Origin of the sequence: Microbulbifer aggregans (assembly GCF_020524005.1) — a bacterium.
GTDB lineage: Bacteria > Pseudomonadota > Gammaproteobacteria > Pseudomonadales > Cellvibrionaceae > Microbulbifer > Microbulbifer aggregans_A.
On record NZ_JAIVKK010000003.1, the window covers coordinates 115,344 to 173,014 of the forward strand.

At 57.6% G+C, this 57,671-nt stretch carries 56 protein-coding genes (2 of these 56 cut by a window edge); 16 read left to right on the forward strand and 40 right to left on the reverse strand.

Features of this window, described 5'->3' with window-relative positions; all coding sequences use genetic code 11:
- The 10 genes from flgK to flgB form a co-directional block, all read right to left on the reverse strand.
- Nucleotides 1–1,339, reverse strand: partial view of a flagellar hook-associated protein FlgK gene (gene flgK, locus LC093_RS05520; protein ID WP_226663043.1) — the 5' portion only. Its footprint begins 281 nt before the window's first position; 1,339 of the gene's 1,620 nt are visible here — the first part of the coding sequence; its start codon is at nt 1,337–1,339; the stop codon falls past the left edge of the window.
- 74 nt (nt 1,340–1,413) lie between these two features.
- Complete coding sequence (locus LC093_RS05525) at nt 1,414–1,728, reverse strand: rod-binding protein (RefSeq protein ID WP_226663045.1); 315 nt, start codon at nt 1,726–1,728, stop codon at nt 1,414–1,416.
- Nucleotides 1,728–2,846: a flagellar basal body P-ring protein FlgI gene (locus LC093_RS05530; protein WP_226663047.1), complete on the reverse strand. Its 1,119-nt coding sequence runs from the start codon at nt 2,844–2,846 to the stop codon at nt 1,728–1,730. The genes LC093_RS05525 and LC093_RS05530 overlap by 1 nt, the downstream gene beginning before the upstream one ends.
- Nucleotides 2,847–2,875: 29 nt before the next feature.
- Nucleotides 2,876–3,550: a flagellar basal body L-ring protein FlgH gene (locus tag LC093_RS05535; RefSeq protein WP_226663048.1), complete on the reverse strand. Its 675-nt coding sequence runs from the start codon at nt 3,548–3,550 to the stop codon at nt 2,876–2,878.
- On the reverse strand, nt 3,550–4,332 hold the full coding sequence (gene flgG / locus LC093_RS05540; RefSeq protein WP_226663050.1) for a flagellar basal-body rod protein FlgG: 783 nt from the start codon (nt 4,330–4,332) through the stop codon (nt 3,550–3,552). Before flgG ends, LC093_RS05535 begins: the two co-directional genes overlap by 1 nt.
- A gap of 24 nt (nt 4,333–4,356) precedes the next feature.
- Complete coding sequence (flgF, locus tag LC093_RS05545) at nt 4,357–5,112, reverse strand: flagellar basal-body rod protein FlgF (RefSeq protein ID WP_226663052.1); 756 nt, start codon at nt 5,110–5,112, stop codon at nt 4,357–4,359.
- A 49-nt stretch (nt 5,113–5,161) separates the two neighbouring features.
- Complete coding sequence (flgE, locus tag LC093_RS05550) at nt 5,162–6,352, reverse strand: flagellar hook protein FlgE (protein ID WP_226663054.1); 1,191 nt, start codon at nt 6,350–6,352, stop codon at nt 5,162–5,164.
- Between the two features lie 39 nt (nt 6,353–6,391).
- Nucleotides 6,392–7,066, reverse strand: a complete 675-nt coding sequence (gene flgD / locus LC093_RS05555) for a flagellar hook assembly protein FlgD (RefSeq protein ID WP_226663056.1) — start codon at nt 7,064–7,066, stop codon at nt 6,392–6,394.
- Nucleotides 7,066–7,473: a flagellar basal body rod protein FlgC gene (gene flgC / locus LC093_RS05560; RefSeq protein WP_226663058.1), complete on the reverse strand. Its 408-nt coding sequence runs from the start codon at nt 7,471–7,473 to the stop codon at nt 7,066–7,068. Before flgC ends, flgD begins: the two co-directional genes overlap by 1 nt.
- Nucleotides 7,474–7,489: 16 nt before the next feature.
- A complete protein-coding gene (gene flgB / locus LC093_RS05565) occupies nt 7,490–7,900 on the reverse strand; it encodes a flagellar basal body rod protein FlgB (protein WP_226663060.1) in 411 nt (136 codons plus the stop codon).
- A 167-nt stretch (nt 7,901–8,067) separates the two neighbouring features.
- Here flgB and flgA point away from each other — a divergent pair, with 167 nt between their 5' ends.
- The 7 genes from flgA (at nt 8,068) to LC093_RS05600 (ending at nt 12,446) form a co-directional block, all read left to right on the forward strand.
- A complete protein-coding gene (gene flgA / locus LC093_RS05570; RefSeq protein ID WP_226663061.1) occupies nt 8,068–8,751 on the forward strand; it encodes a flagellar basal body P-ring formation chaperone FlgA in 684 nt (227 codons plus the stop codon).
- Between the two features lie 67 nt (nt 8,752–8,818).
- Entirely contained in the window at nt 8,819–9,136 is a 318-nt protein-coding gene (gene flgM, locus LC093_RS05575; protein ID WP_226663816.1) for a flagellar biosynthesis anti-sigma factor FlgM, read from the forward strand.
- Nucleotides 9,133–9,582 carry a flagella synthesis protein FlgN gene (locus LC093_RS05580; protein ID WP_226663063.1) on the forward strand — a complete coding sequence of 150 codons (450 nt, stop codon included), beginning with the start codon at nt 9,133–9,135 and terminating at the stop codon, nt 9,580–9,582. The genes flgM and LC093_RS05580 overlap by 4 nt, the downstream gene beginning before the upstream one ends.
- Nucleotides 9,583–9,639: 57 nt before the next feature.
- Entirely contained in the window at nt 9,640–10,884 is a 1,245-nt protein-coding gene (locus LC093_RS20430; RefSeq protein ID WP_226663065.1) for an EAL and HDOD domain-containing protein, read from the forward strand.
- Between the two features lie 178 nt (nt 10,885–11,062).
- A complete protein-coding gene (locus LC093_RS05590; RefSeq protein ID WP_226663066.1) occupies nt 11,063–11,449 on the forward strand; it encodes an energy transducer TonB in 387 nt (128 codons plus the stop codon).
- A gap of 169 nt (nt 11,450–11,618) precedes the next feature.
- Complete coding sequence (locus LC093_RS05595) at nt 11,619–12,005, forward strand: energy transducer TonB (RefSeq protein WP_226663069.1); 387 nt, start codon at nt 11,619–11,621, stop codon at nt 12,003–12,005.
- A gap of 192 nt (nt 12,006–12,197) precedes the next feature.
- Nucleotides 12,198–12,446: a DUF2164 domain-containing protein gene (locus LC093_RS05600; RefSeq protein ID WP_226663070.1), complete on the forward strand. Its 249-nt coding sequence runs from the start codon at nt 12,198–12,200 to the stop codon at nt 12,444–12,446.
- Nucleotides 12,447–12,536: 90 nt separating this feature from the next.
- Here LC093_RS05600 and LC093_RS05605 read toward each other — a convergent pair whose 3' ends face one another.
- The 13 genes from LC093_RS05605 to motA all read right to left on the reverse strand — a co-directional run bounded on the left by LC093_RS05605 (nt 12,537) and on the right by motA (nt 28,033).
- Entirely contained in the window at nt 12,537–13,241 is a 705-nt protein-coding gene (locus LC093_RS05605) for an RNA polymerase sigma factor FliA (RefSeq protein ID WP_226663072.1), read from the reverse strand.
- Between the two features lie 206 nt (nt 13,242–13,447).
- Entirely contained in the window at nt 13,448–15,532 is a 2,085-nt protein-coding gene (gene flhA, locus LC093_RS05610; RefSeq protein ID WP_226663817.1) for a flagellar biosynthesis protein FlhA, read from the reverse strand.
- A 5-nt stretch (nt 15,533–15,537) separates the two neighbouring features.
- Entirely contained in the window at nt 15,538–16,674 is a 1,137-nt protein-coding gene (gene flhB / locus LC093_RS05615; protein ID WP_226663074.1) for a flagellar biosynthesis protein FlhB, read from the reverse strand.
- A 335-nt stretch (nt 16,675–17,009) separates the two neighbouring features.
- Complete coding sequence (cheZ, locus tag LC093_RS05620; RefSeq protein WP_226663076.1) at nt 17,010–17,705, reverse strand: protein phosphatase CheZ; 696 nt, start codon at nt 17,703–17,705, stop codon at nt 17,010–17,012.
- 37 nt (nt 17,706–17,742) lie between these two features.
- Entirely contained in the window at nt 17,743–18,129 is a 387-nt protein-coding gene (gene cheY / locus LC093_RS05625; protein ID WP_226663078.1) for a chemotaxis response regulator CheY, read from the reverse strand.
- A gap of 22 nt (nt 18,130–18,151) precedes the next feature.
- Nucleotides 18,152–19,924, reverse strand: a complete 1,773-nt coding sequence (locus tag LC093_RS05630; protein ID WP_319004907.1) for a methyl-accepting chemotaxis protein — start codon at nt 19,922–19,924, stop codon at nt 18,152–18,154.
- A gap of 48 nt (nt 19,925–19,972) precedes the next feature.
- Nucleotides 19,973–21,028: a protein-glutamate methylesterase/protein-glutamine glutaminase gene (locus LC093_RS05640; RefSeq protein ID WP_226663080.1), complete on the reverse strand. Its 1,056-nt coding sequence runs from the start codon at nt 21,026–21,028 to the stop codon at nt 19,973–19,975.
- 149 nt (nt 21,029–21,177) lie between these two features.
- A complete protein-coding gene (locus LC093_RS05645) occupies nt 21,178–22,011 on the reverse strand; it encodes a CheR family methyltransferase (RefSeq protein WP_226663081.1) in 834 nt (277 codons plus the stop codon).
- 5 nt (nt 22,012–22,016) lie between these two features.
- Nucleotides 22,017–23,633 (reverse strand): PAS domain-containing methyl-accepting chemotaxis protein, encoded by a 1,617-nt coding sequence (locus LC093_RS05650; RefSeq protein ID WP_226663083.1) that lies wholly within the window; start codon nt 23,631–23,633, stop codon nt 22,017–22,019.
- A 6-nt stretch (nt 23,634–23,639) separates the two neighbouring features.
- Nucleotides 23,640–24,134 (reverse strand): chemotaxis protein CheW, encoded by a 495-nt coding sequence (locus LC093_RS05655; RefSeq protein WP_226663084.1) that lies wholly within the window; start codon nt 24,132–24,134, stop codon nt 23,640–23,642.
- Between the two features lie 13 nt (nt 24,135–24,147).
- Entirely contained in the window at nt 24,148–26,289 is a 2,142-nt protein-coding gene (cheA, locus tag LC093_RS05660; protein ID WP_226663086.1) for a chemotaxis protein CheA, read from the reverse strand.
- Nucleotides 26,289–27,152 carry a flagellar motor protein MotB gene (gene motB / locus LC093_RS05665; protein ID WP_226663088.1) on the reverse strand — a complete coding sequence of 288 codons (864 nt, stop codon included), beginning with the start codon at nt 27,150–27,152 and terminating at the stop codon, nt 26,289–26,291. The genes cheA and motB overlap by 1 nt, the downstream gene beginning before the upstream one ends.
- A complete protein-coding gene (gene motA, locus LC093_RS05670; protein WP_226663090.1) occupies nt 27,149–28,033 on the reverse strand; it encodes a flagellar motor stator protein MotA in 885 nt (294 codons plus the stop codon). The genes motB and motA overlap by 4 nt, the downstream gene beginning before the upstream one ends.
- 280 nt (nt 28,034–28,313) lie before the next feature.
- Between motA and LC093_RS05675 the strand changes: the two genes are divergently transcribed.
- The 5 genes from LC093_RS05675 (at nt 28,314) to LC093_RS05695 (ending at nt 32,845) form a co-directional block, all read left to right on the forward strand.
- A complete protein-coding gene (locus LC093_RS05675) occupies nt 28,314–29,006 on the forward strand; it encodes a glycerophosphodiester phosphodiesterase family protein (protein ID WP_226663092.1) in 693 nt (230 codons plus the stop codon).
- Nucleotides 28,990–30,198 (forward strand): glycerol-3-phosphate dehydrogenase/oxidase, encoded by a 1,209-nt coding sequence (locus LC093_RS05680; RefSeq protein ID WP_226663095.1) that lies wholly within the window; start codon nt 28,990–28,992, stop codon nt 30,196–30,198. The genes LC093_RS05675 and LC093_RS05680 overlap by 17 nt, the downstream gene beginning before the upstream one ends.
- Before the next feature lie 185 nt (nt 30,199–30,383).
- On the forward strand, nt 30,384–31,319 hold the full coding sequence (gene dusA, locus LC093_RS05685) for a tRNA dihydrouridine(20/20a) synthase DusA (protein ID WP_413231493.1): 936 nt from the start codon (nt 30,384–30,386) through the stop codon (nt 31,317–31,319).
- A 98-nt stretch (nt 31,320–31,417) separates the two neighbouring features.
- On the forward strand, nt 31,418–32,362 hold the full coding sequence (tal, locus tag LC093_RS05690; protein WP_226663100.1) for a transaldolase: 945 nt from the start codon (nt 31,418–31,420) through the stop codon (nt 32,360–32,362).
- Between the two features lie 30 nt (nt 32,363–32,392).
- Entirely contained in the window at nt 32,393–32,845 is a 453-nt protein-coding gene (locus LC093_RS05695) for a TerB family tellurite resistance protein (RefSeq protein WP_226663101.1), read from the forward strand.
- 165 nt (nt 32,846–33,010) lie between these two features.
- Here LC093_RS05695 and LC093_RS05700 read toward each other — a convergent pair whose 3' ends face one another.
- From LC093_RS05700 to hrpA, 7 genes are all read right to left on the reverse strand, one after another.
- Nucleotides 33,011–33,559, reverse strand: coding sequence for an STAS domain-containing protein (locus tag LC093_RS05700; RefSeq protein ID WP_226663103.1), 549 nt, complete (start codon nt 33,557–33,559; stop codon nt 33,011–33,013).
- 281 nt (nt 33,560–33,840) lie between these two features.
- A complete protein-coding gene (locus tag LC093_RS05705; protein WP_226663104.1) occupies nt 33,841–35,040 on the reverse strand; it encodes a PP2C family protein-serine/threonine phosphatase in 1,200 nt (399 codons plus the stop codon).
- A 101-nt stretch (nt 35,041–35,141) separates the two neighbouring features.
- Nucleotides 35,142–36,083 (reverse strand): VacJ family lipoprotein, encoded by a 942-nt coding sequence (locus tag LC093_RS05710; RefSeq protein WP_226663106.1) that lies wholly within the window; start codon nt 36,081–36,083, stop codon nt 35,142–35,144.
- 253 nt (nt 36,084–36,336) lie between these two features.
- Nucleotides 36,337–37,155 carry a DUF2063 domain-containing protein gene (locus tag LC093_RS05715; RefSeq protein WP_226663107.1) on the reverse strand — a complete coding sequence of 273 codons (819 nt, stop codon included), beginning with the start codon at nt 37,153–37,155 and terminating at the stop codon, nt 36,337–36,339.
- Nucleotides 37,145–38,032 carry a DUF692 domain-containing protein gene (locus tag LC093_RS05720; protein ID WP_226663109.1) on the reverse strand — a complete coding sequence of 296 codons (888 nt, stop codon included), beginning with the start codon at nt 38,030–38,032 and terminating at the stop codon, nt 37,145–37,147. The genes LC093_RS05715 and LC093_RS05720 overlap by 11 nt, the downstream gene beginning before the upstream one ends.
- 88 nt (nt 38,033–38,120) lie before the next feature.
- Nucleotides 38,121–38,429 carry a hypothetical protein gene (locus LC093_RS05725; RefSeq protein ID WP_226663111.1) on the reverse strand — a complete coding sequence of 103 codons (309 nt, stop codon included), beginning with the start codon at nt 38,427–38,429 and terminating at the stop codon, nt 38,121–38,123.
- 295 nt (nt 38,430–38,724) lie between these two features.
- On the reverse strand, nt 38,725–42,645 hold the full coding sequence (hrpA, locus tag LC093_RS05730) for an ATP-dependent RNA helicase HrpA (protein ID WP_226663113.1): 3,921 nt from the start codon (nt 42,643–42,645) through the stop codon (nt 38,725–38,727).
- 206 nt (nt 42,646–42,851) lie between these two features.
- Between hrpA and LC093_RS05735 the strand changes: the two genes are divergently transcribed.
- The gene (locus LC093_RS05735) at nt 42,852–44,333 is read left to right on the forward strand and encodes a peptide MFS transporter (RefSeq protein ID WP_226663121.1); all 1,482 of its coding nucleotides are present in this window, start codon (nt 42,852–42,854) and stop codon (nt 44,331–44,333) included.
- 184 nt (nt 44,334–44,517) lie between these two features.
- Here the strand turns inward: LC093_RS05735 and LC093_RS05740 are convergent, their stop codons facing one another.
- The 10 genes from LC093_RS05740 to dnaX form a co-directional block, all read right to left on the reverse strand.
- On the reverse strand, nt 44,518–45,699 hold the full coding sequence (locus LC093_RS05740) for a vWA domain-containing protein (RefSeq protein WP_226663122.1): 1,182 nt from the start codon (nt 45,697–45,699) through the stop codon (nt 44,518–44,520).
- Nucleotides 45,700–45,795: 96 nt separating this feature from the next.
- Nucleotides 45,796–46,641, reverse strand: coding sequence for an AAA family ATPase (locus LC093_RS05745; protein ID WP_226663125.1), 846 nt, complete (start codon nt 46,639–46,641; stop codon nt 45,796–45,798).
- Between the two features lie 158 nt (nt 46,642–46,799).
- A complete protein-coding gene (locus LC093_RS05750) occupies nt 46,800–47,480 on the reverse strand; it encodes a YEATS-associated helix-containing protein (RefSeq protein ID WP_226663126.1) in 681 nt (226 codons plus the stop codon).
- Between the two features lie 300 nt (nt 47,481–47,780).
- Nucleotides 47,781–48,128, reverse strand: a complete 348-nt coding sequence (locus tag LC093_RS05755; protein ID WP_226663128.1) for a hypothetical protein — start codon at nt 48,126–48,128, stop codon at nt 47,781–47,783.
- A gap of 43 nt (nt 48,129–48,171) precedes the next feature.
- Nucleotides 48,172–48,624 (reverse strand): YcgN family cysteine cluster protein, encoded by a 453-nt coding sequence (locus tag LC093_RS05760; RefSeq protein ID WP_226663130.1) that lies wholly within the window; start codon nt 48,622–48,624, stop codon nt 48,172–48,174.
- A gap of 38 nt (nt 48,625–48,662) precedes the next feature.
- Nucleotides 48,663–48,953, reverse strand: a complete 291-nt coding sequence (locus tag LC093_RS05765; RefSeq protein WP_226663133.1) for a YcgL domain-containing protein — start codon at nt 48,951–48,953, stop codon at nt 48,663–48,665.
- Nucleotides 48,953–50,080, reverse strand: coding sequence for a ribonuclease D (rnd, locus tag LC093_RS05770; RefSeq protein ID WP_226663135.1), 1,128 nt, complete (start codon nt 50,078–50,080; stop codon nt 48,953–48,955). Before rnd ends, LC093_RS05765 begins: the two co-directional genes overlap by 1 nt.
- A gap of 8 nt (nt 50,081–50,088) precedes the next feature.
- Entirely contained in the window at nt 50,089–50,691 is a 603-nt protein-coding gene (recR, locus tag LC093_RS05775) for a recombination mediator RecR (protein WP_226663137.1), read from the reverse strand.
- A 67-nt stretch (nt 50,692–50,758) separates the two neighbouring features.
- Nucleotides 50,759–51,106, reverse strand: a complete 348-nt coding sequence (locus tag LC093_RS05780) for a YbaB/EbfC family nucleoid-associated protein (protein ID WP_226663818.1) — start codon at nt 51,104–51,106, stop codon at nt 50,759–50,761.
- Nucleotides 51,107–51,156: 50 nt separating this feature from the next.
- Entirely contained in the window at nt 51,157–53,349 is a 2,193-nt protein-coding gene (dnaX, locus tag LC093_RS05785; RefSeq protein ID WP_226663138.1) for a DNA polymerase III subunit gamma/tau, read from the reverse strand.
- 269 nt (nt 53,350–53,618) lie between these two features.
- Here dnaX and LC093_RS05790 point away from each other — a divergent pair, with 269 nt between their 5' ends.
- The 3 genes from LC093_RS05790 to LC093_RS05800 form a co-directional block, all read left to right on the forward strand.
- Nucleotides 53,619–54,143 (forward strand): RNA polymerase sigma factor, encoded by a 525-nt coding sequence (locus LC093_RS05790; protein WP_226663139.1) that lies wholly within the window; start codon nt 53,619–53,621, stop codon nt 54,141–54,143.
- 415 nt (nt 54,144–54,558) lie between these two features.
- Nucleotides 54,559–55,623: a FecR family protein gene (locus LC093_RS05795; protein ID WP_226663140.1), complete on the forward strand. Its 1,065-nt coding sequence runs from the start codon at nt 54,559–54,561 to the stop codon at nt 55,621–55,623.
- 130 nt (nt 55,624–55,753) lie between these two features.
- Nucleotides 55,754–57,671, forward strand: partial view of a TonB-dependent receptor gene (locus LC093_RS05800; RefSeq protein WP_226663141.1) — the 5' portion only. The gene runs 974 nt beyond the window's last position; only the first 1,918 of its 2,892 coding nucleotides appear in the window; its start codon is at nt 55,754–55,756; its stop codon lies off the right edge, out of view.

A 57,671-nucleotide genomic window follows, 5' to 3' on the forward strand; every position in this document is an offset into this window, starting at 1 on the left:
GCTGCAGGGCCAGGGCGTTTTCGTTGTCACCGCTGCTACCGCTAATACCGGCAGCAATGGCATCGGTATCGCGAATAATATTCTCCATCGCACCGGCCGCACCCCGTACCGGCTGCAGTTGATAGCGATCACCATTGGCCAGCGCTGCGGGGTCATCCACCTGGAGCACCACGCCACCGAATGACAGTTCACCGTTGACGTCCAGGGTTGCGGTAAAACGTTCGCCACTATCGAGGCGGGTTACCTGAAATTCACCGCTGGCGGCATCGCTGACTTTCAATTCGTAGTCGCTCGCTACCAGTGCACTGAGGTCGCCAAAAGCTGCGCTCATTTCGGCCGTGCCACTGTTGTTGGCATTGCTCAAGGTGCGCGGCTCCGCCAGGGTAAACATATCGCCACCGGCAACGCCATTGAGATCGAAACCTTGACCGTGCTGCGTGTTGACCGCACTGGAGAGGGATACCGCCAGTTGTCCGAGCTGGTTTTGCGTCTTATCCAGCGCTTCACTGCGAAAACTGAGCAGGCCGCCCAGCGAGCCACCACTGATGGCGCTTTGTTTTAATTCCAGCGTATTGCCGGCGGAATCGTGATAGCCCACTACAGTACGCGCAGGGTCAGCGGAGCTGGCAATGGCCTCCAGCTCAAAGCTGCGGCTGCCGGCAACAATCGGCTGGCCGTTGCCAATAGAAAGGTTGTAGGTACCGCTTTCCTGCACAGAGAGTTCCACGTCGACGCGGGTACTCAAGTCCGCTACCAGCTGGTCGCGCTGATTGAGCAGGCTGTTGGGCGCTTCACCGTGTTTCGCCTTGGCGAGGGCAATTTCCCGATTCAGGTTGGCAATCTGCGAGGCCGTATTATTGATCTGGGTAACTTCCTCACCCACCTGCCGGTTGATGCCGTCCTGCATATCATTCAGGTATTCATCGAATGCGCGGAACTGGGCACTCAAGGTATCCGCGGCACCAATCACACCCTGGCGCGCGGCCGGGTCTGAAGGGGCACTCACCAGATCTTCAAAAGAGGCAAAGAAATCCTGCATCAGCGGTGCAAGGCCCGCATTTTGATCTGCCAGCAGGTTATCGATCTGGGTGACCTGGGTAACGTAACTGCTGAGCGCGCTGGTTTCGCTGTTGGCACGATTCAATTGCCCGGCAACAAACGAATCAAACTGCCGCTGAATATCTTCCACCGTAACGCCGCCGGAACCATTGCGTTCAGACAGCAGGGTCAGCTCGCGGTTGTAACCCGGGGTGTAAACATTACTGATGTTATTACTGGTGGTATTGAGGGCATTCTGCGCGGCGTTGAGGCCGCTGAGGCCAATTGAAAAAATACTCATGCTTGTGATTCCGTGTCACCGATATTCCGGTTATCGGCGCAGCGCACAGAGCCTTGATACCGGAAGGAAAATTTTTACTCGGTTTTGCCCGTGCTGGCGCTCTGCGACAACTGGCTCACCAGCTGCTCGGCCAGCCCCAAACCGCGGCCTGCAAGGTGAGTGGAAAGCTGCTGGTCGTACATGGACTCGTAAAAGCGGGTTGCGGAACTGTCTACCAGGCCCGAGCGCGGTACTGCATCGCGCATGCTCTTCATGACCTGATGGAGAAACAGTGCTTCGAACTGTTCCGCGGCCGCCTGCAACTGCTCACCTTGATCGCGGCCTTTCTTGAGACTGTTCAGGCCCTGTATATCCAGGGCAAAACTCGCACGGGTATCGACAGCGTCCATCAGATAATCTCCAGTTCTGCGCGCAGCGCGCCAGCGGCTTTCAAGGCTTCAAGGATGGTCATCAGGTCGGCCGGTGTTGCCCCCAGTGCATTGAGCGCATCCACCACTTCCAGCAGATTTGCCCCCTCAACAAACTTCAGTGTGCCGGCCTGCTGGCGCACGGTGATATCGCTATCGGGAACAACCACGGTTTCACCGTTACTGAACGGCGCCGGCTGGCTGACACCGAAGGCGGTGTCGATAACGACGGAGAGGTTGCCATGGGCCACGGCTGCGGCGCCCAGCGTCACCTGCCCGTTCAGGACCACCGCGCCGCTGCGGGCATTGAGCACAACGCGTGCCGGCGGTGCCTGGGGCGTGACATCGATGGATTGCACGCGGGCAATAAACCGTACGCGTTCGTTGTCTCTGACCGGGCTCTGCATCCGAATCAGTCCCGCATCTATCGCACCGGCAACGCCGTTGCCAAAGGTGCGATTGATCGCGTCGACTACGCGCTCGGCTGTACCAAAATCTGCTTCGCGCAGCTGTAAATCGAGAAACCCACCGGCACCGAGGGCCACGGCTACTTCCCGTTCCACCAGTGCACCACCACTGATTCGGCCGCCGGCCTGCTGGTTGATCTGCACACTGGAACCACCGGATTCTGCGCCGGCACCTCCCACCAGCAAATTGCCCTGGGCCACCGCGTAAGTGCGACCATCCAGACCTTTAAGCGGTGTCATCAGCAGGGTGCCGCCACGCAGGCTGCGGGCGTTGCCGATCGACGAGACCACCACATCCAGCCGCTGCCCCGGGCGCGCAAACGCCGGCAGCTTTGCCGTTACCATAACACCGGCAACGTTGCGCAGTTGCATATTGGTTCCGGCAGGGATGGTGATGCCCAGCTGGGAAAACATGTTCGTCAGACTCTGGGTGGTAAACGGAGTCTGCATGGTCTGGTCGCCACTGCCATCCAGGCCAACGACCAAACCGTAACCCACCAGCTGGTTGTCTCGCACACCGGCAAAGTCGGCCAGCTCGCGTATCGGGGTCGCCTTGGCGGTAACGCCGACAATGGCGCTGATGGCAATTACTGCAAAGGACAGCAACCACCGTATCGAGAGAAATTGTCCCATGGGGTTTCCGCGGTTCGAAAATTAAAAAATCAATAGGGAGAGAGATTCAGCAGCAGGCGCTGTAGCCAGCCCATGGTCTGGGCTTCGTTAATATAGCCATCGCCCACATATTCGATGCGCGCATCCGCGACCTGGGTCGACAGCACCGAGTTGTCACCGGCGATTTCCCGCGGATCGACAATGCCGGAGAAGCGGATAAATTCCGTGCCCTGATTGATGCGAATCTGCTTTTCACCGCGCACGCGCAGGTTGCGATTGGGCAAAACCTCCAACACGGTGACGGTTAACGTACCGGAAAAAGTATTGCGTGCTTTGGCTCCGCCACCGCCTTCAAAATTACTGCTGCCGGTGACATCCAGTCCGTAGTCTGCGAGCTTTTCGAGACCAATCGGCACCGTATCCGCGGTAAAGGTCGTGCCGCCTTCACGGTCGGCATTGACCTCGGCGCTTTTCGATGCGCTGACCTGCTCATTAAACACCACCGTCAGCAGATCACCGCTCATACGCGGCCGGTAATCTTCAAACAGAGGGCGGTAACCGGATTCAGGCTGAAAGATCGCACCATTGGCGCGCGGCGCCGGCGGCATGGGGATTTCCACCCACTCAGGATCCCCTGCCAGCGAACGCTGTGGCAATTGCGCACAGCCTCCGGCGAACAAGGAAACCGCAAGCAGTGCGAAAATAAACAGCCGCTTCATAATCATCACAGCTGCGCCAGGCGCGACAGCATTTCGTCCGATGTCTGCACCGCTTTGCTGTTAATCTCGTAGGCACGCTGGGTCTGGATCATGCTGACCATTTCCTCCACTACATTGACGTTGGAGGTTTCCACATAGGATTGATACAGACTACCGGCACCATTCATGCCCGGGATGCTTTCACTGCGCATACCGGAGCCACTGGTTTCGAGGTACAGATTTTCGCCGATGGCCTGCAGGCCGGCGGGATTAACAAAAGTAGAAACCGTCAGCTGCCCTACTTCTACGCTCTGCGTATTGCCCGGCTCGGTAATCGATACCAGGCCGTCTTTGCCAACGGTTACCGAAAGCGCGTTATCCGGAATAATCACTGCCGGCTCCAGCGGGTAACCACTCGCGGTTACCATCTGCCCGTTCTGGTCCAGCTGGAAACTGCCGTCGCGGGTAAAAGCGGTGCTGCCATCGGGCATACGCACCTGGAAAAAGCCTTTGCCGTTAATTGCCAGGTCACGGGAATTACCGGTATTTTCCAAACCGCCCTGGGAGTGCAGGCGCTCGGTAGCCACCGGGCGCACACCGCTGCCCACCTGCATTCCTGAAGGCAGGGTGTTCTGGATATCGTTACGCGCACCGGGCTGGCGCATGTTCTGGTACAGCAGGTCTTCAAACACTGCACGGGATTTTTTAAACCCGTTGGTGCTCACGTTCGCCAGGTTGTTGGCGATCACGTCCATTTTTACCTGCTGGGATTCCAGGCCGGTTTTTGCGGTCCACAGGGATTTAATCATGATGCTTTCTCAAATTGGCTCTTATTAATCCAGTGACAGCAGGCTGTCTGCTTTGCGGCCGTTTTCATCGGCGCTTTCAATCACTTTGAACTGCATGTCATAGCGGCGCGCGTTGTCGATCATCGCCACCATGGATTCCACCGGATTGACGTTACTGCCTTCCAGGGACCCACTGACCAGACGTGCCTGTTCATCCTGCGCCAATGGTGCCGCCGCGCCAGTGGCGCCATCGAAACTGCGAAACAATCCGTCGGTACCGCGCAGGAGTTCAGCGTCGCCACCGTTCACCAGCTTAAGGCGAGCAACCTGCACCAGCGCTTCGGGATCTTCCCCGGCACCGATGGCACTGATGGTGCCGTCGGTGCCCATGGACAGACTGGCCCCCAGAGGTACCACCACCGGACCGTTCTCACCCATTACCGGGCGGCCGCCGCTGCTGAGCATGCCGGTGGCGTCCACCTGCAGGTCACCGCGACGGGTATAGGCCTCACTGCCGTCGGCAGCCTGTACTGCGAGCCAGGCATCGCCCTGCAGTGCAACGTCGAGGTCACGTCCGGTAGCATTGATGGGCCCGGCACTGAAATCGGCGCCCGGGGTAGAAGCCACCACTGAGGTGCGGGTGTCCAGTTGCCCGTCGCCCTGCACCGGCACTGCGCGCAGCGCGTAGAGCTGCGCGCGAAAGCCAGAGGTCGTGGCGTTGGCGAGGTTGTTACTCACCACCGACTGCTGCTCCATGCTCTGGCGCGCACCGCTCATGGCGGTATACAGAATGCGATCCATAGTGTTCTTCCGCTCTTACTCGTTAGTGGCTGACTGTCAGTATCCGCGCTTAGCGCAGGTTCACTGCAGCCTGCAGAACTTCGTCCTGCACTTTGATGGTCTGGGTATTGGCCTGGTAATTGCGCTGGGCGACGATCAGATCCACCAGCTCGCGGGTGAGGTCCACGTTGGAGGTTTCCACCGCACCGGATTCCAGGGTGCCGAACTGGCCCACGCCGGCGAGACCGAGCAGCGGCTGGCCGGATGCACCGGTTTCCACCCACACGTTGTCACCGTTCGGGGACAGGCCTTCCGGATTGCGGAAATTAGCCAGCGCAATCACACCCAGCACCTGGCTTTTTTCGTTGGCGTAATTACCAATCAGAGTGCCGTCTTCATCAAAGGTGATTCCAACCAAAGCACCGGCGGCATTGCCGTTCTGATCCAGAGAGTTGAGAGCGAAGTCGTTACCGAACTGGGTGGTACCGTCAAAGCGCACATCGAAGCTCAGTACATCCGCGCCGCCACCCGGCGTGAAGCTGTACATGGGAAAGGTGCTGGACGGCTCGTTCAGGCTGCCGTTGTTGTCGAACACCAGTTCACCCACGTTGGCGGTATCCGCATTGCCGTCCACCGCTACACGCACTTCCCACACGTTGTCTGCGGTCTTGGTGAAGTAGGTGGTCATGGTGTGCTGGATACCGAGGGAGTCGTATACGGTACCGGTGTTCGCGTAGGAGTAGCTGTCGCTGTCAGTGGTGTCGAACGGGAACAGTGTGCGATCGATTGCGTCCACTGTGGCATCCATATTCATGGACGCTTCCACACCACTGGTGGCCGTGGCATTCATTGCGCCGGCCGGCACACGCAGGTCTGTAGGCTGGCCACCGGTACCTACGCCGGCAGGGAAGCCGGTCAGGCGCGCGCCCTGGGCGTTTTGCAGGTAACCGTCAGCGGTCAGTGTCAGCTGACCGTTGCGGGAATAAACCACTTCCCCGGCCTGGGTGAAGCGGAAAAATCCGTTGCCATTTATACCCAGGTCGAGGCTGCGTCCGGTCGCTTCCAGGGTGCCGTTGGAGAAATCCTGCAACACTGCAGCCACACGGGTACCCTGGCCAGCCAGTGCGCCGGTGTAGATGTCCGCAAACTGCACGCTGGAACCTTTGTAGCCCACGGTCTGGGAGTTGGCGATATTGTTGCCCACCACATCGAGATTGGTGGCGGCGGCGTTGAGACCGCTTAGTGCCTGTGAAAAACCCATAATCTTGTCCTGAAGGTGTAATTAAAATAAATCCGGGAATCAGAGAATCTGGCGAATATCGTCGAGGTCCACGGGGTCGCTAATACCACCGAGGTCGAGCAGTGGTGCCCCATTTGCGTCGAGACTGACACCGCTGACCAGCGCGTAATTCAGGGTGGTGGCTACAATCGAGTCACCGTCAGCCGTTGCGCTGACGGATACGCTGTAGGAGCCCTCTGCAACAACGGTGCCGTCATTGGTTGTGCCATCCCAGGTAAAGGACTCGACGCCGGCGTCCATGGAGAAGGGTTCGAAGGTCCGCACCACTTCGCCTGCAGCATTGCGAATGGTGATGCGTACTTCGTCTGCCGCCTGTGGCAGCTCGACACCAAACGGTGTGGTGACTCCTTCTTCACCGACCAGTACGCGCTCACCGTCTACCAATACCCCTTTGCCGATCATGTCGGCCGCCTGCAGGACCTGGCTGGTATCCAGCTGGCCATTGATACCGGCCAGCGTTTCATTGAGGCTTTCAATTCCGCTGACCGTATTGATCTGGGCCAGTTGCGATGTCATCTCCGCGTTTTCCATCGGATTCATCGGGTCCTGGTTTTGCAGCTGCGCCACTAACAGGGTCATAAAGCTGTCTTGCAGATCGGCACTGTTACTGCTGGTCGAAGCCGTGGCGTTGAGCGCGGAAGTCACACCGCTGTCGATTACGTTAGTCACAGCCATCAGCTTTCTCCCAGGGTGAGAGTTTTCATCATCAGCTGCTTACTGGTGTTCATCACTTCCACGTTGGCCTGGTAAGAACGCGAGGCGGCAATCATGTCCACCATTTCATTCACTGGTTCCACATTCGGCATATTCACGTAGCCCGCCTCATCCGCCAGGGGATGCTCCGGGCGAAATTCCCGGCGCAACGGCGAAGCGTCTTCCACTACTCCACGAACGCGCACGCCCCCTATGTCATTACCGTTCTGTTCGCGCGCCTCAAACACCAGATGCTTTGCGCGATAGGCTTCACCATCGGGTCCTGCGACGCTGTCGGCGTTGGCAAGGTTGCTCGCGGTGACGTTCATCCGCTGCCCCTGTGCCGCCATCGCGGAACCGGATATTTCAAAAATCGAAAACATCGACATCTGCACTCCTGATGATTTATTCCGGCTGCATCGCCGATTTGAGGCCGCGAATGCGGCTGTTGAGAAGAGTCAGTGCGGTTTGATAACGCACGGCGTTATCCGCAAAGCGGGTGCGTTCAACATCCATATTGACCGTATTGCCATCAAGACTTGGCTGGTCCGGTACTCGATAGAGCAGATCCGGGCGGGCGTTGATCCCGCTGCGTGCCGCAATGTGCTGCGACGAAGTGGTAGAGAGCGTCAAACCTTTTTCTGCAGCATTGCCGGCCGTGGCCTGAGCCAGTGCACGGGAGAATTCAAAATCCCGCGCCTTGAAATTGGGCGTATCCGCATTGGCAATATTGTTTGCCAATACTTCCTGGCGCTGGTTGCGCAGGGTAAGCGCTTGCCGATCAAAATTGAGGGCGGCGGCGAGTCGATCGATCATGCCGTTTCTCCCGGTGTTATTTTTACGGAGTGCAGACTACCGATACCGACTCCATCACAAATTCAAAAATAAGCGTCGGTTTTACCCCCATTTCCTCCCTTCACGAAAAAACCGGCTCCGTACAATGCCCTCACAATTCCGCAGAACGCCTCGCGGCCCGACAAAAAATGCTTCGTCTTTTTCTCAGCACCACACTGCTGGCACTCACCGTCAGCGCCCACGCCGCGAATAACAGCCAGGCCGCAGCCAACGCCGCGCGACAGTTCCTGCAACAGCAAAGCCGCCACCTCGGCGAGCGGGTGGAAATCGACGTGCAAAGCACCGCACACTGGCCGCGCTGCGAGAACCCGCAGCCTTTTCTACCGCCCAACCGCCAGCTGCAATGGGGTCGAGTCACCCTCGGCATACGCTGCGGCGACAGCCCCCGCCCCCGCTACCTGCAGGCACAGGTACGCGTCTTTGGCCACTACTGGGTAACAAAGGAAAAGGTCGCGGTGGGCACCGAGATCACTTCGGCTCTGCTTCGCCGGGTGGAGGGTGAGATCAGCGCATTGCCGCGCGGGACATTACAGAGCAGGGCCGAGATCGTCGGCCAGGTTGCCAGCCGACCGCTACGCGCGGGCAGCACACTTCAGGAGCACCAATTGAAGTCCCGTCCTATGGTCAACCGCCGGCAGACCGTAGATCTGGTTGCCAGCGGGCGTGGATTTCGCATTGTGCGTGAGGGCCGCGCCCTGGACGAAGGCGGCTTTGGCGACCAGGTGCGGGTGCGACTCCCTGACCGGCAGATCATTTACGGGCGCATCAGCGCACCAGGTGAAGTCAGCGTGACCGGGAATTCCGGTACTTGAGCCCGGAAAGGTTTAAAAACGTGAACTGCATCACGCGAATAAGTTAAAGTCCGCTCTTCAGGCGCCGATAGAGCGTAGGAAGAACAACGGAGACAGCAGCTTGAAAATTCAGAACGTTACCCAGTTGGCACAAGCCAACCAGCTGCGTGAAAAGCCGGCCAACGGAAAGGCCGAGCAGGCAACACAAGCCAGCGCAGCGAGCTCAACCCCGAATATCAGCCAATTGCACCAGACCGGCGCTGACACCAGCCAGGACATTGATACCCTGCGCGTGGAAGAGCTGCGCGAGGCGATTGCATCCGGCAAGTTTGAGATCCGCGCCGACCGTATTGCCGAAGGCCTGATCACAAGTTTGCAGGAAGATGCGCTGCCGGAAGAGCTATGAGCCTGGCACATTTCCTGCAACAACACCGCGGCCGCCTGGAAGGACTCGCGCAGCTCTTGCGCGAGGAACGCCAGCAGTTGAGCGCGGGCGAAATCGATGGAGCGCGCCTGGCAGATCTCGCCAGGCGCAAACAGCACAGCCTGGAAGAAATCAATCACTTCGAGCGGCAGCGTCGCCAGACACTGCAACGGCTGGGCTACAAGGACGACCGCAGCGGCGATGTAGATGCCGCTCAGGATGCCGGTTGTCTCGACCAGTGGCACAACCTCGTCGCACTCGCGAGTGAAGCGGCGGAGCTGAACCGCACCAATGGCACAATGATAGGAATCCGTACCGAGAGCAATCAGCGGCTGCTGAACGCATTGCAGGAAGCAGCGGGCAAAGGACTTTACGGCCCCGACGGCCGTGCCCGAAACCATACCGGCAAGGTCAACTCCCGAGCCTGACATGCAGCGGCGACCACACGCCACTGCGCTTTCGAATATCACTAAGGAGTCCACAGCGTGACACCAGTTGGTCAAGCAATTAGTGACGACACCCTGGACGTATTGCTGGCCTGCCGGCCGGTGTATACCCGCAACCAGGATGTCGCCGCCTTTGAACTACTGCTGCAGGGCGAGCACGGCAACAAAAGTGCCACCCTGAAAGAGCTCGAAACCAGCAGCCCGATCATTCTCGGCAACTACAACCAGGTCTATCAGCACGGCCAAACCAAGCGCGTGCCGGGCTTTCTGAAAATCACCGACGATGTGATTTTTGCTACCGCCCTGCCCGACCTGCCGCAGAAGCATTACATTCTGGAAGTGGGCGACGACGTACTGCTGACTTCCGAGCGCGTAGAGCGCCTGCGGGATATGGCCAAGCGTGGCTATCGCATCGCCCTGTCCAGTTACGATCCGGATGATGTGGAGCTGGACGCAATGCTGGATGTTGCGCATATCGTCAAGCTCGACACGCGCACCATGAGCGACGAGCAGCTGCGCACAGCAATGACCAAACTGCGTATGTACGGTGTGGAAACCCTGGCCGACAACCTGGACAGCAAAGCGCGCTTTACCGCCTGTCTGGAACTCGGTTTTACCTACTACCAGGGCGACTTCCTCAGCGCACCGGAACCGGTAAAAGGCAAAAAGATCAGTGGCAACAAAGTCCTGCTACTGGAGCTCTTGAGCGAACTACAGAATCCGGCGGCATCCCCACTCAAGCTGGAAGAAATTGCACTTCGCGACGCCAAGCTGACCTACCGTATCCTCAAGCTGGTGAATTCCGCGGCCGTAAGCCTGCACCGGGAAGTAAGCTCTATTTCCCACGCCATCGGCCTGCTGGGCATGAAAGAAATCCAGCGCTGGGCCAGCCTGTTCCTGATTGAAGGCGAGCGAGGCAAACCGGAAGAGCTCACCCGCAAAATGCTGGTGCGCGGCCGTATGTGCGAAGTACTGGCCGAGGTATGTGGCAACCGCAATGCCGCCGACAACTTCATCGTGGGCCTGCTGTCCCTGCTCGACGCCATGATGGACATTTCCATGGAAGAGCTGATGCAGCAGGTGCCCCTGAACCAGGATGTGAAAAACGCCCTGATGAACCGCGCCGGAGACCTGGGCGAGGTGCTCAATGAAGTCGAACTGTACGAAAAAGGCGCCTTCTCAGAACTGAAGCTCGTTGGCAGCCTGCCCATTTACGAAACGGCCTACCGCCACAGCGTGGCGTGGGCACGCCAGGCACAACAGGCGCTGACCGGCGAAGACTAAGCCTGCCCCTTCTCACGCCCCAGTGACCAAACCCGCCCAGGATCTTCCCGGCGGGTTTTTCTGGTTTCCTGCCCCCAAGCTCCCCTAAAGTCCCACCGATTCCCGCCGATATTCCCGTTAGTGGGCGACTTTTCCGCCCACAGCGCCATAAAGCAAATTATTAAATCGGGAACCAACAATGAAAGCTTTATATCTTGCCCTGGCACTGCCGCTACTGGCGGCAAGCCTGCCTGCCGATGCCGCACCACGCCTAAACGGCGTGAAGCAACAGGGCGCATCGGACCAATACGAAACCATGCTCACACGACATACCCTGCAAAATATCCGCTACCCCAGACGCGCACAGCAAAAGGGCTGGGAAGGGGAAGTATTACTGCGTATCAGCATCAACCAAAGCGGGGAAGTCCAGGATATTCAGGTAGTCGAAGAATCCAGCTACTCCAGCCTGAACCGGGAAGCGCTGCGCAGCGTAGAACGCGCCAATCCTTACCCGCCAATTCCCAAGGCACTGGGATCGGACAGCTACAGTTTTACCGTACCGATCAACTTCAAGCTCGCAGGCTAATCCGCGCCCATGGCGGCCACCTGGCCGCCATTCTCTATCCCCCGATAGAACCAGCCCCCGCCCAGCCCCACCTGCTAAAGTCTCAAAAGTTCCGGCCGATACTTTCATTACCGGGCAATTAAGTCTCGCCCGCAGCGCCAATACGCAAGTTATTCAATAGGGAACTGACATGAAAGCTTTACATTTTGCCCTGGCACTGCCGCTACTGGCAGCGAGCCTGTCCGTCGACGCCACATCGCGAGTTTCCGGTGTGAAGCAACAAAGCGCCTCCGACCAATACGAATCCACGATTATCCGCCACACCCTGAAAAATATCCGCTACCCCCGGCGCGCCCAGACAAAAGGCCAGCAGGGTGAAGTGCACCTGCGGGTCAACATCAACAAGAGTGGCGAAGTACAGGACATCAAGGTATTAGAAGAGTCCAGTTTCTCCAGCCTGAACCGCGAAGCTCTGCGCAGCGTAGAGCGCGCGAACCCCTACCCGGTCATTCCAGCGGCACTGGGCACAGACAATTTCAGCGTTACCGTACCGATTGTCTTCAAACTTGAAGACTGATCTAAAAAACGGCGGCCCCTGGTCGCCGTTTTTGCTGGGCATGTCGGAAATCGAGACTTCTCGGATACTGGCATGGTGCTGTAGGATGGGTGCCATTCATAACGTTGCCACGAATAATACCGGCAATGGACTAACACACTGGTCACCTATTCACAGGCCTGATCATCAGCGCACACGATCCCCCGCGAAATCATGAAAGATATCGAGTTTTCCAAAGAACAAAAAGAAAGCATGGTAAGCAAGCTTAAAACGTACTTTGCTGAGGAACTGGACCAGGAGATCGGCGCGTTTGAGGCCGAGTTCCTGATTGATTTTATTGCGAAAGAACTCGGGTCGCACTTCTACAATCGTGGACTCTTCGATGCCCAGCAAGTGTTGAATGAAAAAATGGAGGAAGTTGGTTACATACTTCAGGAACTGGAACAGCCAGAAAATCATTAGCCCAACCGACCACATTCGGTGTGGCAAGCCAGACCCCGTTCCCCAGGGTAACTTTTGCCTGTGATCCAGCCATTGGATCAACACCCAGGCTCAGTTACCTTCTGCAAGACGCGCTCGTAATCGCTTGACTGCCTGGCTGTGTAATTGGCACACGCGAGACTCGGTAACCCCAAGCACGACACCAATTTCTTTCAGGTTCAGCTCTTCCTGATAGTACAGCGCCATCAGCAGCTTCTCACGCTCCGGTAAAAGCTCAATCGCCTCCACCAAATTGGCCCGCCGCTCTTTATCCAGCAAAGCAGCATAGGGCGAAAGCGGGGCTCCGGCGCCAGCTTCGGGTTCACCGCTTTCTTCCACTACCTCTTCATACGCCAGTAGATTGCCACTATTAGTGTCGCTGAGTAGCTGGTGATATTCCGCGAGGGAAATACCCATTTCTGCAGCCACTTCCCGCTCATCCGCCGGCCGGCCCTGACGCTGCTCGAGACGCCGCATGGTCTCGTCCAGTTTACGGGCATTACGGCGCACGCTCCGCGGCACCCAGTCACGGGTTCGCAGCTCATCGATCATGGCACCGCGAATCCGCTGGTTGGCAAAAGTAGAAAATGTAGCACCGGCATTGGGATCGAAGCGTTGCAGAGCGTCCAGCAAGCCGACTGTGCCGGCCTGTATCAGGTCGTCGAGGTCAATACCCGCCGGCAGTTTTACCTGTAGCGATAGCGCCTGGCGACGCACCGCAGGAAGGTGCTCTTCCAGCAAGCTATCCCGGTTGATGGTTCCCTGAGCTGTATACATGGATTTACCCGGTCTGCCCCTTTTGAGGCCTTTTTTCTTTTCGCAAAGCTCCGGTAGGCTGCGGGTTTACACAACCACCGGTACCGAGTCTATTATTTGCCGTTGGTGAGAATTGAATGCGCGAAATAAGCCGAGTTCAGGGCGCCTATTCACCCGTTAACCTTTCACAGCTTGCTCGCAGTTAAAGGGAATTACGTTACCCGCACTCAGGCGCCGGTTGGCAGCCGATCTCCAATGACATTGGTAATTTTCAGGATACGGTCATCCGGAATTTCGGCTTGCGACAACACCACCAGGTGGCGCAAACGGCGGCGTAGGAAATGCGCGAGTAAAGGCCGCAGCCCGTGGCGTACAACCAGTACCGGCGGATCGCCAGCGGTTTCCTGGCGCTCTATGGCAGCCGAAGCCTGAGCCATTAATGTGTCAGCCAGGCCCGGTTCCAAAGCACCACCGCCTTCCAGCGCTTGTGACAGTACCTGCTCCAGCTGGCTGTTTAATCCCATTACCCGCAATTCTCCGGTGCCGGGGAACCACTGGTGGGCCAGCACGCGACCGAGGGCAAGGCGCACTCTTGCGGTGAGCTCATGAATATCCCCCGGCTGCTCTCCCTGGTCAGCCAGGGTATCGAGAATCGAACGCAGGTCGCGGATCGGGACCTCCTCGTCCAACAGGTTCTGCAATATGCGCTGCAGAGTGGTGAGCGAAACGGTTTTCGGCACCACTTCTTCCACCAGACTTTTATTTTCGCCGGAGAGTTTATCCAGTAGTTGCTGAACTTCCTGGCGGCCCAGCATTTCTGCGCAGTGCCGATGTAACAGGTGATTGAAATGCGTAGCCACTACGGTGCTCGCATCCACCACGGTGTAGCCATACACCTGCGCCTGCTCGCGCTGTTCCTGTTCAATCCATACGGCCGGCAAACCGAACGCGGGCTCTTCAGTCACTACCCCCTGCAGTTCACCGCTCACCTGCCCCGGGTTAATCGCCAGCCATTTACCCGGGAAGGCTTCGCCGCGTCCGACTTCTGCGCCTTTCAGGGTGATCACGTAGGCATTGGGGGCAAGCTCGAGATCATCGCGGATATGTACCACCGGCGGCAGGAAACCGACATCGCGTGCGAATTTTTTGCGCACGCTTTTGATCCGTCCCAACAGTTCCCCCTGCTGGCGCTGATCCACCAGAGAAATCAGGCGGTGCCCGACTTCGAGTCCGAGGGTGTCAATCAACTCTACGTCATCCCAACTGGCTTCCGGTGCCTCCTGCGGTGCCGGTGCCTCGGTCTCCATTTGCTCGCGTACGATCTGCTCTTCGCGCCGACGTCCCATCAGCCAGGCGGTACCGGCAAGCGCGGCGGTAAACAGTAAAAAGACAAAATTCGGCATACCGGGCACCAGACCGAGCAGCCCCATAACACCAGCGGCCAGGTAGAGTACACGCGGATTGGTCAGCAGCTGTTCGATCATCTGCTGGCCCACGTCCTGGTCTGTATTAACCCGTGAAACGGTGACACCAGCTGCAGTCGAAATCACCAGCGCCGGAATCTGTGCGACGAGACCGTCGCCAATGGTCAACAAGGTGTAGGTGCGTGCGGCGTCACCAAAAGACAAATCGTGCTGCATGGTGCCGATCAACAGGCCGCCGATCACATTCACCGCCATGATCACCAGACCGGCCACCGCATCACCGCGCACAAACTTGCTGGCACCATCCATGGAACCGTAAAAGTCCGCTTCCTGTGAAACTTCTTCGCGACGCTTGCGCGCGTCCTCTTCACCTATGAGTCCGGCGTTCAGGTCGGCATCGATGGCCATCTGCTTGCCGGGCATGGCGTCGAGCATGAAGCGGGCACCCACTTCGGCGATACGCCCCGCGCCCTTGGTGATCACCATAAAGTTGATGACTACAAGAATCAGGAAGACCACAAGGCCGACGGCAAAGTTGCCGCCCACCAGGAATTGTCCGAAGGCCTCAATTACTTTACCCGCAGCTGCACCACCGCTGTGCCCTTCCATCAACACTACCCGCGTGGAAGCCACGTTCAGTGCCAGACGCAACAGCGTAGTAAACAGCAGTACCGCCGGAAATGCCGAGAAGTCCAGCGCGCGCAGCGTAAACATGCTGACCAGCAACACCATCAGCGACAGCGCAATGTTGAAGGTAAAAAACACATCCAGCGCGAAGGGTGGCAGCGGTAAAATCAGCATCGACATGATCAACATGATCAATACCGGACCCGCCAGTACCCTGCCCGTTGGCAGCGATAGCCCGCCGTTACCAAAATACTGGTTCATGGACTTCACGGATTTACCTCCAATTCTTCGGGTACCGGCAAATCGGCCGGTGCGGTAGGCAGGCTGCCACCTTCATCGCGGGCACGGCGCAATCCCATCGCCCACGCGAGTACTTCAGCCACGGCGGTGTAGAGCGGCGCGGGAATTTCATGTTCGAGATCCACGTGGCGGTACAGGGATCGCGCCAGTGGCGGCGCCTCAAGGCGCGGTATATTGTGCTCGTCGCCGAGGGCGCGGATGCGCGCGGCCACCGCCTCAACGCCCTTGGCGACGACGCGCGGGGCAGCCATCTGCTTGTCGTCGTAGCGCAGCGCCACCGCGTAGTGGGTGGGGTTGGTGATGATCACATCCGCCTCGGGTACCCGACTCATCATGCGGTTGCGGGCCATGGCCTGTTGCTGCTGGCGGATACGCGCCTTGAGTTGGGGGTCACCCTCGCTCTCTTTGAATTCGCGGCGGATTTCTTCCTTGCTCATACGCAGCTTTTTCGCATGACTCCAGAGCTGGTAGGGCGCATCGATGGCAACCACCAATATGAGCGAAAACGCCATCAGGCCGCAGGCCTGTACCGCCAGACTCAACGCAGACGCCATAGCGCGCTCGGTACCGAGATCCATCAGCGCGAGAAACTCGCCCCGTTTACTGTGTAGAAATAGCGCCAGAATGCTCCCCACCAACAGCGACTTGGCGATCGCCTTGCCCAGCTCCGCCAGTGCCTGGGTAGAGAACAGGCGTTTCAAGCCCTTGATGGGATTGAGTTTGGAAAACTGGGGTTTGAGGGACTTACCTGAAATCAGGAAACCGCCGAGCAGGTTCGGTGCCGCCAGCGCCACCGCGGCGAACACCGCAAACAACGGTACCAGCGCCATCAGTGCGTGGGTTACCAAGCTGCCTGCGGTACTCAACATCACCACCGGATCGAATACCCGCTGGCGGTCAAACAGGAAGGATTGCTCCATCACCACACCCACCTGGGCAAACAGGGACGGCCCCAGTCCCCATAGGCCGCCAAGACCCGCCCACAGCAGTAATACCGTGGCGAGCTCGCGCGAGCGGGCCACCTGCCCTTCTTCGCGCGCCTTTTCCAGGCGCCGGGGGGTGGCCTCTTCTGTCTTGTCTTGATCCTGGCTGTCGTCGGCCATTTCGGCATCCGGTGGTGTTCGGGTGCCGGCCATTGTCGGCCAGAGGTGGGGGAGCTAAAGGGAGAATAAGCGGGGTTTGCGGGCGCTAATTCGCGCTACCCACAAAACATCGGAGACAGCGAGGGGGGGATATCAGGGTGGGCATCCGAGCCCGAGAACCGCCACGCAAACGATACCGGAGGCGGTAACCGAGCCAGTATCGTTCGCGGGAAGCCCTGATATCTTTCCCTGAAAAACCATCCTTGGGACTTCCTTCCCTGGAACTTCCATTTAATTCGGGTTTCGGAAAAGGACCGCAACCACTCGTCCTGTAAATCGTTTGCCAATAGCCCGGATCAGAACCCGAGCTCTTCCAGCAGATCGTCCACCTGATCCTGGCTACTGACCACATCGTCTCCCTCGGGTTTGACCTGTGGACCGTTGACCAGCGAGGCTTCTTCCCGGCGACGGCTTTCCGCAGCAGAGCCATCCTCGATACGACGCTTGAAGGCCTCGCGATCATCGCCTTCGGGTACGCTTTCCAGAAGTACCTGTAGCAGCTGACGCTCTACCTCCTGGATCACTTCCATCATTTTCTTGATGACCTGGCCGGTCAGATCCTGAAAGTCCTGCGCCATCAGGATTTCCAGCAGTTCCTTGCTGGTTTCACGAGCCATGCCTGGCACGGCACCCAGATATTCCCGGGTTTCCCGTACCAGCTCGCGCGCATCCTCGAGTTCCACCGGCTTTTCAAACCAGGCCTGCCACTGGCGATCCAGCGCTTCCGCGCGGGATTCGATCTCATTCTGGATCGGTTGCGCGCGATCAACCGAGTTGAGCGCACGCTCTGCAGCCTGTTCCGTCATGGAGGCAACGTAATCGAGCCGTGCACGCGCGTCCGGTATCGCCTGCGCGGCCTTTTCCACCTCCTTGTCGAGCCCCAGCTCTCGCATGCTGTCTCGCAGCATTCTGGTCAGCTGGCCAATACGCAAAACCAGCTCATCGTTGTGACTGTTCTCGAGACCGGCTGACTGTACTTCGTTATTCATCATCAATTTGCCTCACGGGTGCAGGCGGGTTACCACAACCTTATTTGCCCAGCTTCTCGAAAATTTTATTCAGTTTTTCTTCCAGGGTTGCTGCTGTGAACGGCTTGACGATGTAGCCATTCGCACCCGCCTGCGCCGCGGCGACGATATTGTCCTTCTTCGCTTCGGCAGTCACCATCAGTACCGGCAGCGCCTTGGTGGCATCGTTCGCACGGATCTGCTTCAGCATGTCCAGTCCGTTGAGGTTGGGCATATTCCAGTCGGAGACGATGAATTCGAAACCGCCGCCATTAATCTTGGCCAGGCCTTCCTGGCCGTCTTCCGCTTCATCCACATTGTTAAAGCCGAGCTCCTTGAGCAGGCTGCGGATAATCCGTCGCATGGTGGGGAAATCATCTACCACCAGTATTTTCATATTTTTGTCCATGACTACTTCTCTTGCTTCAGGGTCAAAACTCTTCCCACTCGTCTTCACCGGCCACTGCCGGCTCCTGCTCTACCCGCTCTGCGGTAGAGTGCTTTTTCACTTCACCTGCATCGCGCGCTTCTGTCTTTGCACTTTGCTTTGCCTGTGCAGTGCGAGGAATCGCTTCCGCCACAGGCTGCTGTGCTTCCGGCCTTTTCTCATCGGCATAGCCAGACTCAACTTCACCTTCTTCCAGAGTGAGACGGAAAATTGCTACCGCGTCTTCCAGTCGGCGCGCCTGGGCTTCCAGGGAAGCGGCAGCCGCTGAGGCTTCTTCTACCAGCGCGGCGTTCTGCTGGGTGGACTCGTCCATCTGGCTCACCGCACGGCTCACCTGTTCGATACCGCTGCTCTGCTCCTGAGAGGCCGCAGAGATTTCATCCATGATGTCGGTAACACGTTTCACCGCGTCTACCACTTCTTTCATAGTGTCACCGGCCTGGGCAACCAGAGACGCACCTTCTTCGACTTCGCCCACTGAGTTTTCGATCAGTGCTTTGATCTGGCGTGCCGCGTCGGCGCTGTTGCCTGCCAGGTTGCGCACCTCGCCGGCAACCACCGCAAAACCGCGGCCCTGCTCACCGGCACGCGCGGCTTCCACCGACGCATTGAGCGCGAGGATATTGGTCTGGAAGGCGATGGAGTCGATCATGCCGGTAATGTCGGCCACTTTGCGTGAGCTCTCGGTAATGCCCTGCATTTTGCTGGAAACCTGTTGCATCACTTCACCGCCGCGCGTCGCGGTGCCGGACGCATCGTTGGCAAGACCGCTGGCCTGTCGCGCGTTGTCCGCATTTTGTTTCACGGTTGCGGTGAGCTCTTCCATACTGGTCGCAGTCTGTTCCAGTGACGCTGACTGCTGCTCAGTGCGGGCAGAGAGGTCCACGTTGCCGCGGGCGATTTCCGAGGAACCGTTGTAAATGGAGCTACTGCCGGAACGCACCTGGGTAACGATACGGCTCAGGCTGCTTTGCACATCCTTCATGGCATTGAACAACTTGCCGATTTCGTTTTTGCCATGATCGTTGATAGGGCGTGAAAGGTCGGCCTGGGCAATGCTCTGCAGGTTTTCCATCGCCTCGCCGAGTGGACGCACAACGATATTGCGCAACAGCAGATAAATCAGGATCAGGATGATTGCGATCACCAGCACCACGATCACACCGACATTGGCATAGAAGCTCGTGGTATCCCGGTAATCGTTCATCAGGTCGGCACTGTGCACACCCGCGTTATCCAGCAGGGTCAACAGGGCGGCATTGAGGTCGTCACTGAATACGCTCAGGTCTTCCTTGCGCTCGTGATAACTTTCCAGATCGGGTTTTTCCGCTATCAGTAGCTGGTATTGAGCATCAATTTCGTTAAGCATATCGGCGAAGACTTCTGACAGCTCCGCAAACTGCTCCCGTTCATCTTCCTCGAGCTCCACTCCGCTCAGCTTGTTAAACTCGGTGTGTGCCTCCTGCAGGGTTTCACCAACATCTTTCAGGTAGGTCTTGGCGCTGAGACTGCGACCGCTGTCCAGCTCACCGGCCGCCAGGTTCATGCCGATCATGCCCTGGTTCAACACCGAGTACGCCCGGAACACATCGTGCATCACCTGCACATTCACTCGGTGCAAGGTACGGATGGACTCATCGCCCACCTGGTTTGTGGCTACCCGCAACATCACCAGGGCACCCATCAGCAGCGTACAGCAGAGCAGCACTCCGGCCACCAGCGTGTTGATATTGAGGTTTCGTATCAGTTTCATCATGGCCGGCTTAACTCCTCGTCGGTATTCCAAGAATTATTCGTTTTTTATTTAAACTCTGTGCGCGCGCCCGGAAGCCGCTGCCAGTGACAGCAGTCGCTGCGCAACGTCATCCAGTGCAACGATCTCCGCCGCAGCCCCCAGGGCAATGGCCTCCCGCGGCATGCCAAATACCAGGGATGTCTGCTCATCCTGCGCCAGGGTAGCTGCGCCGGCATTGCGCATCGCCAACAGGCCCTTGGCACCATCGCGGCCCATGCCGGTCAGCAGTGCACCGATGGCATTGCGCCCGGCCAGCTCGGCGGCGGAGTCAAACAACACATCCACCGATGGACGGTGACGGTTGACCGCGGGGCCATCGTCCAGCTGCACCAGATAGTTGGCGCCACTGCGAGCAAGCTTCAGATGATGGTCGCCGGGGGCAATGTAAGCGTGCCCCGGTAAAACCCGTTCGCCCTGCTCAGCCTCTTTCACCCGAATCCGGCACAGCCTGTCGAGCCTGTCGGCAAAGGAGCGGGTAAAACCGCTCGGCATATGCTGGGCAATCAGAATGGCCGGACTGTTTGGCGGCAGCGGTTCGAGCACCTGTCGAATCGCTTCAGGCCCACCGGTTGAAGCGCCGATAATCAACAGTTTTTCACTGGAAACCATCACGCTATCCAGCGAACGCGGCTCTGCTGTTTTTTTGGTTTCCCGCCGCGTCGGGCGCGATCCTGCCGCCGCGCGGATTTTGTCAGCAATCTGCGCGCCGTATTCCAGCAGACCGGATCGAATACCCAGCTGCGGTTTGGGAACAAAATCCACCGCACCCAGCTCCAGGGCCCGAAGGGTAATCTCTGAGCCCGCCCGTGTGAGTGAAGAAACCATCAGCACAGGCATGGGACGCAGGCGCATCAAGCGCTCGAGAAAATCCAGGCCGTCCATACGGGGCATTTCCACGTCCAGCGTGAGCACATCCGGATTCAGGCGTTTGATCAAATCCCTAGCCACCAGCGGATCCGGCGCCACCGCCACCACTTCCATATCTGGCTGGCTGTCGATAATTTCGCGCATCAAACCGCGAATGAGTGCCGAGTCATCGACACATAACACTTTTATTTTTTGCATGGGTAACGTCTGCTCTCCCGCTCGCGCTACTGGCTCTGTCGGCGTACCATCAATAAGATATTCATCGGCACGAAAGCAGGTAGCTTTAGGGAATACAGCGATTAAAAGTTGCCGGCTGAGAATAAAGCCGGGGCGAGTGATATTGTTGCTCAGGCGAGCGTATAGACCGTCTTGCCACGCAGGCGGAACTTCTGGGTAATGTGAGTAAAGCTTTCCGAGTGGCCGACAAACAGCAGACCGTCGCTTTTCAACAACGGGGCAAAGCGCTCCAGCAAACGCGTCTGGGTCGGGCGATCGAAATAAATCATGACATTGCGGCAGAATATGGCATCAAAGCGCTGCTTCAGGTCCCATTGCGGGCCGATCAGATTCAGCTGTTCGAAACACACGCTTTGCGCGAGCTCCGGACGCACGCGGGCAAATCCCGCACGCGCACCGCTGCCCTTTTGAAAATACCGGCGTAGCCTTTCATCGCCCACCTGGCGGCGTACCTGGTCAACCGGGTAGATACCCAGGCGCGCACGAGCCAGCGCTTCGCTGTCGATATCCGTGGCGAATACCTCCCCCTGTACACCCGGGCCGAGTGTTTCGGCCATGGTCATGGCAATCGAGTAAGGCTCTTCGCCGGTGGACGCACCGGCACTCCAGATACGCACAGCTCCCTTGCGTCCGCGCAGATGCTCCGTGAGAAGCTCGAAATGATGCGATTCGCGAAAAAAGGCTGTGAGGTTTGTGGTCAATGCATTGACGAATTCCTGCCAGGCAGCACCGCCGCGCTCGGACTCGAGTAATGTCAGGTAATCACCGAACCGGCGCAAGCCGCGCTGGCGGATACAGCGGCCGAGGCGGCTGTACACCATATCGCGCTTGTGCTCTGCCAGCACAATGCCTGCGCGGTCGGCGATCAAGCTGCGGATGCGGTGGAAGTCCCGATCCGTCAACTCGAGTTCGCGCTGTAGAATGGGCGCTGCTGCCTGGTTCACACGCGTTAACCCACTTTCTGTGATGCAGAGGTGTTGAGCGGGTCGCGCTTGACCGAGGACGCCCCCAGGTTGAACACACCCATTGCCTGTGACAACTGCGCCATCTGGTTTTGCAGCGCACTCGATGAATCCGCAGTGGCACGCACCAGATCGACGTTGTGCTTGGTGACCTCGTCCATCTGCGAGACCGCAACATTGATATGGCCAATGCCGGTGCTCTGCTCGACCGATGCGGTGGAAATTTCCCGCATAATGTCGCTCACCTGGCTAACCGATTTCACCACCCCGGCGATGGAGCTACCGGCGTGTCGTACCAGTCCGGCACCCTTATCCACCTCGCGGGTAGAGCTGTCGATCAGACCGCGAATTTCCCGTGACGCATCCGCCGAACGGCCAGCCAGGTTGCGCACTTCCTGGGCCACAACGGCAAAGCCACGCCCGTGCTCACCGGCACGTGCCGCTTCCACAGAAGCGTTGAGGGCGAGGATATTGGTCTGGAAGGCAATACCGTCGATGGTCTCGATAATCGCAGCCATCTGCTTGGAGCTCGCGGTAATGCGCTCCATGGTCTCGACAATCTGGGCCATGGTTTCACCGCTGGTCTGCACCTCGTGCGAAGCACTTTCGGCAAGGCCGCTGGCCTGGCGCGCGTTATCGGCGTTCTGGCCTACGGTGATGGTAATCTCTTCCATGCTGGAAGCCGTCTGCTGTAGGGAGGCCGCCTGCTGGTCTGAACGCGAGGCCAGATCGTCATTGCCTTCGGCGATACTTCTCGCTGCCGGCGTCACAACAGAAACTCCGCCATTTACCTCTTCAACAACGCTGTAAATGCTGCGATGCATTACGTTCAGTGCACGAGCTAGATACTGCATTTCACCAGCTTTGCAAGCCGTTGGTTTGACTTCAAGGTTCCCCGCAGCAATCTGCAACGCAAAATTCTGCATATCGTGCAATGGACTCAGTACTACTCTAGCGCACGAATACCCCAACCCCAGTAAGGCCACTATCTCGGTCAACAATAGACCTATCGAAACTGATGACAAGTTTGCGACTGAATCTGCGGCCAAAAGCGAATTACCAACGGCCATTGCACACGCCAGAGTGACCATTGCACCCAGTCGCAACCTCACACTGGCATTTTTCGCAATTTGCCACCAACCTTTTGGACCTCGAAATATTACTTGGCCATTGCGTAATTTCAGGTTTTTCCCTTGGCCCTCTTGAATGGCTCGGTACTGCTTACTAGCCTTATCGATGGCCTTTCGTTCAGCCTTAAGACGAACGGAAACATAGCCGGTGACGGCACCGGATTCGATAACCGGAATAACATGCGCACGCACCCAGTAGTGACCACCATCTTTACGGCGGTTTTTCACCAGGCCGATCCAGACATCCCCTTTTTTAATCGTTTGCCACAAATTGCCAAACGCTGCCTGGGGCATATCCGGGTGACGAACAATATTGTGTGGTGCTCCCACTAACTCTTCGTAGTCGTAGCCACTGACCTCGACAAACGCCGGGTTGGCATAGACGATATTTCCCTGAAGATCCGTCCTGGAAATCAGGAAGTGATTGTCGTGCAGGACATATTCCCGGTTCGTCACCGGTTGATTACTTCGCATTAAAATTTACTCTCCGGCTTCCGCTACCAGTGCCATTTCCTGACTGGTGAGTAGTTTTTCGATATCTACCAACACCAGCATACGATTTTCCAGATTGCCCAGACCGCTGATGTAATCCAGCGGCAGGCTGACCCCGAATTCCGGGGCCGGCTTGATTTGCTCTGCATTCAGGGTCATTACATCGGAAACACGGTCCACGACGATACCCACTACGCGATCAGCGATATTGACGACGATTACCACCGTTTGCTCGTCATAGACCGCGTTGGACAGGCGGAATTTAATCCGCAGGTCGACGATTGGCACGATAACGCCGCGCAGGTTCGCAACCCCTTTTATAAAGTCCGGCGCATTGGCGATCCGGGTGACATTGTCGTAACCGCGAATCTCCTGCACCTTGAGGATATCGATGGCATATTCTTCGTCGCCGAGGGAGAACACCAGGAATTCTCGATCCCTGGCCGCGGCCGAATTCTTTTCTGGAGCACTAACGTGACTCATGGATTTCTACCTCTTAGTGAGTGCGGGAAACCGGTGACTGCATCCCCGCGTCATGCGTGGCGGATGCGGGATTAAATGCTTGTGGCATACCCTGCTGGGGCTGGCCGTGAAAGGCGCCGTGGGTTTTCTTGCTCTGGTGCAGGCGGTGCAGATCCGCGATATCGAGAATTAATGCCACACTGCCATCGCCCAGAATGGTCGCCGCGGATACCCCCGGTACTTTGCGATAATTGGTTTCCAGGTTTTTAACCACAACCTGCTGCTGGCCGACCAGTTCATCCACCTGCAGCGCATAGCGGCGACCCTGGCCCTGCACGATCACGGCGATGGCCTGTGTCGGATCCGTGACTGCAGCGCGAACATCCATCGCGGTATGTACAGCAACCAGTGGCAGGTAGTCTTCGCGCACTTTGAGCAGCAAATCCTCGCCGGCCATCGGGTAAAGATCGTCCTCCCGCGGCTGCAGGGATTCGATGACACCACTCACCGGCAGTACGAAGGTTTCTTCACCGACCCGCACAGACATGCCATCGAGAATTGCCAGTGTCAGCGGTAATACGATACGCGTAGTGGTCCCCTGGCCCGGGCGCGAGAGAATCTCCACGTGTCCGCCCATGGCCTCGATATTGCGCTTGACCACATCCATACCAACACCGCGGCCGGAAACATCACTGACCTCCGCCGCGGTGGAAAAACCGGGAGCAAAAATCAGCTGCCAGACATCTTCGTCGCTCATGTTTTCTGAAACATTGAGGCCGTTGGCCTGGGCTTTGGCGAGAATCCTGTCGCGATTGAGACCGCCACCGTCGTCGCTCACTTCAATCAGAATACTGCCGCCCTGGTGTTGCGCAGACAGCAACAGGTTACCGGTGCGGGACTTGCCCGCAGCTTCGCGCTGCGCGGGTGTTTCGATGCCGTGGTCAAGGCTGTTGCGAACCAGGTGTGTAAGCGGGTCAATGATGCGCTCGGTAAGTCCCTTATCCAGCTCGGTGGATTTGCCTTCCGTAACCAGTTCGACGTCTTTATCGAGCTTGCTGGCGAGATCCCGTACCAGACGCGGGAAACGACTGAAAACGTAATCCATCGGCACCATGCGCACCGACATCACAGCCTCCTGCAAGTCCCGCGCGGTGCGCGCCAGCAGGCTGAGACCGCTGGTAAGTTTGCCATCGCGCTTGCCGTCGGCCTCTTCAGCAACCTGATCGAGCATTGACTGGGTGATGACCAGCTCGCCAACCAGGTTGATAATCTGATCGACTTTGGCCACCGGCACCCGAATGGAGGCGCTTTCGCCAGCACTTTTTGCCGCTTTTGCAGGCGCTGCACGCTTTTCGCCAGTGGCGGCCGCGGGTTTTGGCTCGGGTACTGCGTCTTTGCTCTCGGTCTCGGCAGGTGCTTCTGCCTGCACCGGCTCCTGCGCGTTTTCCGCCACAACTGCCTCGTCGGCTACCGAGGTGATCTGCAGCTGCTCCGGCTCCGCGATGAAACACATCACCGCTTCGATATCGTCACTGCTGAGCGAAGACGCCAGCATCACTTCGTAGCGGCTTTCGTCACCGCTTTCGGATTTCACTGTGCCCAGGTGGGAAAGTTCGTCGATAAGCAGGCGGCGATCCTTTTCCGCCACGTTGAGTAACGCCACGCAGAAATGGCCACCAGCCGCGGCGACTGTCGCCGGAGCTTGAGGTTCCGGCTGTGCTTGCGGTTCGGGCTGGGCGGGGGCTTGTTGTGGGACCGCCGTTGCGCCACCGACATCCGCCTCTTCACCAATTTCTTCCAGCGCCAGTTGGCGCAGGACCTGACAAATTCTTTCCAGCGCCTCGGGATCAGGCTCGGAACTCTGGCGATAGGCGTCCAGTTGGTCGTTCAGCATATCTTTGGTTTCCAGAAATACGTCGATGAGATCGCGTCGCAAAGTAAGTTCGCCATTGCGGGCGTAGTCGAGCAGGTTTTCCAGCAAGTGCGTGGTGCGCTGCAGCGCTTCGAAACCGAAGGTGCCCGCTCCCCCCTTGATGGAGTGCGCCGCGCGGAAAATCGCGTTGAGCTGTTCCGGATCCGGGGAGTCCACATCCAGTTCCAGCAGGTGCTGCTCCATTTCTTCGAGCAGCTCACCGGCCTCTTCGAAAAACGTGTCATAAAAATCTGTGATATCCATCATCGCTCCTGCAGGGGTTGCAGTGGCTCAGCCCTTCCGCCCGAGCGTATCCGCATGGCTGCGGTGTCACTCAGTACTTCGAGGCTGATCCGTCGGTTCACGGCATCGCCCGGGTTACTGCCGGGAATCGGTACCCGGTCACCCATGCCGACAACCCGTAACATTTTTTTGCTGTCCAGGCCGCCGGCAACCAGCTCCCGGCGGCAGGCATTGGCACGCCCGGCGGATAACTCCCAGTTGCTGTAGCCGGCGTCACCCGCGGCGTAATTCAAACTATCGGTATGGCCACTGATGCTGACTGCGTAGGGCAGCTCGTTCAGCAGCGGTGCCACGGCGCGAATCATCTGTCGCAGGTGTGGCGCGAGCCGGTCACTGCCGAGCTCGAACATGGAATGCTGCTCGGTATCCAGGAGTTGAATCCGCATGCCCTCCGGGGTGAACTCAAAACGCACCTGCTCGCGCATCTCCCACAGTTCCGGGTCGCCCTGGATCATGCTCTCGATACGAAAACGCAGCTCCATCAGGGAACGGCGCACGTCATCGGGCAGGCGCTGGGTGCGCAGATCGACCCGCGCACGCTCGCCGCTGACATGCGCGGGGTCAGTACCACCACCGGGAATCACACTGGTACTGGCGCTGTCGCGATCACCGTTGCTCAGGGCAACCGCCAGCGGTGTGCGGAAGTACTCCGCCAAGCCCTGCAATTCCTGCGGCGAGGCGTTGGAAACAATCCAAAGCACCAGAAACAGTGCCATCAAGGCGGTCATGAGATCCGCGAGGGCAATTTTCCAGGCGCCGCCATGGTGCCCTTCACGGACTTTGCGCGGGCGTTTTATGACGACGCGGCGGGCTGCGGTATTCATGCGGCGGAAAGCGTCGGGCGAACATGTTCCTCTAGCTCGCCAAAGGTCGGGCGCTCAGAGGTATCGAGGGTTTTGCGGCCAAACTCCACCGCCAGCTGTGGCGCGTAACCGTTGAGGTTGGCCAGCAACGTTACCCTGATGCACTGGAGTACTTTTACCGCCTCCTGCACCTGGCGCTCGATACGACTGGCCAGCGGATTGACAAACCCGTATGCCAACAGGATGCCGACAAAGGTACCGACCAGGGCATGCGCGACCATAAGGCCGATTTCGCCGGCACCGGCATCTGCGGAAGCTAGAGCCTTCACCACCCCCAGTACCGCAGCTACGATGCCAAATGCTGGCAGCGCATCCCCCACCTTGAGCAAGGCATCGGCCGGTACACGGGCTTCATGCTCAAACGCTTCGATTTCATGGGTCATCAATTCGTCCACCTCCATAGGATCCATGCTGCCGCTCACCATCAGGCGCAGGTAGTCGGTAGTGAATCCCATGATCATCGGGTCCTGGAGAAGCCGGGGGTGTTCGTTGAATATTTCGCTGTCGGCGGGAGCCTCAATGTCTTTCTCAATGCCGATGGCACCGTCGCGACGCATCTTCCACAACAGCTTGTACTGGAGTGCCATCAGCTCCATGTACACGGCTCTGTCGTATTTGGTCGAACGCTTCAGGCGGGACAGGGTGCGCACGGTTGCGCGGATGGCCTTGCCATTGTTCGCGGCAATAAAAGATCCCAGCGCAGCGCCCCCGATAATGAGGAACTCCATCGGCTGGTACAAAGGTCCCAGGTGTCCACCAGACATGGCGAATCCCCCGAAGACCGAGATCGCAACAATAATGAATCCGATAAATATCAGCACGAAAACGGCCCTCTCACCCATACCATCTGACTATGCTATCGGCCGTTTTCGAGGGAGCTTGAGAGCAATCGAACGAATAAAACTCGAGACAAGTGTCCCCACGCCAGAGTTGCAAATTCCGAGTTGCAAGGCGCGCTGCAGGAACTATTTTCTTTTATGAGACCCGGCCGCATGAGCGATGCCCCAAACGCCTTTCCGCGAGCGCTTTTATGTATGGACTTTCCTGCAAGCGGCTTGCCGGAAATACCGCGGCACGGGTCACTCAGACAATAAGCCCACCCTTTACCCGGATTCACCGCGCATGCTGATTGCTCATTTAGGCGACAAAATCCACCACCCGGAAAACACCCTCGCGGCTTTCGAGGCCGCTCATGGACTCGGCGCCTGCGCAATTGCTACCGAAGTGCAGTTCAGCGAGGAAGGCACCCCCTGGTGCTTTCACGGCGAAGAACTCCAGTTCCCGGATACAAATATCGAAGGCCCACTACACGAGAATCGCAACCCGGCTCTGGAAACCCTGCCCATCTGCCGTCTCGCCCAGCTGGCGGACTGGTCCACCCGGCACCGTCATCTGGAATGGTTCGTTGAAGTAAATGCCGCAACCCTGGAGCGAATCGGCGCAGAAATGGCCATTGCGCGTATCAAGAAAGAAGTTCTCAACAATCTCGACATGTTCGTGCTACAGACCAATGACATTCGCAGCCTGCGTCTGGCCCGCAGCATGGGGTTTGACCAGGTTGCTCTGCGCATACCCAGCGTGGCCCGCTGCCTGTCCGCCGAAGTGGTTACTCTGGCGCCTGATTATCTACTGATCGATCACGCCTGCGTCGACCGCCAGGAGCTTCCACCCGGTCCCTGGCAATGGGTGGTACACGAAATCAACACCACGCAGGAAGCCGTACACTGGCACCACCGCGGCGCCCACCATTTACTCACCGGAAACCTGCCACTTCTGATGCGTTCCAGGGAAGCCAGCAATGTCTATGGAATATGATGTGCTGGTGGTCGGCGCCGGCATTCAGGGCGCCGGCGTCGCCGAAGCGCTGACCGCTGCGGGCTACCGCGTTGCCATCCTGGAGCAGGAAGCTGTCGCCTCCGGCACCTCATCGCGTTCATCAAAACTCATTCATGGCGGCTTGCGCTATCTGGAGAGCGGGCAGTTTTCCCTGGTTTACGAGTGCCTTAAAGAACGCAAATGGTTGCTGGCGCACAAGCCGGATCTGGTGCACATGGTGCCCTTTCTTATTCCGGTGTATCGCCACAGCAAGCGCGCGCCGTGGAAGGTACGGCTGGGACTGAGCATTTACGCTCTGCTGGCAGGACTGCTCAACCCCTACTCCCGGTTCAAGGCGCTGAACATTTCCGACTGGGAAGAACTCGACGGCCTCAACAGCGATGACCTGTTGGCGGTCTACCGCTATTACGACGCACAGACTGACGACGCCGCCCTTACCCATGAAGTCATCCGCAATGCCCAGCGCGCCGGGGCCGAACTGATTTGCCCCGGCAGTCTCGTCGGCGCGGAAGTGACAGACAAATTCGTTCGCGCAGACTATTTCTCCGAAGGCCAACTCGGCACACTGCACTGCAAGGCGCTGGTCAACTGCACCGGCCCGTGGATAGAAGAAACGAACAGCAAATGTTCACCGGGCGCCAAACTGCCATCGCTGGAGCTCGTCGCCGGCACGCATATCCAGGTGCCGCTGAAACTCGCCAACAAGATTTTTTATGTGGAAGCTGAAGACGGACGCGCAATATTTGTGATGCCATGGCAGGGAGAAACCCTCGTCGGCACCACCGAGCGCCCCTACCGGGGTGCTCCCGGTGAAGTCACACCGACCCTGGAAGAAAAGGCCTATCTACTGCGCACCCTGAAGCAGTACTTCCCGGAGACCCGCCCACTGCAATTGCACGAACTCAGCGACAGCTTTGCCGGCCTGCGCGTTCTCCCACACTCAGCATCCAGCCCTTTTGCACGCAGTCGCGAGACCATGATTTGCTCCAATAACCCCAAACAGCCTCGGGTAGTAGCCGTGGCAGGCGGAAAATTGACGAGCTACCGGGCTACCGCACGGCAGGTAGCGAAAATCCTCAAACCCTTACTGGATGCCCCTGACCAACCGCCACTCCCGGAAGCCAACATCCACGCTGACCGCGAGGCCTCTACGGAAGAGCGCAATCTTTAATTGGTCGCCAACCGCAGTCAGGCTGGGACTGAGTGCGAACAAAGTTATAATGCGGCAAGTTTTTAATCTGCATCCCCTCTTGCCCCTTTATGTCTGAATCTCCAGAGAACTCAACCCGAAACGCCCCTCCATCCACTGCCGACAGCCGCCAGCCGGTCAATCACCGCTTCTGCACTGCCCCCCTGATGGACTGGAGCGACCGCCACTGCCGCTATTTCTGGCGGCTACTGACCAAGGAAGCCCTGCTTTACACCGAGATGGTGACCACCGGGGCTATCTTGTTTGGCGATCGTGAGAGTCATCTGGACTTTGACGCCGCCGAGCAACCGCTCGCCCTGCAGCTGGGAGGGAGTGACCCCGAGGATCTGGCACGCTGCGCGGCCATTGCGGAAGAGTGGGGCTACAGCGAGGTGAATCTCAATTGCGGCTGCCCCAGTGACCGGGTCAAAAAAGGCCGCTTTGGCGCCTGCCTGATGGCGGAGCCGGATCTGGTGGCCGAATGTATGTCCGCCATGCGCAGTGCGGTTTCGATTCCTGTAACGGTCAAGCACCGTATCGGCATTGACGATATGGAAGACTACCCCGGCCTCACCCGTTTTGTGGAAACCCAGGCGGCTGCCGGTGTCAGTACTTTTATCGTGCACGCACGCAAGGCCTGGCTGAACGGTCTCAGCCCAAAAGAAAACCGGGAAGTACCCCCACTCAAATACGATATGGTGTATCAGCTCAAGCGGGACTATCCCGAGCTGGAGATCGTACTGAACGGTGGGATCAACTCCATCGCCGACTGCCAGGCACACTTATCGCAACTGGATGGTGTTATGCTCGGGCGCGCGGCTTACCAGACGCCGGCTATGCTCGCCGAGGTAGACAGTGCTCTGTTTGGCGGCGCCCCCGGCCCAACGCCCGCCCAGGCCGTCGCCGGGATGCTGCCCTATATCGAGCACGAGCTCTCCAGGGGCCAGCGTTTAAGCCATATCACCCGGCATATGCTGGGGCTATATCAGGGGGTGCCCGGCGCTCGCCGGTTCCGCCGCCACCTGAGCGAAAACGCCTATCGCGAAGGTGCCGGCCCGGAAGTTCTGGAGCAGGCACTGGCGATGGTGAGCGAGGCCGCGTAAGGCGATCTAAAGCGAGCCCCCAGGGGCGGCCGAGACAATTTTTGCAGTAAGCTGCCGCCAACTGGCAGCCAATCGATAAACGAGGGAGTGACACACAAATGAATAAGCTGGAGCAATTAAAGCAGCGCAGCCTGGTGGTAGCCGATACCGGTGATATCGAGGCCATCCGCCGCTATCACCCGCAGGATGCCACCACCAACCCGTCACTTCTCTACAAAGCAGCGCAGCTGCCCCAGTACCAGGATCATCTGAAATCCGCGCTGCAGTGGGCGCATAGTGCCGGCGGCGATATTGTGCAACAGGCCGCCATGAAGCTCGCTGTAGCCATCGGTGTAGAAATTCTGAAAATTGTTCCCGGGGTGGTATCCACCGAGGTCGACGCGCGCCTGTCTTTCGACACCCGCGCCAGTATCGATTACGCGCGCCGTTTGATTGCACTCTACGAGCAGGAAGGTATCAACCGCGACAGGGTACTGATCAAACTGGCCTCTACCTGGGAAGGCATTCAGGCCGCTTCCATTCTGGAAAAAGAGGGTATCGGTTGTAACCTGACCCTGCTGTTCAGCCAGTGCCAGGCGGTGGCCTGCGCCGAAGCCGGCGTCACCCTCATTTCCCCATTTGTCGGCCGTATTCTGGACTGGTACAAAGCCAGCACTGGTCGCAACGACTACACTGCCGAAGATGACCCCGGGGTACTGTCAGTGGCCAGCATCTACGACTACTACAAATCCCGCGGTTACGAGACCATCGTTATGGGCGCCAGCTTCCGCAATACCGGCGAAATTGAAGCGCTCGCCGGCTGTGACAAACTCACCATCAGCCCGCAGCTGCTACAGGAACTGCAGGATGATGAAGGGACCCTGGCCGCAGGCCTGCCAAGCGAAGTGGCCAGCCAGCCGGCACCGGCTGCGGCATTGAGTGAAGCGGAATTCCGCTATCAGCTGAATGACGATGCCATGGCGACCGAAAAACTGGCCGAGGGCATTCGCAACTTTGTTGCCGACCAGCTGAAACTGGAAGCATTACTGGAACAACAGCGCTAACGCGGCGCACTATCAAGCAAGGCCTTATTCATGCTGCAACAGATCCGCAAGCTGTTTGATCAGATTGGGCGCGGTGAGGATGTGGAGATCCGCGAGGAGATGGATGTCCGCATGATCAGCGCGGCGCTGCTCGCTGAAATTGCCACTGCCGATCACAAGGTAGACGAGCGTGAGCATGCGGCTCTGGTGCGGTTGCTACAGGAGCATTACCGCCTGGATGTAGATACCGCCCAGGCGATGATCGAGCGTGCCCTGAAACAGCGGAATGAGGCCACGTCACTGTATGAATTTACCCAGACGGTAAACGACCATTTCAGCGATCAGGAGAAGTACCAGCTGATCAAGCAAATGTGGCAGGTCGCCTTTGCGGATGGAGAAATCGATGCATTCGAGGAGCACCTGATCCGCCGCGTTTCCGAGCTGATCTACCTTCCCCACGGCCTGTTTACACGTGCACGTGCGGAAGCCCGGGGAGACAACTGATCTCCCCTGCTTCGCAGGGAAAAGACGGAAAAATAAATCCTGATGCGCTTTCAGCACCTTTCGGGGCCGGCGCTGTAAGAAGTAACGGTCAGGAGAGTGTGGGCGAATTAACCGCAAAAGCGGACCCCAGGACGGGATTCGTTACACGGCCTTGATTTGCAGTAATCAGCGGGACGCCACGGACTTGTGTTGCACTGGCTGAGCAGCCTCTTGCTCCGATTCCAGCGCATGCACCAGATCGCGAAAGGTTTCCGCATTCTGTTCATTCATGCTCATCAATACCCGGTGTGCCTCGAGTACCATTTCGCGCGCAGCCTGCTCATCCGGCGTATTGCATTTCAGGGCGACAGGTTCCACCGGGTAAGTCTCTTCGTTGACTTCACCGTTGATATCCATCAGTTCTTCAAACCCCATGGAATCCAGCAGGCGCAGCAGCCCCCTGTTCTCGCAAAGCACGAGAGGCTTCATTCGGCCTCGCTCTTCACAGCGAAACGCGATTTTGGCCATCAGGCCCAGTGTGGTGCTATCGACACCCTCAGCCTGATTCAGGTCAAACACGACACCGCGAAAATCGCCGTGAGCGAACATCTTGTTGATGTAGCTATCGAAGGTAGTACAGAGGTTGAGACGCACATCACCCACCAGCTTTACGACATAAATGCCCTGGTGATCGCCAACCATTATCTGCCCGGACTGCATAGTAACCTCAGACACACCCGTCTCAGTGCCACTCGCCCCGATTTGGGTGTGAGAATGTAAATTTGCGACTTTTGGCCGCGCACAGTTCCTTGTGCAAGGGTAGTTCAACGCGAAAGTGGGCGGAGCTTACTCCTGCGAACCGCGACTGACAAGAGCACCGTACTATGGCGCCAGCTACCAACCTGTGACTACCCAGCCAACACTCACCATCCATACCGGCAGTCTCCTGCAAACCGCATGAATGGCTCATGAACACAGCCGCAAAATATTTAGCAAGATTTGGGCCTTAAATGCGCCTAGTTCTGCCTCAGGGTGAGGATTGTGATGTCATCGGGAAAGGACTCAGCGGTATCCACTTTCAACGCCGAGCAGAGGCTAGCCAGGTCACCCCGGCTCTGATTGATCTTGGCCAGCAGGTCCGCCTCTCTTTTCAGCAGGTCGCCCTTGAGCAACTCCAGTACTCCGTCGGAACACGCCACGAGCCGCCAGCTGACAGGCAACACACAATGGCGCACTTCCCAGCCACCGGTTTTAAACAGCCCCAGTGGTCGCCCTTTGCCCGTCAGCCAGTGTGCACCTTCTTCGGTCACCAGGGCCGGCATGGGCACCTGCCCCGCAACTGCGTAGTGCAACTGTCTCGCACGGCTGTCTACCACCCCCACAAACATGCTCGCGTGCTTGTCGAGGTGAGTGCCGCGCAGCTCGTTATTTATCAGCTCGAGGATTTCAATCAGGTCGCTATCGATGGTATCCAGCTGACTGAACAGCGGGCGCTCCCGCAACAGGTGCATGATCGAATGCTTGATCAGCGCAGTGACCAGTGCAGACGACACCCCGTGTCCGGATACATCCACCAGATAAAAGGCGATAAAGCGCTCACCAAAGAGGCCGTAGTCAATAAAATCGCCGCTCAGATAGAGTGATGGCAGCAGGCGGTATTCAGCCTGAATACCCGCCGGGTAATCATAAGGGGTGCGCGGTAACAAATGCTGCTGCAGCTGTCGCCCGGCCTCGTGATCCCGCTGCAGCAGCTCAATATGTTCGTGCAGCTCGCGGTTGCGCACCTCCAGCTCTTCCCGGTATGCACGGTTCTCCCTGGCCAGATCCCGAGCCTCTGCGATACGCCGTATCGCATGCTCGATCACGCTGGCATCGGTGATGGGAGTCAGTACATAGTCACTGGCACCAAGGCGGAGCGCCTGGACCACATCATTGACTTCACTATTCGAGGCAAGCACGACGACAGAAGTATCGGGGGAGCGGTGCTTGACCTTGCGCAACACCTCGAGGCCGCCAACATCAGGAAGGTGCAGGTCGGTAATCACTAACTCATGCCTGCCGGGGACAAATTGCCCAATAGCTTCGATGCCGCTTTCGGCAGTCGTTACGGAATAACCAAGGCGAACCAGTGCGGATTGCACCAGTTCCCGGGAGGGCTGACCGGGACCGGTCAGTAGAAGGGCGTGAGGTTCGGGCACGGTTGTCGGTTCATGCATATGACTTTCCCTGAGGAGCATTGCCTGACCACGATAAACGGTGCCCGTAAGAACAAAAACCGATATCCATCGCTACGGATATCGGTTTTGCAGCCAACATGTCAGAAATCGTATTCATCCATGTCGCCACCGAAATCGTCTTCGGTCTCACCATCGTTGATCAGGAATTCCCGACGCTGCAGGTAGGCATCACGCATCAGCACATATCTGTCGCCTTTAAGTAATGCCTCGGCCTGCAACAGACTCGCACGGATTTGCACCACATTGACGACTTTCAACGTGTACTCCGCCGACTGGTCGTCAATATATGTCAGCGGATTGGTGTACCACTCCACCACATTGGCGGGTGCATCCCGAACCGTAGACGGTCCCATCATTGGCAGCACCAGGTAAGGCCCCGAGGGCACGCCCCACACTGCCAGCGTCTGGCCAAAGTCTTCGCCATCGCTGGCCTCAAGCCCCATATGGCGGGCGACGTCAAACAGGCCTACAAGGCCAACGGTACTGTTGATCAGGAAGCGGCCAGTATCATTCCCTGCCTGTCCCCATTTCCACTGCAGCACATCGTTGAATACGTTGTTGACTTCATACAGGTTGGAGAAGAAGTTCGATACGCCCGTCTGCATAAAGATCGGGGTTATCTGGCGGTAACTGGTCGCAGCCGGCTTCAGAAACCAGCGATCGGCGGCGTCATTGAAACGGAACATCGCGCGGTTGAAGCCTTCCCACGGATCCCGGTCTTCTGGTTCTTCAGCGCTGGCGAATTCGTCGGCAGGATCGAAGCCGTATTCGTCTTCCAGGTCCGAGCCTAAACCATCGGTATCCGCCACTTCTGTATCAGAGGCTTCCTGATCCGCGCTGCTCGGCTCTCCCTCGGGATCGAAGGGATCAGCCGGCGCTTCATCCGTTACCGCCGGCGCTTCCGCCGGGGTCTCTTCAAAGGGATCTGAACCAAATGGATCCGACGCATCCTGCGCCGCTGCCAAAGGAGCCGCCAGTAAACCGGACAGCATCAAGGCGATTGTATGAGTGCGTACAAGCAAGTCCCTGCTCCTCGCATTGGATAATTGATTGTTCAAAACAGAGTTTTACGATTTATGTCGGGATTTTAACGCCGAGCGTTGTGAATTGGCCAGAGGTGACGCCTGTCTTCTCCAGAAGATTCTCTAGAGGGTTCTCTAGAAGAGAGGTGGCGGAAACCCTTTTGTCCCGCCGGGGACATCACCATCCGGGCGTTGAATTACGTTGTGCTTGAGCTGCTGGATCACTAACCAGAATAGCAGCTAACCCCAGCTCTCAGACGGGCTGCACGCCCGCGAGAATCTCCAGTCGCAGCAGTTTGTGGAGCAATCCTGCACCAAATTGTACAAACTGGTCGGGATCCGGGTGCTGCATTTCCCCGGCCAGCTGGTTGAGCAACTGGTGGCCTTTCAGCCCGCCTTCTGGCGGTTCTTCAATCAATTGCAACAGCCGGGCTGTGGCAGCGTTGGCCTCGAGGAACGCCACTTTATCAGCGCGATTGCGATACACAACCAGAAAAGTGGGTATTTGCGGCGGATCGACGGGCTGATACGCCGGCCCTATTCTGTGTACCGGATACCTATAACTGAGGCTCCACGCCAGCGGCGACGCCACGGGCACACCGCGGAGCACCCCCTCCAGATCGGCCTCCAGTTCCAGCCCATCCGGAAACTCTTCACCGCTGATATCCAGCGCCAGTTCGACCCATTCATAATGCGCGAGTTCCAGCAGGAATAATGGATCCAGGGCACTGTCCGGATGGTCCCCGCGCTCATCCTGCAGGTAGCGCAGGAACTCCTGACTTATTTCCAGGAAGTAAGGACTGACCGATTGATGCCGGTGAATAAAATCCCTGACCATCACATGCCAGCGTGTGTCATCAAACAGGCTGCGCAATACGGGAAAGCCACCGGCCACAAAGGACTCGATATTGTTGTAGATCAGATCCCGGTATATTTGCGCGCGGCGGGGCTCGATATCCACAGGCGCGGCGACTTTTTCCGGGAACCGAAGGTGCGCGGCAAATGCTTTTTGCAGGCCGCGAAAGCCCCCGGCCTCAACGCCGTCACTGCCCCAGACATCTTCACCGGACATGGACAGCTGCTCCCGGTAAGTTTCCACGTGCTTCAGACTTTTCTGCCACTGACGCGGCGTCGTATTGAAACTGCCGTATACGTTCAACTTCCGCCAGCAGTTCGGGCATTGGCGGAATATTGAAATCACGTTCCAGCAGTGTCGGTATCGGCCCGAAATGATCGTAGGCGCTTTCCAGCAACTGCCACACCGGATCAATCACCGGCGAGCCATGGGTGTCTACCTTGAGATCGTCCGCCTCGTCGAAATGGCCGGCTATGTGCGCGTATCGAATCCGCTCCGCCGGCAGGGCATTCAGAAATTCGTGCGGATCATAACGGTGATTGATGGCATTGACGTAGATGTTGTTCACATCCAGCAGCAGGTCGCAATCCGCTTCTTCGAGTACCGCATTGAGAAATGCCAGCTCAGTCATTTCCTGTCCGGGAGCCGCATAGTAAGAAACGTTTTCCATGGCAATGCGCTGCTCCAGAATGTCCTGAACCCTGCAGATACGCTTCGCCACATAGCGCACGGCTTCTTCCGTAAACGGAATCGGGAGCAAATCGTACAGATGGCCGTGATCAGAGCAATAACTCAGGTGTTCGCTATAACAGCGAATATCGTGATCCGACATAAATTTTTTGACATCGCGAATGAGCGTCTCATCCAGCGGCGCCGGGGATCCGATAGAGAGTGACAGGCCATGGATCACAAACGGGAAACGCTCAGTGTATTCACGAAGCCAGCGCCCCAGGCGGCCACCAACGCCGATCCAGTTCTCCGGCGCCACCTCGAGGAAATCCACGTGCCCCGGAGAAAACGACTCGTCCATCATCGAGCGGCGAAGGCCGAGTCCGGCACCCTGAACAGGATACTGCCTTTGTGTATTTACCATGATTGCCTGAAATCTTCGCCCGCGATTATTGTTTCAAGCGGCGGCCCCCCAAAGCGGGTTGCCGCCTGCCTTGGGAAAGCTCAGCGACTCAAGCGCCGCATTTGCCCTCTTTCTTTTTCCCTTCCCCACATTTACCTTCTTTCTTTTTGCCTTCTCCACACTTGCCTTCGCCGCATTTACCCTCTTTCTTTTTTTCTTCCCCGCACTTGCCTTCTTTCTTTTTCTCTTCCCCGCACTTGCCCTCTTTCTTTTTATCATCGTCGGCCATGGCCAAGTTGTATCCCGAAGAAAGTTCTTCCGCGGCAAAAGGGTTAGCGGAAGTCGTCACGCTCATGGAAGCAGAAGCCAGGAATGCAGCACCAACAGCGGCAGCCAGAGGCAGGTTTTTCTTGGTCATAGCGGTTCTCCAGTTTGGAAAGCAGTAATAACACCTTACGGCGTGAAATCCGCCGTTCCCGCATTATAGTTAGCTGAAACGGGAATGGTGTCGGATTGAGACCAGCAGAGCCTGGGTCTGGTTCTTTAGCCCGATGCATGTCTGCTGAATATTGCCGGATTTGTGAATCCGGTCGCTACTTTGTCGTACCACCTGTGGCGTTTCTTACAATGAGCGTACTTTTTTCGGAAACGTTTTTGCAGCAGAAATTGGCAGCGCTGTCAGGTCGATAGCGCTGCGCGGAGGAAGCAATGACTCAGGCCCTGGACGCAGCTATTTCAGTCCAACTTTTACGCAAACGCTTGGCCGAAACCGGCATTAACGTTTTCAGCGTTTGCGCAAACAGGGATATGCGAAACTCTTCCAGCATCCACCGGTACTCAACCAGCTCCGGGGCCCCAGCCAGTAATAGCGGCGCTTCCTCTCCGCCGATCTTTGCGATCAGCGCTTCGTAAGGCTCCTGTACATCCTGCAGCTCCGCGATCAGACGACGGTCGCGGTTTGGATCAAGCGCAGCCTTTTCAAGCCGCAATTGAATTCCCCTGAGATAACGGCCGTACTGACGCAGCCATTCGAGAGGCGTTAAAAACAGGAAGCCACGGAAGAAAAGCCCACCAAGCTGCCGGTTGATATCAGCCACCGCAAGCGCCACCGCCAGGTTCTTCTGCTGCTTGATTTGCTTGCGCAGTGGTACCAGCTGGGTGAGCGCCTTGAGCAGGACATCGGCGATTTCCTGGGCGACCGCCACCAACTGCTCGCGCTTTTCCAGCGCCGCGACAAAGTCCGCCTGTGTACGCGGCCAGTTCTCATCGCCCCAGAAGCACTCCCGCACAGCAGCCATCAGGATATCGTCGGCTACGTCCTCGCGCCGTCCCAGGTCCGCGGCACTCAGCCCCAGCTCCTTGCCTTTCAGCAACTCCTTGCGCAGGTATTTCACCGGTTCTGGCAGGTGCAGAATGGCCAGCCGGCAGATACCGGCCCTGGTAAGACAACGCGCTTCTTCGGGGTTGTCCAGCAGTTTCAGGTCGACGCTGTCCTTGCCGGCAATCAAGGCGGGGTAAGCCCGCACCTTGAGCCCGCCCTGGTCCAGTTGATGAGTGAGGGGAAGATCGCCAAATTCCCAACTGGTAATACCTTCCTGTTCAAAACTGTCTCCGGCACTGGCCAGTTCCTGCTGTACCCGATCCCGGTAGCGGGCCTGTAGTACATCCAGGTCTCGCCCCTGATCCAGCAACTTGCCACGTTCATCCAGCACCTGGATGTTGAATCGATAAAAGTCTTCCAGACCCGCCTCCGCAGCCTGCCAGGCATCTTCTGGCACATTCTCTGCGGTCTGGCGTTTCAGTTCATGGGACAGGGACTGCCACAGGGGGGTATTCCCCGCCTGCATGCGCGGCAATGCTTTATCCACCGCCGCCGGAACCGGCACAAAGTGCTTGCGGTACTGCTTGGGTAAGCCTTTCACCAGCGCGATGCACTTGTCCCGCAGAATGCCCGGTACAACCCATTGCAGGCGCGCCGCCGGAGTCTGGTGCAGGGCCCCGACCGGTACCAGAATACTCACACCGTCTTCCGCACTGCCCGGTTCGAAGTGATAACTCAGCGGGTACTCGATGCCGCCACTGTTCAAATGGTCGGGGAACTGTGCCTCGCCCACATGGCCCGCATCCTGCTGCATCATCAGCTCCCGCGGGATGAACAAAAGCTCGGGATCTTTCTGTTCAGCGCCTTTACGCCATTTTTCAAACCCGGCGAGATTCACGATTTCCTCGGGCACGCGCTCGTCGAAAAAGCGATACACCACCTCGTCATCAACCACGATATCCCGGCGCCGGGATTTGGCCTCAAGGTCTTCCAGCTCTTCCAGCAGGTCACCATAGTGGGTAAAGAACTTGCCCTTGCCTTTGTAGCGGCGCTCGACCAGTGCCTCGCGGATAAAAACCTCGCGTGCGGTTACGGGGTCCAGTTTGCCAAAGTGAATCCGCTGCTTGTCGACCAGCACCAGTCCGTAGAGTGTAACTTTCTCGAACGCCATCACCGCGCCGGAACGCGGGCTGTAATGGGGCTCGAAGTAATTGCGTTTGACCAGGTGAGCGGAGCACGCCAGTACCCACTCGGGCTCGATTTTCGCCACCGTATGTGCGAACAGACGGCTCGTTTCCAGCAGCTGCGCGGCCACCACCCACTGCGGCGGTTTCTTGAACTGCCCGGAACCGGGAAAGATATGGAAACGGCGGTTACGGCAACCGATAAACTCCTTGTTTTCATCCCGCACGCCGATATTGCCCAACAGGCCAGGCAATATCGCTTTGTGTACGCCGGCGTAGTTGGCCGGCTCCTTGTTCATCGCCAGGTTCAGGTCCCGGATCGCCAGTCGTAGCTGGTGGTGGATATCCCTCCACTCTCGCAATCGCAGCCACGACAGGTAGTTCTTCTGACACCATTTGCGCAGCTGGTTCTGACTGAGTTCCTGGCGCTGGGCCTCGAAGCCATCCCACAGGTTGACCAGCGTGAGGAAGTCGGATTGCTCGTGTAACCACTGTTTGTGTTTTTCGTCAGACGCCTGGCGCTTTTCCGCCGGGCGCTCACGGGGATCCTGTACCGCCAACGCACTCACAATGATCAGGAGCTCGCGGAGGCAGCCACTGGGCCCGGATTCCATCAGCATGCGTCCCAATCGCGGATCCAGCGGCAAGCGCGAGAGCGCGCGCCCGAGGGTGGTTACCTTGCCCCCGGCATCCACTGCCTCAAGTTCCTGTAGCAGGCTGTAGCCATCGTTGATCAGGCGCTGATCCGGCGGATCAACAAACGGGAAATCGCGGATATCGCCAATCCGCAATTGCAGCATCTGCAGGATCACGGCGGCCAGGTTGGTACGCAGGATCTCCGCATCGGTAAATTCCGGGCGCTGCACGAAGTCGTTTTCTTCGTACAGACGTACGCACACACCGGCACTGACCCGGCCACAGCGTCCAGCCCGCTGATTGGCGCTGGCCTGGGATATCGCCTCGACCGGCAAGCGCTGAATCTTGCTGCGGTAACTGTAGCGGCTGATTCGCGCCGTTCCCGGGTCGATCACATAGCGGATACCGGGCACGGTGATCGAGGTTTCCGCCACGTTGGTCGCAAGTACTATCCGGCGGCCTTTGTGCGGCGCGAATACCCGACTCTGCTCGGCCAGGCTCAGGCGCGCATACAGCGGCAGTACATCAATATGGGGCAGCTGCGCATCGCGCAGTGCCTTGGCGCACTCGCGAATTTCCCGCTCGCCACTCATAAACACGAGAATGTCGCCGCCGCGGCGGGGGGACAATTTTTCTTCTTGCAGTAACTCCTCAACCGCGGTGATGACCTGCTCGCTGAGATCCGCATCGCTATCCACCGGCGGCCGATAGTGAATCTCAACCGGGTAGGTGCGCCCGGAAACCTCAATAATCGGCGCATCGTCAAAGTGCCGGGAAAACTTTTCCAGGTCGATGGTGGCGGAAGTAATGATGAGCTTGAGATCCGGACGCTTGGGCAGAATGGTCTTCAGGTAGCCCAGGAGAAAGTCGATATTGAGGCTGCGCTCGTGGGCCTCGTCGATGATCAGCGTGTCGTACTTGTTGAGCAGCGGATCGCGCTGGATTTCAGCCAGCAGGATACCGTCTGTCATCAGCTTGATGTGTGTATGCTCGGTGCTCTGATCGGTAAAGCGCACCTGATATCCCACAGAGTCCCCAAGCGACTGTCCGAGCTCCTCTGCGATACGGTTGGCCACTGTGCGCGCGGCAATCCTGCGCGGCTGGGTATGGCCGATCTGACCGTAAATACCCCGTCCCAATTCAAGGCAGACTTTGGGTAACTGAGTCGTTTTACCGGATCCGGTTTCACCCGCGACCACAACAACCTGGTTCTCCGCGATCAGTTCGGCAATTTCCTCCCGGCGCGCCACCACCGGAAGACCTTCCGGCCACTCGATTCGCGGCAGCTTTCCCCGGCGGGCTTCGGCCAACGCTACAGATTCAGCGATCTGCGCCCCAAGCTGCCCGAGTATCCGATCCGTCGGTTTGCCCTCTTTGAGACGTCGGCGGGCATTGGTAACACTTTTCCGCAGGCGGAAGCGATCCCGCCCCATACATTGGGCGATCTGCTGTTCTAGCTGCTGAAGGGTCTGACGGGAAGGATCTTGGCTCATGCGTGACTGCTGGTTCGGTAAAAAACGGCAAACGGGCGATTATACCTGCTGGGACTGCTCACGTATGTCCCTACACTTGCTGGCGTTACTCGTGACCTATACTCAGGGCAATGACGCGCATTACAACCCCGTATTCGGGACCAATGCGCGACAGTTTCCCAATCACAGACAACGTGACATCGTCTGGCGCCAGCGAGAGGAACCCCATGCAAGACCTCAAGCCAAAACCCCCGGCCAGCGCCGGGGAAATGCTCGGTCATCCCAAAGGCCTGTTTTTATTGTTCGGTACCGAGATGTGGGAGCGTCTCAGTTACTACGGGATGCGCGGCATATTCGTGTTTTACCTGACCTCCGCTGCCACGGCGGCGGTATTTGGCTGGCAACATCTTTCCGATACCGAACTCCAGTCGAAGGCCCTGAGCTACCTGGGCTGGTACGCCATGCTGGTTTATCTCACGCCGATTATCGGCGGCTGGATGGCGGACAATGTGTGGGGCCAGCGCCGCTGCATCATGTTTGGTGGTGTACTGATGATGCTGGGGCAGTTTGCCATGGGCTTCCCCCACAAGTGGCTGCCAGACGGCACCGAGCTGTACATGTTATGGCTCGGCCTGGCGCTGATGATTATCGGTAATGGCTTCTTCAAGCCAAACATCTCCACCATGGTCGGCGACCTCTACGAGGAAGGCGACAAACGCCGCGACACCGCATTCACGATTTTCTATATGGGGATCAACCTGGGCTCCATCCTGGGGTATCTGGTGATCGGCTGGATCGGCGAAAAAGTGGATTACCAACTGGCCTTTGTGGTGGCAGGCCTCGGTATGCTGTTGGGCCTGATCCTGCAGATTACCCAGTCCGACAAGTTTCTCGGGGAAATCGGCAATCAGCCGTCCGCCAAGCTGGGGCTCACGCCGAACCTGAGTGCTGAAGACAAAAAACGCCCGCTGACCCCCGAGGAACGGGACCGCATCAAGGTCATCCTGATCCTGGGCCTGTTTACGGTGATTTTCTGGGCCGGGTTTGAGCAGGCGGCGGGCTCCATGAACCTGTTCGCCAAGTACAGTACCGACCTGCATATTTTCGGCTTCGAAATCCCGGCGAGCTGGCTGCAGATGGTGAATCCACTGTTCATCATTATCCTCGCGCCCATCGTCGCGAGTATCTGGGTTGGGCTCGGATCCAACGAACCGAGTTCACCGGCGAAATTCAGTATGGGCCTGATTTTCCTCGGCCTGGGTTTCGTATCCATGGTCGGCGCCGCACTGCAGATTGGCGACTCGGAAACCATCAAGGCCAGTCCCTGGTGGCTGGTGGTCGCCTACATTTTCCACACCATTGGTGAGCTGTGTCTTTCTCCCATCGGACTGTCGATGGTCACCAAACTCTCCCCCCTGCGTTACCTGTCACTGATGATGGGACTGTGGTTTGCCTTTATCGGCATTGCCAACAAAGGAGCGGCGGAAATCGGTAAGCTGGTGGGCGAATCCGGCCCCCTGGCGACCTTTGGCGGTGTGGCGATTGCGGCAATTGCCGCGGGGATCATCCTGTTTTTCCTGCGCGACAAGCTTGTCGACTGGATGCATGGTGCCGAAGAAGTACATACCGAGGTTAAAGACACCACCAAGAAAGAGTTCGGTATTACTGCGGATCACGAGGGCGCGCCGCAACGGAAGTTTGGGGAGTGAGCATAGTGCTTTGAATTACCGTCGTGGCGGTGCCGCTGCCGGGAGCGTCGGCGACAGGGACGTCGCCGACGCAGCGTACAGGGATGTATTGAAGGGGGGGCGCCCAGCCCGGTCATGAAAACCTACACCCGGTGCCTTGCCGCCACCGTAGATATTCAAAGTGCCTTGGGATCTGTCGAATCTGTCAGCGCCCTTTAACCAAATAGGCAATCGCCTTATCCAGCCCCTCTATGGTCATCGGGTACATCTGCCCATCCACCAGGCGCTGGGTCATGCCAATACTGGCGGTGTACTGCCAGTATTCGTCCGACGTTGGATTTAGCCAGACCAGCTTGTCGTAGGTATTCGTAACCCGCTGCATCCACGCAGCACCCGGCTCCTCGTTCATATGTTCGACACTGCCGAACCGGCTGCTGATTTCATAGGGCGCCATAGAGGCATCCCCGACAAAGATCACCTTGTAATCCTTGCCGTACGTCCGCAGCACTTCCACCAAAGGCGTCGACTCGCTGTAGCGGCGCTGGTTATCTTTCCACACATGTTCATAGATAAAGTTGTGGAAATAGAAATACTCCAGGTGCTTGAACTCGCTGCGGCACGCCGAAAACAGCTCTTCACACTGTTTGACGTAGGGATCCATGGACCCACCTATGTCAAAAAAGATCAGTACCTTTACCGCATTGTGCCTCTCCGGCACCATCCTGATATCCAGCAGGCCCGCATTGCGCGCGGTCGAAGAAATCGTCTTGTCGAGATCCAGCTCCTCCGCCGCACCACTGCGCGCAAACTTGCGCAGCTTCCGCAGTGCCACCTGAATATTACGCGTGCCAAGGCTAATGCTGTCATCAAGATTGCGGTACTGCCGTTTCTCCCACACCTTGGATGCGGATTTGTTGCGGCTCTGCCCACCCACGCGAATGCCACCCGGGTGGTAACCACTATTGCCGAACGGACTGGTGCCACCAGTGCCGACCCAACGGTTGCCGCCGCTGTGACGCTCTTTCTGTTCTTCCAGCCTCTTCTTGAACTCCTCCAGCAGTTTTTCCAAACCACCGAGCGATTCGATCTTTGCTTTCTCTTCTTCCGTCAGCTGCTTTACGAACTCCGCCCGCAACCAGTCTTCCGGAATCAGTTGCTCCAGAACATCGTCGAGAGTTTCAAGATCGTTAAAATAGGCCGCGAAAGCCCGATCAAATTTGTCGAAGTGTTTTTCATCTTTGATCAGGCAGGTACGCGCCAGGAAATAAAAATCATCCAGATTCGCGTAGACCAGCCGCTGCTGTAGTGCCTCCAACAGAGGCAACAATTCGGTAATGGATACCGGCAGGTTGTAACGGCGTAAATTCAGGAAAAATCCGATAAGCATTGGGTTTCCCCGGAGATTCAGATGGTAGCGTAGGAGTTTGCTTGCAAGCGAATGGCTCGGAGCGGGTTCGCCTGCGAGCAGGCTCCTACAGGGGGATTAGCGGTTTTCTCGGCGAGCCATGAAAGCGAGCCGCTCCAGCATATGTACGTCCTGCTCATTCTTGAGCAATGCACCGTACAATGGAGGAATCGCCGAAGTCGTATCGCGGTTGCGTAAAACCTCTTCAGAAATATCATCTGCCATCAGCAGCTTCAGCCAGTCAATCAGCTCGGAAGTGGAGGGCTTTTTCTTCAGGCCCGGGACATCGCGGATCTGGAAGAACACATCCATTGCCTCGGCCACCAGGGTTTTCTTGATGTCCGGGTAATGCACGTCCACGATCTTGTGCATGGTTTCCCGATCCGGGAAGCTGATGTAATGGAAAAAACAGCGACGCAGGAATGCATCTGGCAACTCTTTTTCATTGTTCGACGTGATAATCACAATCGGACGGTGCCTGGCAGAAATCGTTTCACCGGTTTCATACACATAAAACTGCATACGATCGATTTCTACCAACAGGTCGTTGGGAAACTCGATGTCAGCCTTATCAATCTCATCAATCAGCAGTACTACGCGCTCGTCAGCCTCAAAGGCCTCCCAGAGCTTGCCCTTTTTGATGTAGTTACCGATATCGTGAACCCTGTCCACGCCCAGCTGTGAATCGCGCAGTCGGGAAACCGCATCGTACTCGTAAAGTCCCTGCTGGGCTTTAGTGGTCGACTTGATATGCCACTGGATCAGCTTCAGCCCCAGACTGCTCGCCACTTCTTCCGCCAACAGTGTTTTACCGGTACCGGGCTCGCCCTTGATCAACAGTGGCCGCTGCAGCGTCACTGCCGCGTCTACCGCCATCTGCAGGTCGCCCGTGGCAACGTAACTGTCTGTTCCCGTGAATTTCATGGTCGCTCCGGAATAGATTTATCAGGAATGGGACCATGGTAAAGGAAGGGCAGAGCCTCGCCAAAGGCGGAATCTGTCAGAATGAATGACTGCAGCAAGCTCTCGAGCCCGGGTGAGGCGCGAAGTACCAAACAGCAGTGGAGGTGTTGAACGGGTAGTCAGGCAACCTGGGCGCGGCGGCGGCGCACGACCTGGCGTCCCTTGTCAGTAATGTACCAGCGGATACCCAGGTGGCTGTGGATCTTCCCAACCATCTCCAGTACCAACAGACTATTCAGAGCGCGCGCAGCGGAATTGGTCTCCATGCCCCCTTCCTGTGCCATTCCTGCGAGGGATCGGAACACACAGTCACCATTATTCAACAGGCTGAGTACATGCAATGCATTGTCATCCAGCTTGCGGATCTGGTTGAAATCCAGTGTCGGGCCCTGGTCCGGGTCACCTTCGATTTCATGCTCCAGCAGGGGCATCATCTCCAGCTGCATGGCGCGGATCTCCTGCTCCAGATTTTCAACCCGGGCGCGGGCGATACTCGCATCCCGCAGCTGGCGACGCGCAGCATTGAACACAAACATACGCGAGGCGATGGCTGCGAGCAGGCAATAACCGGTAAAAATCAACAAGCGGGAAGGATCACCCTGAATTTCGATCAACAGATCACTCTGGGTGAACTTCAGGAAAATCGGCACCATTAAAGCGCCACACAGGCCCATGATCAGACAGCGGGCCAGGCCGGCAGGATCTTCTTCCGTAAACAGCATCTGGTAGTAGTTGACCAGGCCACCAAGGATACCGGATACCAACATCACAGCGGTCAGAATTAACAGATGGTCGAGCATCCCTATCCCTTCGTCAGTCGTACAACCAATGCCAGTTGCGGCACTTTTTGTGTTTTGTCTGATTCTTTCTTTATCCCTGCCTGTCCGCGCTGTCGACGACCGGTAAACAACCAAACTGCTCGACCAGTCACAATACAACAACCGAGCTATGAACAGGCTCTATTAGATATAGCAGCTGCCCCGATATCGGTGCGGCAGAAAAGGAAAAAGGAGGGAAGGATTGGCGCGGTTTTCCGCGCCCGGATGCCAGATAGCCCGGCAGGAAGAAATCAGGACAGTCAGTCAGTACTGACCTGCAGGTTAGTACTGGTCGCTTTCTGTCATACGGCGATCTTTACGTCGATGCATCAGCAACATAACGATGCCAACAACCAGCATCACGGCAAAAGCACCGCCAGCCGAAAACACGAGGCTTGCGGATACCTCAGGTGTTGCACCGTTTTCTTCAAACACCATCTGGTAAACAAACAGTGGCAGGAGTGGAATCGGCGGTGCTTCAGCGACAGTGCCATGGGCCGGTATCAATAACACGACGGCAGCTTCCAGCAGGATCAGGTTGCGCAACCATGACCACCCCCAGTTGCGCATGAACCACCAGCCTGCAGCCAGTAACACCACCACCCCGCCGACGTATATGAGCCAGGCCAATTTAAATTCTTCAACCATAGTGTTCGCTTATTCGCTCGTTAGATTATTCGTCGCCAACCCAGACGACTATATGATCTTCATAGTCCTCCGGGTCCACATTCTCTTCACTGACGACCTTATCCTGCACCGAAATTCCGGCCTCATGGACGGAGTTTGGATCGCCGGATATCAATGGATGCCAGTCCGCCAGTGGCCGCCCCTCGGCAAGCGTGCGGTAAGCACAGGTAACCGGCAGCCAGGTAAAGTTCGCTACATCAGCGGGCTGGAGCTGTATACAGTCCGGAACCTGCTTTTTACGCTGCGGATAGTTGGTGCAACGGCAACTGTGGGTATCCAGTAGCCGGCAGGAAACACAGGTCGTGTAAACCTCACCAGTGTCTTCGTCTTCCAGCCGGTGCAGGCAGCAGCGGCCGCAACCGTCGCAAAGGGACTCCCACTCAGATTCGGTCATCTCGTCGAGTTTCTTGCGCTGCCAGAAGGGCCTCTGACTTACCACTGCATCACCTTCTTTCCTAGCCCGGCCACCGCCCTGCGTTAACCGCGAGGCAACTTGCTGTTCTGCGCGGCGATTGCTCGCATCTCGTCGTCCGCCACCGGTGGCATTTGCAAATAATAGCCCTGTTCCTGCAACGCATTCATGACTTTATCCACATCTGCCCGCGCCAGTTTACGCTCGGGGGTCAACAGAAGGGTGGTTACATGCACCGGCTTGCCAAAAAGCGCCTGTAATTTTTCAGGTACTCGCTGCATACCCTGCGACTTTTCCACATACAGGTACATTTCGGATTCCCGCGGGCTGCGGTAGATATCACAAATGGTTTTCATCAGGAATTTCTCAATTGGGTCAGGTACTTCAGCAGCGGCTCGCCGGCTACAGCCTGGCGCCACCCCAGCAAACGCCCGTCCAGCTGTGGCTTGCCCGCCTGCACCAGGGCTTCCAGCTCTTTCTTGCGCACAAGGATTTCCGGGGGAAGTTCAGCAGACTCCGCAAGCTGACCCGCTTTTTTCTTCAGCAGTTTCAGGGCATCCCCTTGCTGACGGTTCAGCGGCTGTGGCAGTAGCGGTGGCAGGTCCTCGCGCTCGGCCGCACGTGTGATAATTTGCAGCAAAGTATCGCCGTATAGACGCAGGGTTTTACCTTCAAGCCCGGGCCGCGGCAAAGTAGCGGCGTACTTGGGCATATCCTGCGCGAGCGACAAGCAGATATTTTCTTTCAGCAGGTGGTTGCGCGGCACGTCGAGTTGTCGCGCTTCGCGTTCACGCCAGGCGCAAAGATCCTGCAACGCAGCGAGTTGCTTTCCTCGCAGGCGCCAGGCCCCTTTTACCCGCAGGTAATACAGCTCCGGGGGTTCCGGATTTCGCGCAGACTGCACAAGTGCCGCACAATCTTCCTGCAACCACTCAAGCCGCCCCAGCTCCCGCAAGCGCTTTAGCAACATGCCATAGACCAGCGGTAACCAGGCGACGTCGAGTGCTGCATAGTTTTTCTGAGATTCGCTAAGCGGGCGCTGCAGCCAGTCGGAGCGGGTCTCACTTTTCGGCAACTCGATCTGCAACAGGTTGTGCACAGTTGCCGCATAACCGAGCCCAGCGCCCATGTTGGTCATGGCCGCCGCTATCTGCGTATCAAAAATTGGCTCAGGTACGGCGCCCAACAATCGCTCCAATGTCTCCAGATCCTCACTGCAGGAGTGCATGACCTTCACCACCCGGGTGTCCAGCAACAACTCACGCAGCGGCTCGAGATCCTCAATCGCCAGGTTATCAATCAGGTAACTGTGTTTGCCGTCACCAATCTGGACCAGTGCCGGCAGCGGGAAAAACGTTCGACTGCGCATGAACTCGGTGTCCAGAGCCACCGCACTCTGCTCGCGCCAGCGTGCACACAGCTCAGCCAATTGTGCACTGCTGTCGATCCAGATCGGGCGAGTGTCTACCAGTTGTTTACTCACGTGTTGCATCACAGTACCGTTCGGCTATTGAAGGCGTGTGCCAGGGTACCGCCGTCGATATATTCCAGTTCACCACCGATCGGCACCCCGTGGGCGATGCGGGTCACGGTGACACCCTTGGCGCGCGCGCGCTCGGCAATAAACTGCGCGGTTGCTTCGCCTTCCACGGTGGGGTTGGTGGCCACAATCAACTCGCGGATCCCCTCCTCTCCCTGAGCACCCAGCCGTTCGCCAAGTCTGTCGAGCCCCAGGTCCGCTGGCCCAACGCCATCGATTGGAGACAGGTGGCCGTGGAGCACAAAATACAGCCCGTGATAATTGCCGGCCTGCTCTATGGCCAGGACGTCGGCCGGGGTTTCAACCACGCACAGCAGCGAGTGGTCGCGCCGGGTGTTTGTGCACAGGGAGCAGATATCCTGCTCGGTCAACGTGCGGCACTGACCACAGCGGCCAACCTTTTCCACAGCCTGCTGCAGCGAGCTGGCCAGCAGGCCCGCCGCATCGCGGTCTTTTTCCAGCAGGTACATGGCCATGCGCTGGGCGGACTTCGGCCCGACGCCAGGCAGGCAGCGCAGTGCGCGTATCAGGTCTTCAATCAGGGGGCTAAACATAAAAATTTCTTTGCTCGCGTAAACAAAAGGGCCCTTGAAGGGCCCCTGCTGCGGTCACTCCAGGAACTCAGCCAAAGGGAAACTTGAATCCTTCCGGCAAGTTCATGCCCGCGGCCATCCCTCCCATCTGTTCTTTCTGCGCTTTCTGCTGCGCCTCTTCGACACGCCGCACCGTATCATTAACTGCAGCCGCCAGCAGGTCTTCCAGCATTTCTTTATCTTCACCGAGCAGGCTCGGATCGATATCGACAGAAGTGACGTCGTGGCGACCGTTCATGGTGACCTTAACCAGGCCCGCGCCCGCTTCACCGGTGACACGCAGGTCGGCCAGTTCTTTCTGCATTTTTTCCATGCGCTCTTGCATGTCAGCCTGCATTTTCTGGGCCTGTTGCATCAAGTCGCCCAAACCTTTCATCATGTTCTCACCGCTTCAATAAATTGCTTCGATTTAACTCGCAGTCCGGATCACCCGAGATATTCCACGGATTCCGGAACCAACTGCGCACCCAGTTCAGCCTGCAGATCCTGCACCAGTGGATCCCCGCTCAGGGCATCCCGAGCCGATTGCAGCTGGGCTTCTTTTGTCGCTGCCACTAAACGTGCCGGCGTACCGCCTGCGACTTCGCCAACCTGAATTTGAACCACCAGAGGCTGCTGGAAAAAATCTCCGAGTACATCGGCCAGGCGGCGCTGGTGCCCCTCGTCGTACAAACTGCTGAAAGCGTGATCCAGCGTAAAGGAAAGTATATTGTCCTGCCGCCCCAGTAACTCCAGGTGCGAAGCGATGGAGTGCAGGATACCGGTCACCCCCAATTGCGGGTACATAGCGGGCCAACTGCCCGGAGTCAGGGCTTCCAGCTTTGCCGCTGGACGCGCAGGCTCTACCTCTGCCGGAGGCGCAGGCCTTACAGGTTGCTGAACCGGCTGCGGCGCAGGAGGTGCGGACTCCACCGCAGCAACCTGCTGACGCAAATGTTCGCGCATCTCAGCACGGACGTCGGGCTCAGGGGCCGACGGGGGTTCCGGGTTCTGCACTTCTTGATAAGGCTGCGCCACAGGCTCGGGGGCGTAGACCTCGGCAGCAGGCACGTGGCTGGCCTCTTCCGCAAATGCCTGCGGCGGCAGCTCAGCTACAACTGCCTGCTCCGCTGCTACGGCAACATCCTGCCCGAGAGACGCTTCCGCATTTGTCCCAGCCGGAGACGACGGCTGAGGCTGCACTACGGTATTGGTTTGTGCAGCCGGTTCCTCCCAGGGCGGGGTGTCATCTTCCGGCGGCTGAGGGGCGGCCTGTGAAACGGCAACTTCCTCAGTGAACTGCTGGCTATTTGCTACTTCTGGCGCTGATATTTCACTTTCTGGCTGGACATTACTGCCGGTCTGTTCCGGCACCATCCCGGTAGACGGCTTTTTTGCCTCCACACCCTCGGCGCTTTCAACCGGGACCGCAGCTGGCGGGGGAGCAGGAACGTCCGCCGGTGCCGACTCAGCAGGTGCCACAGGTGCAGCACCCGGTACAGGCGCAGCGGTAGTTGCCGGCGCGCCGATTTTCGCTGTCGGAATGTTCGTCACACCCTGGGGCTTGAAGGCCAGCATGCGCAACAGGGCCATTTCGAAGCCCCCACGGGGATCCGGAGCCAGTGGCAAGTCTCTGCGTGCCAGCAGCGCCATCTGGTAATAAAGCTGAATATTTTCACTGGCAACTGAAGCGGCATACCGCTGCAGCAGTTCGGCATCCCCGAGCGCGTTATCAATGGCCTGGGGCAGGACCTGCGCAATCGCAATTCGATGCAGAATGGACGCCAGCTCAGCCAGCGCCGCGCTGTAGTCCGGGGCTTGCTCGGAAAGCGCGTTCACAGCGGCAAACAGCGCCGCTGGATCTTCTGCCGCCAGCGCCTGCACCAGTTTCCAGACCAATGCGCTATCGAGCGTGCCCAGCATTGCCCGAACCTCGTCCTCACTGATCTTGCCACCGCCAAAGGCGATCGCCTGATCAGTAAGACTCATGGCATCCCGCATACTGCCATCAGCAGCACGTCCCAAATGCCAAAGCGCGGCCTCCTCGAAAGGCACCAGCTCCTTTTCCAGAACAAAACGCAGGTGAGCGACCACCCGCTCGGGGCTCATATTTTTGAGATTGAATTGCAGGCAGCGCGACAGTACCGTGACCGGCAGTTTCTGCGGATCCGTTGTGGCGAGCAGGAATTTGACGTGGGGCGGCGGCTCTTCGAGCGTTTTCAACAGCGCGTTGAAAGAGCTGTTGGAAAGCATGTGCACCTCATCGATGAGATACACCTTGTAGCGCCCCCTTGTAGGCGCGTATTGCACATTTTCCAGCAGTTCGCGCGTATCCTCCACTTTGGTCCGCGATGCCGCATCCACTTCAATCAAATCAACGAAGCGGCCATCGGCAATCTCGGTGCACGCAGAGCACTGGCCACATGGCTCGGAACTCACACCGGTCTCACAGTTGAGGCATTTGGCCAAAATCCGTGCAATGGTGGTCTTCCCCACCCCACGTGTACCGGCAAAAAGATAAGCGTGATGCAGGCGATTGTTGTCCAGGGCATTGATCAGGGCCTGAAGCACATGCTCCTGACCGACCATTTCCCGGAACAATCTCGGCCGCCACTTCCGCGCCAGTACTTGATAACTCATCCGCTCTCCGCGCCGTCCGGCGCCATCTGTTGATTCGGGGACACAACTGCAACTAACCTGATTACAGGGTCACAGCCCCTCAATACGAGGCTAAAGCCGCATTATACCGGCATCGCCAGAGAGGGATAGACGTGCCCTCAATCCGGCCCCTTAATCGCTCTGCCGCGGGAAATCGACCACTCGTCTACTTCGGTTCATCTATGTTATAACTTCGGGCCACCCGCCATATAACTATCAGAACGCATGCTGTACGGGGTTCCCACTATCCGATGAATAAAGCCCGGAAGACTCTTCTGGAATCGCTGTTTGCCGACCACGGGCAAGCGCTGGTGCGCTTTGTCACCCGGATTGTGCGCAGCACTGAAGATGCGGAAGACATCGCCCAGCACGCTTACCTGCGCCTACAGAAGCTCAGTGATGAGAAAGACCTGGAGAACCCTCGCGCCTACCTGTTCCAGATTGCCAACAACCTGGCCGTAGACCAACTGCGCCGCGGAAAGCTGCATATCGACTATGTCAGCCAGCAGCTCCCCGCGGAAGGCTCCACCGCGAGCGATGACGACTTCGCCTATCATCAGTCACCGGAGCGAGTACTGGCGGCCCGGCAACAACTGCAGGCGATTCACGAAGCCATGGACAGCTTGCCGCTCAAGTGCCGGCAAGCCTTCCTTCTCCATCGTAGCCGTGGCCTCTCTTACACAGAGATCGCCAAAGAGATGAACATCTCGGTCAGCAGCGTGGAAAAATACATCCTCCAGGCCCTCAAAGCATGCAGGAAGAAAGTAGAGAGCTGATCACTGACAGATTTTCTGACTGCCGCAGCCCTATTTATGACAGCGCTGACATACGAGACAGCAAGAGCATCTCCAAGGACGAGTTCATTAATGCACCGAACTAAGGCAAAGCCTCAAAATTTATTTGAGGGGAGTTCAACCAAGTTCGTCACAGGTAAGAGCAACGGTATCCGGACAAGAAAATCCGGATAACACAGAAAATTTGTGCTAAATTTTCACGCGATTTATCGCAAAGATTGCACAAAACACCGAACAGGGTGGATTTTAGCGCCAATTTTCAAGCACCATATTGGTGCGGACCGATGCAAAATGGAACTTTCCGGTCAAATCACAATGTGCTGCCAGGGCAAATCCCCGTCAGCGTCCAAATTTTGCAAGTCGCTGACTTTAGGAAACTATTAAAGGTATTAGTGCGGTGAACCCTCAGGAAGTACACGATGTACTGTCGGATGACAGACTCGACCAGGCATGCGCCTGGATCGCCCGTCTGCGCTCCGATGACATAAGCACGGCCGACCGCCATGCTTTTTCCGCATGGATCGCGGAATCAAGTGCGAACCGCCAGGCGTTCGACGAAATGTCCGAACTGTGGGGGGATCTCGGCGTCCTTTCCCACATGCCAATTGATGAGCTCTACCCGGAAAGCGTCCCCAGCACCAGTTTCCGCCAAACAACCAATCCAAGTAAAAGTAACGGCAGCAACGCCGGCAATTCAGCCGCGCTACCAGGCTGGAGCTTGCCACAGTGGTTGCTCGGAGGAGGACTGGCTACCGCCTGCCTGGCTGTCGCGCTTTGGGTCGGTAACCAGTGGCTTCAGCAGCCCCAGTTAAATCAGCAGACCTACGCTACGGCTGTTGGCGAGACCCGCGTAATATCGCTGCCGGATGGCTCACAAGTCCAGCTCAATACGAACTCCAAGCTCGTAGTCAATTTCAGCCGGGAAGAACGTCGCACACAGCTGCTTCGAGGCGAGGCCTACTTTGAGGTAGCCCGCCAGACTTCCCGCCCGTTCAGTGTCGCAGCCGGCACTGCCAATATCCGCGTCCTCGGAACTGAATTCAATATCGAGCGCAATCCGGACAACACCCGCGTATCGGTCACCGGTGGCGTGGTCTCGGTTAGTGAATCCCGTACCGCCAGCGGCTTGCAGCCCGAGTCCGTGAAATTGACCCGCAACCAGAAAGTCAGTGTCTCCAACAGTGGCATAGGCGACGTCAGCCGAACCTCCACCGAGGAAGCCCTGGACTGGACACAAGGACAGCTGGTGTTCGATGAAACACCGCTCCGCGAAGCCCTGGAAGAACTCAACCGTTACCTGAGCACCCCGGCTTCGGCACCGGGTATTGGCGATCGCACGCTTACCGGTACGTTCGAATTGACAGACCCTGATAACACCCTTTCCGCTATCGCCGCAGCACTGGGCCTGAATCAGGATCATAGCGATCCCAACCTGACTCTCTTGTCACCCAAGGCTAACTAAGATATAAACTCCCACCGGGGGCGATCGTATTATTTTTAGCCAAAAGCACCCACATCGCCCCGTAAACCAAGATGACAAATTAACTGCTTTTGGGCGCTGATCGCGCCTGATGGCGGGTGGGACTAATTCTTTGAAACTCCGGCATTGGGCATCGCTGACGGGATTACTGGCAGTACTCTCTGAGAGTACTCTTGCCGGCTGCCCCAAAGAAGGCGTAGAACTCCCCGCCGGCAACCTGTCCCGCGCCCTCATTTCTCTTGGGCGCCAGTGCCGGGTTTCGCTCGTTGTAGAAGCCGAAAGTGCCGCCCACATCCCTGTCCCGGCCCAACAACTAAGTACTCCGGACGGTAGTATTACCCCGGCGCTCAACGCCCTGCTAAGCAGCACGCCCCTGACATTTACCCATACCGGGACCAATGCGGTTGCCGTTCTCACTCGCCCTGAAGAAGAAGAAAGTACAGAAGGCGACCTCGTACCCTTACCCGCTGAAGAAGTGACCGTAACAGGCCGCAGCCTCACGGGCAGCCACCTGCGCTACCTGAAACTGGACAGCTACGCCCCCATCGACGTACTGGCCCAGCCGGAACTCGAAATTACCGGAGCACAAACCGTTGCGGAGCTTCTGAAGTACCTTCCGGCAGTCTCTGGCAACTCCACAAGTACCTCGGTTACCAACGGGGGAAATGGCACTGCTACCGTCACTCTGCGAGGCCTGCCCGCCAGCAATACACTGGTACTTATTAATGGCCGGCGCATCGTCAGCAACGGATTTGGGGGCGAGGCGGCGGACCTCAATACAATCCCGCTGTCGGCAGTAGATCGTATCGAGGTACTCAAAGACGGTGCTTCTGCCGTTTACGGCTCGGACGCCATTGCCGGCGTTGTCAACATCCTGCTGCGACAAGATTTTGAAGGCTTCTCTGTAAGCACCTATTACGGGCAAAGTTCCCGCGATGACCAGCAGACAGAGTCATACAACCTGACCTGGGGCACGGGCAGCGAACAGGGCCATCTGATGCTGAGCCTGGCGCAATATCGCCAAGGGGAAATACTCAGCCGGGACCGCAATTTGTCAGCAAGCGCGGACAATCGCGAATGGGGGGGAACAGACTTACGTTCCTCCGCGTCACCACAGGCGTATATCGCGCTTACTGATAAGGTGGTGACCAACAGCGAGAACGGCTATCGGACCTGGAACCCGGAAGATCTGTACAATTTCCGCGAATTTACATCCGCACTGGTTCCTTCTGAACGGCAATCGCTATACGTGGCCGGCAAGCGCGCGCTCGAAGACAACGTAGAGTTCCATACCGAAGCCATGGTGGTCCGCACCCGTTCGGAAGCCAAGCTGGCCCCCACCCCCATATTTACGCGCTTCGATAACGGCGACCTCACCATCGCCGCCAATCAGGTTTACAACCCGTTTGAAGAAGATGTCACGGATGTACGTAAACGGGTGGTGGAGCTGGGGCCGCGATTGCAGTCTAACGGCACTGATACCTGGCGCTTCAACACCGGCTTCAAAGGCTTGATTAACAACTGGCAGTGGGAGCTGGTCGCCACCACCCATTACACGCAAGCTCATGAAACACTGAACAACCTCATCGACCCACACCGGCTTTCTGCTGGCCTGAAGGGACCCGACGTCTGCAGCGCGAGTTCCGGGTGCGTTCCAGTCAACCTTCTTGGGCCCAGCGGCAGTATCGACGCTGCACAACTGGATTTTATCCGGGCAGAAAATGAAGTAGACGGGGCGAGCAGAATGACCTCCCTTACCTACATTGCTGACGGCCCCCTCGGCCAAAACTCCGCGGGTGATATTCTTGCTGCCGCAGGCGTCGAAGTGCGCCGTGAATCGATCGACCTCACCTCTACCGAAGCTGATGGACTGTCACTGATTGGCGGGGTAGCCTCAGGCGCTGCAACGGGAGAGCGGCTGATTGGAGAGGCTTTCGCGGAAATCTCCCTTCCGCTGGCAAAGGATTCACTGTGGCTGGACGGCGCCGTGCGCTATTCGGATTACAGTGACTTCGGCAACACTGCCAACC

Coding starts and splice junctions, on each gene's coding strand:
- LC093_RS05525 (WP_226663045.1), bottom strand. CDS start 1,728: ATGGACGCTGTCGATACCCGTGCGAGTTTTGCCCTGGATATACAGGGC.
- LC093_RS05530 (WP_226663047.1), bottom strand. CDS start 2,846: ATGGGACAATTTCTCTCGATACGGTGGTTGCTGTCCTTTGCAGTAATT.
- LC093_RS05535 (WP_226663048.1), bottom strand. CDS start 3,550: ATGATTATGAAGCGGCTGTTTATTTTCGCACTGCTTGCGGTTTCCTTG.
- flgG (WP_226663050.1), bottom strand. CDS start 4,332: ATGATTAAATCCCTGTGGACCGCAAAAACCGGCCTGGAATCCCAGCAG.
- flgF (WP_226663052.1), bottom strand. CDS start 5,112: ATGGATCGCATTCTGTATACCGCCATGAGCGGTGCGCGCCAGAGCATG.
- flgE (WP_226663054.1), bottom strand. CDS start 6,352: ATGGGTTTTTCACAGGCACTAAGCGGTCTCAACGCCGCCGCCACCAAT.
- flgD (WP_226663056.1), bottom strand. CDS start 7,066: ATGGCTGTGACTAACGTAATCGACAGCGGTGTGACTTCCGCGCTCAAC.
- flgC (WP_226663058.1), bottom strand. CDS start 7,473: ATGTCGATGTTTTCGATTTTTGAAATATCCGGTTCCGCGATGGCGGCA.
- flgB (WP_226663060.1), bottom strand. CDS start 7,900: ATGATCGATCGACTCGCCGCCGCCCTCAATTTTGATCGGCAAGCGCTT.
- flgA (WP_226663061.1), top strand. CDS start 8,068: ATGCTTCGTCTTTTTCTCAGCACCACACTGCTGGCACTCACCGTCAGC.
- LC093_RS05580 (WP_226663063.1), top strand. CDS start 9,133: ATGAGCCTGGCACATTTCCTGCAACAACACCGCGGCCGCCTGGAAGGA.
- LC093_RS05590 (WP_226663066.1), top strand. CDS start 11,063: ATGAAAGCTTTATATCTTGCCCTGGCACTGCCGCTACTGGCGGCAAGC.
- LC093_RS05595 (WP_226663069.1), top strand. CDS start 11,619: ATGAAAGCTTTACATTTTGCCCTGGCACTGCCGCTACTGGCAGCGAGC.
- LC093_RS05600 (WP_226663070.1), top strand. CDS start 12,198: ATGAAAGATATCGAGTTTTCCAAAGAACAAAAAGAAAGCATGGTAAGC.
- LC093_RS05605 (WP_226663072.1), bottom strand. CDS start 13,241: ATGTATACAGCTCAGGGAACCATCAACCGGGATAGCTTGCTGGAAGAG.
- flhA (WP_226663817.1), bottom strand. CDS start 15,532: ATGAACCAGTATTTTGGTAACGGCGGGCTATCGCTGCCAACGGGCAGG.
- flhB (WP_226663074.1), bottom strand. CDS start 16,674: ATGGCCGACGACAGCCAGGATCAAGACAAGACAGAAGAGGCCACCCCC.
- cheZ (WP_226663076.1), bottom strand. CDS start 17,705: ATGATGAATAACGAAGTACAGTCAGCCGGTCTCGAGAACAGTCACAAC.
- cheY (WP_226663078.1), bottom strand. CDS start 18,129: ATGGACAAAAATATGAAAATACTGGTGGTAGATGATTTCCCCACCATG.
- LC093_RS05630 (WP_319004907.1), bottom strand. CDS start 19,924: ATGATGAAACTGATACGAAACCTCAATATCAACACGCTGGTGGCCGGA.
- LC093_RS05640 (WP_226663080.1), bottom strand. CDS start 21,028: ATGCAAAAAATAAAAGTGTTATGTGTCGATGACTCGGCACTCATTCGC.
- LC093_RS05650 (WP_226663083.1), bottom strand. CDS start 23,633: ATGCGAAGTAATCAACCGGTGACGAACCGGGAATATGTCCTGCACGAC.
- LC093_RS05655 (WP_226663084.1), bottom strand. CDS start 24,134: ATGAGTCACGTTAGTGCTCCAGAAAAGAATTCGGCCGCGGCCAGGGAT.
- cheA (WP_226663086.1), bottom strand. CDS start 26,289: ATGGATATCACAGATTTTTATGACACGTTTTTCGAAGAGGCCGGTGAG.
- motB (WP_226663088.1), bottom strand. CDS start 27,152: ATGAATACCGCAGCCCGCCGCGTCGTCATAAAACGCCCGCGCAAAGTC.
- motA (WP_226663090.1), bottom strand. CDS start 28,033: ATGGGTGAGAGGGCCGTTTTCGTGCTGATATTTATCGGATTCATTATT.
- LC093_RS05675 (WP_226663092.1), top strand. CDS start 28,314: ATGCTGATTGCTCATTTAGGCGACAAAATCCACCACCCGGAAAACACC.
- LC093_RS05680 (WP_226663095.1), top strand. CDS start 28,990: ATGTCTATGGAATATGATGTGCTGGTGGTCGGCGCCGGCATTCAGGGC.
- dusA (WP_413231493.1), top strand. CDS start 30,384: ATGGACTGGAGCGACCGCCACTGCCGCTATTTCTGGCGGCTACTGACC.
- tal (WP_226663100.1), top strand. CDS start 31,418: ATGAATAAGCTGGAGCAATTAAAGCAGCGCAGCCTGGTGGTAGCCGAT.
- LC093_RS05695 (WP_226663101.1), top strand. CDS start 32,393: ATGCTGCAACAGATCCGCAAGCTGTTTGATCAGATTGGGCGCGGTGAG.
- LC093_RS05705 (WP_226663104.1), bottom strand. CDS start 35,040: ATGCATGAACCGACAACCGTGCCCGAACCTCACGCCCTTCTACTGACC.
- LC093_RS05715 (WP_226663107.1), bottom strand. CDS start 37,155: ATGTCCGGTGAAGATGTCTGGGGCAGTGACGGCGTTGAGGCCGGGGGC.
- LC093_RS05720 (WP_226663109.1), bottom strand. CDS start 38,032: ATGGTAAATACACAAAGGCAGTATCCTGTTCAGGGTGCCGGACTCGGC.
- LC093_RS05725 (WP_226663111.1), bottom strand. CDS start 38,429: ATGACCAAGAAAAACCTGCCTCTGGCTGCCGCTGTTGGTGCTGCATTC.
- hrpA (WP_226663113.1), bottom strand. CDS start 42,645: ATGAGCCAAGATCCTTCCCGTCAGACCCTTCAGCAGCTAGAACAGCAG.
- LC093_RS05735 (WP_226663121.1), top strand. CDS start 42,852: ATGCAAGACCTCAAGCCAAAACCCCCGGCCAGCGCCGGGGAAATGCTC.
- LC093_RS05740 (WP_226663122.1), bottom strand. CDS start 45,699: ATGCTTATCGGATTTTTCCTGAATTTACGCCGTTACAACCTGCCGGTA.
- LC093_RS05745 (WP_226663125.1), bottom strand. CDS start 46,641: ATGAAATTCACGGGAACAGACAGTTACGTTGCCACGGGCGACCTGCAG.
- LC093_RS05750 (WP_226663126.1), bottom strand. CDS start 47,480: ATGCTCGACCATCTGTTAATTCTGACCGCTGTGATGTTGGTATCCGGT.
- LC093_RS05765 (WP_226663133.1), bottom strand. CDS start 48,953: ATGAAAACCATTTGTGATATCTACCGCAGCCCGCGGGAATCCGAAATG.
- recR (WP_226663137.1), bottom strand. CDS start 50,691: ATGTTTAGCCCCCTGATTGAAGACCTGATACGCGCACTGCGCTGCCTG.
- LC093_RS05780 (WP_226663818.1), bottom strand. CDS start 51,106: ATGAAAGGTTTGGGCGACTTGATGCAACAGGCCCAGAAAATGCAGGCT.
- dnaX (WP_226663138.1), bottom strand. CDS start 53,349: ATGAGTTATCAAGTACTGGCGCGGAAGTGGCGGCCGAGATTGTTCCGG.
- LC093_RS05790 (WP_226663139.1), top strand. CDS start 53,619: ATGAATAAAGCCCGGAAGACTCTTCTGGAATCGCTGTTTGCCGACCAC.